This window comes from Kribbella sp. NPDC048915, assembly GCF_040649595.1.
In the GTDB taxonomy this organism is placed as follows: domain Bacteria; phylum Actinomycetota; class Actinomycetes; order Propionibacteriales; family Kribbellaceae; genus Kribbella.
This window is the reverse complement of sequence record NZ_JBEZFT010000037.1, coordinates 1-56,298: the sequence shown is the minus strand read 5'-3', so window position 1 is coordinate 56,298 and position 56,298 is coordinate 1. Positions and strand designations below refer to the sequence as shown.

General features: G+C 69.0%; 52 protein-coding genes (1 of these 52 only partly in view). 27 read left to right on the top strand and 25 right to left on the bottom strand.

Annotated elements, in window-relative coordinates:
* Together AB0B82_RS20050 and AB0B82_RS20045 are read left to right on the top strand one after the other, a co-directional pair.
* Positions 1-18: the 3' portion of a response regulator transcription factor gene (locus AB0B82_RS20050; protein WP_360170257.1), read on the top strand. It extends 1,614 nt beyond the left edge of the window; 18 of the gene's 1,632 nt are visible here — the last part of the coding sequence; its start codon lies beyond the left edge, outside the window; the stop codon is at positions 16-18.
* A 62-nt stretch (positions 19-80) separates the two neighbouring features.
* The gene (locus AB0B82_RS20045; protein WP_360170254.1) at positions 81-1,154 is read left to right on the top strand and encodes a methyltransferase domain-containing protein; all 1,074 of its coding nucleotides are present in this window, start codon (positions 81-83) and stop codon (positions 1,152-1,154) included.
* Positions 1,155-1,162: 8 nt separating this feature from the next.
* Here AB0B82_RS20045 and AB0B82_RS20040 read toward each other — a convergent pair whose 3' ends face one another.
* Positions 1,163-1,987, bottom strand: a complete 825-nt coding sequence (locus tag AB0B82_RS20040; RefSeq protein WP_360170251.1) for an aldo/keto reductase — start codon at positions 1,985-1,987, stop codon at positions 1,163-1,165.
* Positions 1,988-2,182: 195 nt separating this feature from the next.
* Between AB0B82_RS20040 and AB0B82_RS20035 the strand changes: the two genes are divergently transcribed.
* From AB0B82_RS20035 to AB0B82_RS20015, 5 genes are all read left to right on the top strand, one after another.
* Entirely contained in the window at positions 2,183-2,812 is a 630-nt protein-coding gene (locus AB0B82_RS20035; protein WP_360170248.1) for a hypothetical protein, read from the top strand.
* 86 nt (positions 2,813-2,898) lie between these two features.
* The gene (locus AB0B82_RS20030) at positions 2,899-3,552 is read left to right on the top strand and encodes a Crp/Fnr family transcriptional regulator (RefSeq protein WP_360170245.1); all 654 of its coding nucleotides are present in this window, start codon (positions 2,899-2,901) and stop codon (positions 3,550-3,552) included.
* A gap of 95 nt (positions 3,553-3,647) precedes the next feature.
* Positions 3,648-4,493: a hypothetical protein gene (locus tag AB0B82_RS20025; RefSeq protein WP_360170242.1), complete on the top strand. Its 846-nt coding sequence runs from the start codon at positions 3,648-3,650 to the stop codon at positions 4,491-4,493.
* Entirely contained in the window at positions 4,490-6,496 is a 2,007-nt protein-coding gene (locus AB0B82_RS20020; RefSeq protein WP_360170239.1) for a hypothetical protein, read from the top strand. Before AB0B82_RS20025 ends, AB0B82_RS20020 begins: the two co-directional genes overlap by 4 nt.
* Before the next feature lie 107 nt (positions 6,497-6,603).
* Positions 6,604-7,425 (top strand): hypothetical protein, encoded by an 822-nt coding sequence (locus AB0B82_RS20015; RefSeq protein WP_360170236.1) that lies wholly within the window; start codon positions 6,604-6,606, stop codon positions 7,423-7,425.
* 106 nt (positions 7,426-7,531) lie between these two features.
* Here the strand turns inward: AB0B82_RS20015 and AB0B82_RS20010 are convergent, their stop codons facing one another.
* A complete protein-coding gene (locus AB0B82_RS20010) occupies positions 7,532-7,753 on the bottom strand; it encodes a hypothetical protein (protein WP_360170233.1) in 222 nt (73 codons plus the stop codon).
* Between the two features lie 437 nt (positions 7,754-8,190).
* On the opposite strand from AB0B82_RS20010, the gene AB0B82_RS20005 reads away from it, so the two are divergent.
* A complete protein-coding gene (locus tag AB0B82_RS20005; RefSeq protein WP_360170230.1) occupies positions 8,191-8,517 on the top strand; it encodes a hypothetical protein in 327 nt (108 codons plus the stop codon).
* Between the two features lie 56 nt (positions 8,518-8,573).
* On the opposite strand, the gene AB0B82_RS20000 is transcribed toward AB0B82_RS20005, so the two are convergent.
* Positions 8,574-8,867 carry a hypothetical protein gene (locus AB0B82_RS20000; protein WP_360170227.1) on the bottom strand — a complete coding sequence of 98 codons (294 nt, stop codon included), beginning with the start codon at positions 8,865-8,867 and terminating at the stop codon, positions 8,574-8,576.
* A 138-nt stretch (positions 8,868-9,005) separates the two neighbouring features.
* Here AB0B82_RS20000 and AB0B82_RS19995 point away from each other — a divergent pair, with 138 nt between their 5' ends.
* The 3 genes from AB0B82_RS19995 (at position 9,006) to AB0B82_RS19985 (ending at position 9,916) form a co-directional block, all read left to right on the top strand.
* Complete coding sequence (locus AB0B82_RS19995; RefSeq protein ID WP_360170224.1) at positions 9,006-9,359, top strand: XRE family transcriptional regulator; 354 nt, start codon at positions 9,006-9,008, stop codon at positions 9,357-9,359.
* Between the two features lie 52 nt (positions 9,360-9,411).
* Positions 9,412-9,615, top strand: a complete 204-nt coding sequence (locus AB0B82_RS19990) for a KTSC domain-containing protein (RefSeq protein ID WP_360170221.1) — start codon at positions 9,412-9,414, stop codon at positions 9,613-9,615.
* Positions 9,616-9,688: 73 nt separating this feature from the next.
* Positions 9,689-9,916 (top strand): hypothetical protein, encoded by a 228-nt coding sequence (locus AB0B82_RS19985; RefSeq protein ID WP_360170218.1) that lies wholly within the window; start codon positions 9,689-9,691, stop codon positions 9,914-9,916.
* A 91-nt stretch (positions 9,917-10,007) separates the two neighbouring features.
* Here the strand turns inward: AB0B82_RS19985 and AB0B82_RS19980 are convergent, their stop codons facing one another.
* The 6 genes from AB0B82_RS19980 to AB0B82_RS19955 form a co-directional block, all read right to left on the bottom strand.
* On the bottom strand, positions 10,008-10,487 hold the full coding sequence (locus AB0B82_RS19980; RefSeq protein ID WP_360170215.1) for an AAA family ATPase: 480 nt from the start codon (positions 10,485-10,487) through the stop codon (positions 10,008-10,010).
* Between the two features lie 64 nt (positions 10,488-10,551).
* A complete protein-coding gene (locus AB0B82_RS19975; RefSeq protein ID WP_360170212.1) occupies positions 10,552-11,202 on the bottom strand; it encodes a hypothetical protein in 651 nt (216 codons plus the stop codon).
* Positions 11,203-11,631: 429 nt separating this feature from the next.
* Positions 11,632-14,757: a chromosome segregation ATPase gene (locus AB0B82_RS19970; RefSeq protein WP_360170209.1), complete on the bottom strand. Its 3,126-nt coding sequence runs from the start codon at positions 14,755-14,757 to the stop codon at positions 11,632-11,634.
* Positions 14,758-14,773: 16 nt separating this feature from the next.
* On the bottom strand, positions 14,774-15,442 hold the full coding sequence (locus AB0B82_RS19965; RefSeq protein ID WP_360170206.1) for a hypothetical protein: 669 nt from the start codon (positions 15,440-15,442) through the stop codon (positions 14,774-14,776).
* On the bottom strand, positions 15,435-16,055 hold the full coding sequence (locus AB0B82_RS19960; RefSeq protein WP_360170203.1) for a hypothetical protein: 621 nt from the start codon (positions 16,053-16,055) through the stop codon (positions 15,435-15,437). Before AB0B82_RS19960 ends, AB0B82_RS19965 begins: the two co-directional genes overlap by 8 nt.
* The gene (locus AB0B82_RS19955; protein WP_360170200.1) at positions 16,052-17,242 is read right to left on the bottom strand and encodes a hypothetical protein; all 1,191 of its coding nucleotides are present in this window, start codon (positions 17,240-17,242) and stop codon (positions 16,052-16,054) included. Before AB0B82_RS19955 ends, AB0B82_RS19960 begins: the two co-directional genes overlap by 4 nt.
* A gap of 291 nt (positions 17,243-17,533) precedes the next feature.
* On the opposite strand from AB0B82_RS19955, the gene AB0B82_RS19950 reads away from it, so the two are divergent.
* Together AB0B82_RS19950 and AB0B82_RS19945 are read left to right on the top strand one after the other, a co-directional pair.
* On the top strand, positions 17,534-18,337 hold the full coding sequence (locus AB0B82_RS19950) for an RNA methyltransferase (protein WP_360170197.1): 804 nt from the start codon (positions 17,534-17,536) through the stop codon (positions 18,335-18,337).
* A 45-nt stretch (positions 18,338-18,382) separates the two neighbouring features.
* On the top strand, positions 18,383-19,360 hold the full coding sequence (locus tag AB0B82_RS19945; RefSeq protein WP_360170194.1) for a GDSL-type esterase/lipase family protein: 978 nt from the start codon (positions 18,383-18,385) through the stop codon (positions 19,358-19,360).
* Between the two features lie 969 nt (positions 19,361-20,329).
* On the opposite strand, the gene AB0B82_RS19940 is transcribed toward AB0B82_RS19945, so the two are convergent.
* The 3 genes from AB0B82_RS19940 to AB0B82_RS19930 form a co-directional block, all read right to left on the bottom strand.
* Positions 20,330-20,803 carry a nuclear transport factor 2 family protein gene (locus tag AB0B82_RS19940; RefSeq protein ID WP_360170191.1) on the bottom strand — a complete coding sequence of 158 codons (474 nt, stop codon included), beginning with the start codon at positions 20,801-20,803 and terminating at the stop codon, positions 20,330-20,332.
* Positions 20,804-21,669: 866 nt separating this feature from the next.
* On the bottom strand, positions 21,670-22,899 hold the full coding sequence (locus AB0B82_RS19935; RefSeq protein WP_360170188.1) for an SWIM zinc finger family protein: 1,230 nt from the start codon (positions 22,897-22,899) through the stop codon (positions 21,670-21,672).
* Positions 22,892-25,699, bottom strand: a complete 2,808-nt coding sequence (locus tag AB0B82_RS19930) for a DEAD/DEAH box helicase (RefSeq protein WP_360170185.1) — start codon at positions 25,697-25,699, stop codon at positions 22,892-22,894. Before AB0B82_RS19930 ends, AB0B82_RS19935 begins: the two co-directional genes overlap by 8 nt.
* Before the next feature lie 96 nt (positions 25,700-25,795).
* Between AB0B82_RS19930 and AB0B82_RS19925 the strand changes: the two genes are divergently transcribed.
* Entirely contained in the window at positions 25,796-26,770 is a 975-nt protein-coding gene (locus AB0B82_RS19925; RefSeq protein WP_360170182.1) for a zinc-binding dehydrogenase, read from the top strand.
* Here the strand turns inward: AB0B82_RS19925 and AB0B82_RS19920 are convergent.
* Positions 26,735-28,129: a GGDEF domain-containing protein gene (locus AB0B82_RS19920; RefSeq protein WP_360170179.1), complete on the bottom strand. Its 1,395-nt coding sequence runs from the start codon at positions 28,127-28,129 to the stop codon at positions 26,735-26,737. The genes AB0B82_RS19925 and AB0B82_RS19920 overlap by 36 nt on opposite strands.
* Before the next feature lie 121 nt (positions 28,130-28,250).
* Between AB0B82_RS19920 and AB0B82_RS19915 the strand changes: the two genes are divergently transcribed.
* The 3 genes from AB0B82_RS19915 (at position 28,251) to AB0B82_RS19905 (ending at position 32,152) form a co-directional block, all read left to right on the top strand.
* Positions 28,251-28,439, top strand: a complete 189-nt coding sequence (locus AB0B82_RS19915) for a DEAD/DEAH box helicase (RefSeq protein WP_360170176.1) — start codon at positions 28,251-28,253, stop codon at positions 28,437-28,439.
* A gap of 647 nt (positions 28,440-29,086) precedes the next feature.
* Positions 29,087-31,462 carry an MXAN_6230/SCO0854 family RING domain-containing protein gene (locus AB0B82_RS19910; protein WP_360170173.1) on the top strand — a complete coding sequence of 792 codons (2,376 nt, stop codon included), beginning with the start codon at positions 29,087-29,089 and terminating at the stop codon, positions 31,460-31,462.
* A 156-nt stretch (positions 31,463-31,618) separates the two neighbouring features.
* Positions 31,619-32,152, top strand: a complete 534-nt coding sequence (locus tag AB0B82_RS19905; RefSeq protein ID WP_360170170.1) for a hypothetical protein — start codon at positions 31,619-31,621, stop codon at positions 32,150-32,152.
* A gap of 52 nt (positions 32,153-32,204) precedes the next feature.
* Here the strand turns inward: AB0B82_RS19905 and AB0B82_RS19900 are convergent, their stop codons facing one another.
* Genes AB0B82_RS19900 through AB0B82_RS19890 form a run of 3 tightly spaced genes read right to left on the bottom strand, consistent with a single transcriptional unit; the run spans position 32,205 to position 36,052 of the window.
* Positions 32,205-33,590: an ATP-binding protein gene (locus AB0B82_RS19900; RefSeq protein ID WP_360170281.1), complete on the bottom strand. Its 1,386-nt coding sequence runs from the start codon at positions 33,588-33,590 to the stop codon at positions 32,205-32,207.
* On the bottom strand, positions 33,590-35,239 hold the full coding sequence (locus AB0B82_RS19895; RefSeq protein WP_360170168.1) for an FAD-dependent oxidoreductase: 1,650 nt from the start codon (positions 35,237-35,239) through the stop codon (positions 33,590-33,592). The genes AB0B82_RS19900 and AB0B82_RS19895 overlap by 1 nt, the downstream gene beginning before the upstream one ends.
* 54 nt (positions 35,240-35,293) lie before the next feature.
* Positions 35,294-36,052, bottom strand: a complete 759-nt coding sequence (locus AB0B82_RS19890; protein WP_360170165.1) for a FadR/GntR family transcriptional regulator — start codon at positions 36,050-36,052, stop codon at positions 35,294-35,296.
* Between the two features lie 109 nt (positions 36,053-36,161).
* On the opposite strand from AB0B82_RS19890, the gene AB0B82_RS19885 reads away from it, so the two are divergent.
* The 8 genes from AB0B82_RS19885 (at position 36,162) to AB0B82_RS19850 (ending at position 44,933) form a co-directional block, all read left to right on the top strand.
* Positions 36,162-37,673 (top strand): ABC transporter substrate-binding protein, encoded by a 1,512-nt coding sequence (locus tag AB0B82_RS19885; protein WP_360170162.1) that lies wholly within the window; start codon positions 36,162-36,164, stop codon positions 37,671-37,673.
* On the top strand, positions 37,670-38,614 hold the full coding sequence (locus AB0B82_RS19880) for an ABC transporter permease (protein WP_360170159.1): 945 nt from the start codon (positions 37,670-37,672) through the stop codon (positions 38,612-38,614). Before AB0B82_RS19885 ends, AB0B82_RS19880 begins: the two co-directional genes overlap by 4 nt.
* A complete protein-coding gene (locus AB0B82_RS19875) occupies positions 38,614-39,432 on the top strand; it encodes an ABC transporter permease (protein ID WP_360170156.1) in 819 nt (272 codons plus the stop codon). The genes AB0B82_RS19880 and AB0B82_RS19875 overlap by 1 nt, the downstream gene beginning before the upstream one ends.
* Entirely contained in the window at positions 39,429-40,382 is a 954-nt protein-coding gene (locus tag AB0B82_RS19870; RefSeq protein WP_360170153.1) for an ABC transporter ATP-binding protein, read from the top strand. Before AB0B82_RS19875 ends, AB0B82_RS19870 begins: the two co-directional genes overlap by 4 nt.
* Positions 40,375-41,232: an ATP-binding cassette domain-containing protein gene (locus AB0B82_RS19865; protein WP_360170150.1), complete on the top strand. Its 858-nt coding sequence runs from the start codon at positions 40,375-40,377 to the stop codon at positions 41,230-41,232. Before AB0B82_RS19870 ends, AB0B82_RS19865 begins: the two co-directional genes overlap by 8 nt.
* Entirely contained in the window at positions 41,229-42,662 is a 1,434-nt protein-coding gene (locus AB0B82_RS19860; RefSeq protein WP_360170147.1) for an aldehyde dehydrogenase family protein, read from the top strand. Before AB0B82_RS19865 ends, AB0B82_RS19860 begins: the two co-directional genes overlap by 4 nt.
* 115 nt (positions 42,663-42,777) lie before the next feature.
* On the top strand, positions 42,778-43,542 hold the full coding sequence (locus AB0B82_RS19855; RefSeq protein ID WP_360170144.1) for an SDR family oxidoreductase: 765 nt from the start codon (positions 42,778-42,780) through the stop codon (positions 43,540-43,542).
* Positions 43,543-43,553: 11 nt separating this feature from the next.
* Positions 43,554-44,933 (top strand): amidase, encoded by a 1,380-nt coding sequence (locus tag AB0B82_RS19850; protein ID WP_360170141.1) that lies wholly within the window; start codon positions 43,554-43,556, stop codon positions 44,931-44,933.
* Positions 44,934-45,167: 234 nt separating this feature from the next.
* Here the strand turns inward: AB0B82_RS19850 and AB0B82_RS19845 are convergent, their stop codons facing one another.
* From AB0B82_RS19845 to AB0B82_RS19830, 4 genes are all read right to left on the bottom strand, one after another.
* Positions 45,168-45,509, bottom strand: a complete 342-nt coding sequence (locus tag AB0B82_RS19845) for a DUF2200 domain-containing protein (protein ID WP_360170138.1) — start codon at positions 45,507-45,509, stop codon at positions 45,168-45,170.
* Between the two features lie 241 nt (positions 45,510-45,750).
* Positions 45,751-46,794, bottom strand: a complete 1,044-nt coding sequence (locus tag AB0B82_RS19840) for a caspase family protein (protein WP_360170135.1) — start codon at positions 46,792-46,794, stop codon at positions 45,751-45,753.
* Positions 46,775-47,128 carry a hypothetical protein gene (locus tag AB0B82_RS19835; protein ID WP_360170132.1) on the bottom strand — a complete coding sequence of 118 codons (354 nt, stop codon included), beginning with the start codon at positions 47,126-47,128 and terminating at the stop codon, positions 46,775-46,777. Before AB0B82_RS19835 ends, AB0B82_RS19840 begins: the two co-directional genes overlap by 20 nt.
* 243 nt (positions 47,129-47,371) lie before the next feature.
* Entirely contained in the window at positions 47,372-47,893 is a 522-nt protein-coding gene (locus tag AB0B82_RS19830; RefSeq protein WP_360170129.1) for a CGNR zinc finger domain-containing protein, read from the bottom strand.
* 87 nt (positions 47,894-47,980) lie between these two features.
* Here AB0B82_RS19830 and AB0B82_RS19825 point away from each other — a divergent pair, with 87 nt between their 5' ends.
* Complete coding sequence (locus tag AB0B82_RS19825) at positions 47,981-48,847, top strand: alpha/beta fold hydrolase (protein ID WP_360170126.1); 867 nt, start codon at positions 47,981-47,983, stop codon at positions 48,845-48,847.
* 80 nt (positions 48,848-48,927) lie between these two features.
* Here AB0B82_RS19825 and AB0B82_RS19820 read toward each other — a convergent pair whose 3' ends face one another.
* The 3 genes from AB0B82_RS19820 to AB0B82_RS19810 all read right to left on the bottom strand — a co-directional run bounded on the left by AB0B82_RS19820 (position 48,928) and on the right by AB0B82_RS19810 (position 51,252).
* Positions 48,928-49,425, bottom strand: a complete 498-nt coding sequence (locus AB0B82_RS19820) for a glyoxalase (protein WP_360170123.1) — start codon at positions 49,423-49,425, stop codon at positions 48,928-48,930.
* A 274-nt stretch (positions 49,426-49,699) separates the two neighbouring features.
* Positions 49,700-50,497, bottom strand: a complete 798-nt coding sequence (locus AB0B82_RS19815) for a hypothetical protein (protein ID WP_360170120.1) — start codon at positions 50,495-50,497, stop codon at positions 49,700-49,702.
* A gap of 41 nt (positions 50,498-50,538) precedes the next feature.
* Entirely contained in the window at positions 50,539-51,252 is a 714-nt protein-coding gene (locus AB0B82_RS19810; RefSeq protein WP_360170117.1) for a L,D-transpeptidase family protein, read from the bottom strand.
* Positions 51,253-51,550: 298 nt separating this feature from the next.
* Between AB0B82_RS19810 and AB0B82_RS19805 the strand changes: the two genes are divergently transcribed.
* The gene (locus AB0B82_RS19805; RefSeq protein ID WP_360170114.1) at positions 51,551-53,902 is read left to right on the top strand and encodes a BTAD domain-containing putative transcriptional regulator; all 2,352 of its coding nucleotides are present in this window, start codon (positions 51,551-51,553) and stop codon (positions 53,900-53,902) included.
* Between the two features lie 25 nt (positions 53,903-53,927).
* Here AB0B82_RS19805 and AB0B82_RS19800 read toward each other — a convergent pair whose 3' ends face one another.
* Both AB0B82_RS19800 and AB0B82_RS19795 read right to left on the bottom strand, forming a co-directional pair.
* Positions 53,928-54,839 carry an SPFH domain-containing protein gene (locus AB0B82_RS19800; RefSeq protein ID WP_360170111.1) on the bottom strand — a complete coding sequence of 304 codons (912 nt, stop codon included), beginning with the start codon at positions 54,837-54,839 and terminating at the stop codon, positions 53,928-53,930.
* A 20-nt stretch (positions 54,840-54,859) separates the two neighbouring features.
* Positions 54,860-55,054, bottom strand: coding sequence for a hypothetical protein (locus AB0B82_RS19795; protein ID WP_360170108.1), 195 nt, complete (start codon positions 55,052-55,054; stop codon positions 54,860-54,862).
* Positions 55,055-56,298 lie beyond the last annotated feature (1,244 nt).

The window sequence follows — 56,298 nt, the reverse complement described above, 5'->3', positions numbered from 1 at the left end:
ACCCAACTGCGCCAATAGGCGAGTTCACCGATGTTCGGCCGCTGCTCCCGGAGCGATGCTGCCGCTGGGAGGTAGGAACAATGACCGACGTGCTACTGGACACCTCACGCATCGAGGCCTTCGGCGCCCGGATGAGCGGCGTCCTGAACGACGGGACGCTCGCGCTGCTGATCAGCATCGGGCACCAGACCGGCCTCTTCGACACCCTCGCCGAGTTGCCACCGGCAACCACTTCGGAGGTGGCAGCGGCGAGCAGCCTGAACCAGCGCTACGTCCGTGAGTGGCTGGACGCGATGACTGTCGCCCGGGTCGTCGAGTACGACGCAGGCGCGCGGACGTACTGGCTGCCGCGGGAACACGCTGCGTGCCTCACCCGGTCCGCAGGACCGGACAACCTCGCGAACCCGATCCAGTTCGTCGCGCTGCTGGCTGGTGTCGAGCCGCTCGTGGTCGAGTGCTTCCGGAACGGCGGTGGTGTGCCGTACTCGGAGTTCACCGAGTTCCATCGGCTGATGGCGGAGAGCAGCGGCTCGGTGTTCGACGCGGCCCTGCTGGACACGATCTTGCCTTTGGTGCCGGGGCTTCCGGATCGGCTGGCGGCGGGCATCGACGTCGCCGACATCGGGTGCGGCAGCGGTCATGCGCTCAATCTGGTCGCGGCCGCGTACCCACGCAGCCGGTGTATCGGGTACGACTTCTCGACCGAAGCGATCGCCGCGGCGCGGGCGGAGGCCGCCACCCTGGGCTTGGCGAACGCCGAGTTCGTCGTCCGCGATGTCGCCGAGCTGGCGGAGTACGAACGGTTCGATCTGATCAGCGCCTTCGACGCGATCCACGACCAGGCGCGTCCGGCCGACGTGCTGGCCGCGATCGCGGCTGCCCTCCGGCCGGGTGGGGTGTTCCTGATGGTCGACATCGAGGCGTCGAGCCGGGTCGAGGAGAACCTCGATCACCCGTTCGCCACCTTCTTGTACGGCATTTCGGCCATGCACTGTGTCACTGTGTCGCGGTCGCTCGGCGGCGAGGGATTGGGAACGGTCTGGGGTCACCAGAAGGCCACGGAGATGCTGCGCGACGCCGGCTTCGCAGCGGTCACCCGGAAGCATGTAGAAGCCGACGCCTTCAACGCGTACTACATCGCTGTGAAGGAGTAGCGCTGGCACTAGTGGCCGGTGTGGTCGGAGTCGGCCGGTGGCCGGCTGGTGCCGTCGAGTGCTGTCAGTGCGGTGATCTCCTCGTCGGTGAGGTCGAAGTCGAAGGCGGCCAGATTCTGGGCGAGACGTTCGCGGTTGACCGACTTCGGGATCGGGACGATGTTCTGTTGGGTCTGCCAACGGAGGACGATCTGGCCGGGGGAGCGGTCGTAGGCCTGGGCGATCTTCTGCACGGTGGGGTGGGTGAGGAGGTCGGTGCCCTTGCCGAGCGGACTCCACGCTTCGGTCACGATGTTGTGGCGGGCGTGGAAGTCCCGCTCGACCGTCCTCGCCCACACCGGGCTCAGCTGGATCTGGTTCACCTCGGGCGCGACGCCGGTCTCGTCGATCAGGCGTTGCAGGTGCGCCGGTTTGAAGTTCGACGTACCGATCGCGCGGACCAGTCCGGCCTCACGGAGCGTGATGAGTCCTTGCCACGCGTCGACGTACCGGTCCTGGTCGGGGTTCGGCCAGTGGATCAGCAGCAGGTCCAGGTACTCGACGCCGAGCCTCTCCGCGCTCGCCTCGAACGCCTGCCGCGCGCCGTCGACGCTGTGCCAGCGCTTGTTGAACTTCGACGTCACGAACACCTCGTTCCGTGGGACGTTCTTCAGCGCGCGCCCGACGCCGACCTCGTTGCGGTAGTTCTCCGCGGTGTCGATCAGCCGGTACCCGAGCTCGAGCGCTGTGGCCACCGCCCGCTCGGCGTCCGCGTCGTTGAGCGGCGACGTCCCTAGCCCGATCCGCGGCATCGCGGATCCGTGACTCAGCGTGACGGTCGGTGCCTCGGTCATCTGGTGTCTCCTTCGGTCGGTGGCTGTGGTCCGGCGGTCTCATCCGTTGACCCGGCGGGGCGCGGATTGTCGGTGCTGTGGTTCATCATGGTGCCCGGGTTCATGATGGTCCCCGGGTTCATCATGGCCCGCGGGTTCATCATGGTCCCGGGCCGATGGCCCGGCGGGACCGAGGGACGTGGGAGGGGTGGGCGAATGCGGAATCGGCTGATCACTCTGGTGGATCTGGGACTGGACAGCTCGTTCGACGCGTCGATGACGTTCGTGCAGGGCATCACCGGCAACATCAACGCCGGCTGGGACCGTCCGTACCTCGACGTCAACTTCGTTCGCACCCGTGACCACGAGACCGCCTTCTCGGCCCTCACCACCCCCTCGAACGTGCTGCACGTGATGGCACACGGTGACCACAGCGAGGAACCGTCGTTCCTGTCCAGTGACGGCGAGACCCAGGTGTCGCTGCGCTCGCTGGCCGACTGGTTCCTCGACCGGCAGTGGGGCATCGCCAGCGGTGTCGTGATCGCCGACGGCTGCAAGACCGGCATCGGCAAATGGCAGCGCGCCATCCGCGACTGTATCCAGGACGACATCACCTACATCGGCACCAGCGCCGTCATCGGCTGGTACGAAGCCACCGTCTTCTGCTCCGCCTTCTACGGCGCCCTGGTCCGCAACCGGGGCCGCGGCCGCACCCCCGCCGAACAGGGCTGGGACGCCGCCGACCGCGCCATCCGCGCCTACGAAACCCTCACCGACAAGCCCTGCCCCTACAAACCCGTCCTCCTCACCCCCTCCCGCCGAGCCCTCCGCTCCCTCACCGGCTGACCGACACGCACCGCAACCCCTCGACTACAGCGCTCGTGCGAAACTCGTCTGTGGTCGCGGCGGGTCAGTCACGGGGTGTGATCGGGTTGGGTTCACTGCAGACGTTCCAGGACTTGATCGGGCCGGCGGCATGGACGCTACTGCTCGCCGAAGGGACGCTGCGGAGCTACCACCCGGGCCAGACGATCCTTCGGCAGGGCGATACCGGAGGCTTCGTCCTGGCACTCGACCACGGTCGGGTCAAGCTCCTCGCCACAGCGGAGGACGGAGCGCAGCTTCTGCTGACGATCCGCGGAGCGGGCCATCTGCTGGGTGAGCTGGCGGGCAAGGCGGGACGTCGTACCGCGACTGTCGAGGCGCTGGATCGCTGTACAGCGCATTACCTGTCGGCTGTGCAGCTGGATCGCTTTCTGGTCAAACACGGACTCGCACCGGTGTTCCATCAGTACGTCGTCGGCAAGTTCGACCAGGCCGTGTCGCGGCAGGTCGACCTCGCGCACCGCTCAGCTCGGCGCCGGATCGCCCGACTGCTGCACGACACGGTCGTCGTGGCTCCGGCGACAGCACCGCACCCGATGCGGGTGCCGTTCACTCAAGAGGAGCTGGCGGGTTCTCTGGGCCTTGCGCGGAGCACTGTCGCCGATCAGCTGACCAATCTGCGCGCGTCGGGTGCCCTCGCACCTGGCCCGCAGCTGGTGGTCGCCGATCTCGGCCGGCTGGCGGAGGCGTTCCGGGTCTGAGGTGCGTATCACGGCCTGGCTGTCCGATTTCGGACAAACCGGCGAGGTCGTTCGGCCGACCCTTGAGGGACCGTCCTGAGACCGAGGAGGCAACGATGAGTACTCCCATGGATTCGCGCTACACAGGCGTGTCCGAGCTTCCGCCGTACCGCGCTTTGTTGGTCGTCGACATGAAGGACTACAGCGGCAATGCCGGCCGCTATCAGACCGATCTCACCAGGTTGATCCCTGAGATCATGCAGGCGGCGTTCGACCGGGCGGGGCTCGCCGGGGTGTGGTCGCGGAAGACCTCGCACGGGACCACGGGTGACGGTTACGCGATCGTGCTGCCCTCGGCGTTGCTTCCGCACCTGCTGAATCCGTACCTGACCGCGCTGCAGGAAGAGCTCGAGGTACGCAACCGGAACCGGCCGTACGGGTGGAACGGGCCGGTTCGGTTCCGGGTCAGCATCAATGTCGGTCCGATCGTCGATTCCGGCGGCAACGTCCTGGGTGACGGCAGCGGTACCGAGCGGGTGACCTTGCACCGCCTGCTCGACAGCGACCCCGTACGGCACCTGCTGAACGGTTCGGATCCCGAAGTCACGCACGTCGCAGCAATCGTTTCGCGGCGGGTGTACGAGGACGCCGTCCTGTCCCGACGCGCCGACGAGGCGGAGTCGTTGTACGTCGAAGTCGGCGCGAAGGTGAAGACCTACCAAGGGCAGGCGTACCTGCGAGTGCCGAAGCCTTCGGCCGGCCTGCTGAGCAACGGGTTCCTGGCTGGGTCGCGGTGGAGCCCGCCGCCGACTGCGGACACCGCTGGGCCTCCAAACCCCGCAGGCTCATCGAGCGGCTTCGGTGTGCAGATCAACGGTGCCAGCGGACCCATCCACACCGGTAGCGGGGCGCAGTACAACGCGCCGCAGCACGCGACCGATCCACACGGATACCAACGATGACGGCAGCAGCCGTGCCGGCACCAGCGACCAGGTCGACAGACGTCCCACCCGAGGCCACGCCCGCCGACCGCGCCGCCACCGAGGTCAATCAGCCTACCGGTCCGATCCACACCGGTAGCGGTAACCAGTTGCTGTTCCACTACCCGCGGCGCGAGGCCCGGGCCAACGACCTCGCGCCTTCCCAACTCCAGAGGCTGTGGCGCTGCTTCGTCACGCCGCCGAACTTCGATCGGGCTGCGAAGCTGCTCGCGGAACCGGAGGGCGTGGTCATCTTGAGTGGTGCGGCGAACAGCGGTCGTCGAACCGCCGGGTTGATGCTGCTGTCGGCCGGCATCACGCCCGCGACCGCCGTCCGCTTCGTGCCACCAGAGCCCGAGCTGCAGGCCGCTCAGGTCGAGCGACGGATCTTCGGCGCCGGAGATGTCCGCGCCGACGACAGGTTGCTGTTCGATCTGTCGGAGGTCGATGCCAACTTGTTCGCTGAGCAGCAGTCGTGCCTGCACGAACTCCTGCCCGCGCTGCTCAGCCGTCAGGCCAAGCTCGTGGTCGTACTGCCGCATCACTACCGCGAGCAGCTGAGACCGGACTTCCAGCAGTACGTCGTCGAGATCGGACGTCCGGACATGCTCGAGGTCTTCGAGCGTCAGCTCGCGGCGCACGGCGTACATGTCAGGAATGCGTATCGCTATCGCAAGACGTTCGCGGCGGCGACGATGACGGAGCTGGTTCGACTGGCCTATCAGGTACGAGATGCGCACGAGGATCAACCGGACACGGACGCGGATGCGCTGCTCGCGGAGGTTCTCAGCTCAGGGGAGCGGTTGGAGCGCAAGGCTTCCGGTGCCGTGCAGTCCGCAGACGAACAGCGGTCCCGTGCCTTGCTGATCGCAACGGCGCTCCTTCATGGTCAGTCGACCCGAACCATTTTCGTCGCCCAGCAGCGGCTGCTGGAGCTGCTGCAACCGTCGGAGGACGACCGTGAACACCCGCTGAAGCTCTCTGGGGTCAAGGAGTCGCTGGAAAGGTTCGGAATCGAGCTTTCGATCACCTCCGATCAGCGGGTCGAGTTCGCCGAGCCGGCTGTCGCTGCGGAGATCCTCGGGTACTTCTGGGACGACATGCCATGGCTGCGTGAGCCGCTGGCCGACTGGCTCGATGCGCTCGCAGATGCTGATCTGGTCGATCGCTACGACCTGATCGCGATCGTCCAACGATTCGGGGAGCAATGTCGTCGTACCCGTCAAGCCGACCTCGCGCTTCGCGTGGTCGACAAGTGGTCGAGCGCTCGCCAGTGGGCGCAACGATCGGCCGCCTACGCGTTGTTCGAAGACCTTCTCGACGATGATCGAACGGCTTCGCCCGCGCGCCAGATTCTGTACACCTGGGCTCGCGACACGCACCTGTCACCCGGCCGGGTGGCAATCGTCGTCGCGGCCTGCGTCAACGTCTTGAGCAACGGATTCCTGGATCAGGCAGTCGTTCGCCTGTGCTGGCTCACCAAACATTCGGATCCCGGCGTACAGGCGGACGCCTGTCACGGGTTGAAGCGACTCTCGGAACCACCCGAAACTCGCCTGACTGTCATCGACCAGGTTCTCGAGCCGTGGCGGTTCACGCCCACGATGTTCGCGGCGGTTGCTGCACCCGAAGGGCTGCCTCTGTTCGCCGGAACTGAAGCGGCCGCGCGGATCGTGGCCGGGTGGCAACAGGCCTTGGACGCGACGCCGCGGGCGCGGCGTCGCGAACTCCTCCGACCTTGGCTCGTGGCGCATTCGGACCTGCTCGGCAATGGGCAGATCGTGGACGCGGGACACCTTGTGCACCTGCTCGCACTGTGCTGCGCAGGTCGCCGTGAGTTCCTCGATGACTTGCTGAACGCCATGTTCGAGTGGTTCGAGGGGCGTGAGGATCCGCTGAGTCAGCGAACGGCGCGGGCCGTCAACGAGCTCGTACGAGGTGGACGACTGAGCAATCTACCGACTGCTACGGAGGCCGAAGAATGAGTGCGAATCGTAGACTCGGGTACGCAGCCGCTGGCCTTGTAGCATCGGCCGGCGCTGTGTGGCTCACTGTGCAGCTGGGATGGGGCGGCCTGGTCATCCTGACTGCCGTGGCGGTCCTCGGATTCGTTGTCTATCAAAAGGCGGTGGCCGTCAAGCCAGCGATCGGGGACACCGCAGAAGCGACACCGCTCGTCACGAGTGGGCTGCCGACCGCGGACGAGACGGTCTTCCTGGAGTTGTCTGCCACAGTGCACTGGCGGACGGGCAAGCCAAGGTCGTACCACCCGGACCTTGCGCGCGCCCTCGTCCTCCTGCAGGCACGTGAGGTGACGAGCAAGTGGCGGCCGGCGCAGTACTCGCTGGCTCAGCATGAGCTCGCCGCTCGCGTCGGCCGGCCACAGCCAGAGGCGTCAGGGGAGTTGGAGGTCTGGGCCACTGAGGTGCGCCTCGAACTTCCGGAGGCCGTCCAGCAGCACCTTGCCAAGATGGACGAGGCCCAACGACGTGGCTTGTTGTGGGAGGTCGACACTCTCAACGAGACGAAGATCCGCACGTATCTGCGTGAGGACGCGTTGCGGACTCCGGCTTCGGCCATGGTCTGGTGGTTGGCGCGCAACCAGGAATCGGTCGAACAGGCGGTCGGGCTCGCCGGGGTCCTGACCAAGCTCTCCCAGTTCGCGAACGGCAGGAACGAGGCCGACGACTCAGCTGAGGCGCAACTGCTGATCGACGCGGTGAGGAAACTTGATGCCTCAACCCGTCGTCCCACAGCCCATGGCTTGGCGGAGGCCTTGGACCAAGCCGATCTTCCCGATCTCGCGAGGGCTCTGCGGGAGGAGTTCAACCTGCCGGCCTTGCGACAGATTGTCGACCTGAGAGCCGCCCCAGAGCGGGACACGGCCTCGTCCGGGTTGGCCGGCGAACCCTGATTCCCTAGGGATCCTGACGACACGCGGTCAGCGGCCGCGGGAGGCCAGGCGTGTGACACTTCTTGTGGATTCCGCCCGACGCGGTGAAGGACTGCCCCATGAGACTTCATCGGAACTCGCTCCTGACTGCCGCCGCGATCGTTCTGGTGCTGTACGTCGTTTCGTTGGTGGTTGGGTTGCCGGCCTGGGCGGCTGTGGTGTTGATCGTGGTGCTGCTGGTGTTGTTGGCCGTGGTGTGGAAGCAGCCCGACGAGCGGCGGACGGTGGTCGCGCAGCCGGTGCAGGCGGGGAGTTCCGTCGTACTGCCGCCGCCGGAGCCGGTGTTCACCGGGCCGCCGTCCAGGACTGTTGCCGATGTGCGGTTGCCGTCGGCATCGCCGGAGTTCCAGTTCAGTTTCTCGGCGGTGGTGCAGTGGTCGACGGTGCTGTCGGGGTCGCGTCATGCGGACCTCGGGGCGGTGGCTGTTGACGCTTTGCTGGACCGTGCGCGCTCGCTGACCGCTCGGCAGCAGGTCACCGAGGAAGCGTTCAACCAGCATCGGCTGGCCGCGCTCCTCGGTGAACCGGCGCTGGACGAGAAGGGTCTGGTCCGCTGCTGGGCCACCGACGTACGACTGCGGCTGCCGGAGGCTGACCAGAAGCATCTGCAGCGACTCGCCGCACTGCATCGGCAGGAGCAGACCACGCTGCTCGAGCGCCGGATGGAACAGGACAAACGTGCGTACCTGAAGGACGACGTCTTCGCTACCCCCCGGCTCTGCGGCCGTGTGGTGGCTGTCCAACCACCCGGGCGAGGTAGAGGCTGCTGTCGAACTCCTGGACACGCTCACCGATCTCTCTGCCGCCGCCAACGACCTGCCAGTACGCGATCCCGCCATCAAGCCCTCCACCCGCGAGCAATCACCTCACGTCGAACTCGCCTCCACACCCGATCAACTCCCCGTCACCTCCCATGCCTCGCCCCCGGCCGACGTCCCTCCGAACGGCACCGCCTTCGAGCAGGCCGGTCACGCGGCGGCCGGTACCGACACCGCAGCGCAGGCGCATACGGCGAGCGATCCGGCGTACCGGGAGAGGTTTTGCACTGAGTGAGCCGGTAAGGCGGACCGTTGGCAGGGCGGGCCCGCCTCACCGGCAGTCGGTGTGAGCTACTCATCGAGCCAGCGGATCACGGTGGCGCCGTTGTGGCCGTGCACGGCCAGCAGGGCGCTGATGCCGTCCTGCCAGACCGTCGTGGTCGGGTAGTGCCCGCCCCAGCGGAGCGCGACCGTACCGTCGCTCCACTCGATTCCTTCGGCGACCACGCCCGTGCCGCTGACGCCTGACACGTCGCGGTGCCGAACCAGTTCGAAGCGGCGTGGGCCGGCGCCCCGGGTGATGCGCAGGTGGCGCTCGCGCGTCGTGCGCAGCAGCGTCGCGGTTGTCCCGCTGATCTCGTCCATGCGCCAAGTCAACGCCCGGCCGCCGGTCCTCACCAGGAACTCAACCGGTATCCACAGCGCACAAATTCTGCCCTCCGGCGTGACCGAATCGCCATATTCTCATTGCAGGGAGTGACCGACCTGCGAGGAGCAGCACGGATGACAGTCATCGACGAATGGACCGGCCGCCACGCGCATGCCTTGCGTACGGCGCTACGGCTGACCAACGAGGCCTTCGCCGACCAGCTCGGCATATCGCCGCGCACGCTGACGAAGTGGAAGGAGAGACCGGAGCTCGTGCCGAGCCCCGCGCTGCAGGAAGCCCTGGACGGCTACCTGAAGCAGGCGCCGCCGGACGCGCATGTCCGCTTCGCGGCCAACCTCGGCCTGGACCAGCCGAGCGGCCCGCTCGACAACGCCGCGCTGGCCGAGCTCAGCACCGCGCTGGGCGACCTGACCCGCGCCCTCGCGCGACTCCAAGCACCTACCCCGGAGCGATCTCCCACGTCCTGACCGCGGAAGGAGGCAGACTGAGCCCGCTGAACGTGTGCGGAAGGAGCCGCGGATGAGGCGACACCCGGTGAACTCGTCGAGTGTGCGATCGGTCGGATGGGCCGAGGGCACGTTGGAGGTCGAGTACGTCAGTGGCGACACGTACCAGTACTTCGACGTTCCACAGCCCGAGTTCGCGGCGTTGATGGCGGCGCCCAGCATCGGTACGTACGTCAACCGGCACATCAAGCCGTACTACGACGTGCGCGAAAGCTGAGTTTCCGCCGCGAAGCCGCCGGGAACAGGTGGGCCGTTCACACGGGGGTGTGCGCCCAACCCTGGAGGTGAACATGCGCACTCGTAGGGCCTCTACGACCGGTTCCCGTGCTGCTGCCGTCGTCGTTCTCGTCTGGCTGCTGATCGGACTGGCAGCTGCCGTGCAACGCAACTACTTCGCCGGCTCCGACGCGACCTGCGCTCGGATCGGTACGACCCTGGTGACGATCGTCGCAGGGCCGCTCAACTACGTCGGCGCCAACCCGCAGATCGACTGCACCGCACCACAACCGTCGCGTTAGGCGTCGGCGCTGAAACCGAATACCGCCCGCCCGCCGGCTTCTGACAGGTACTGGGAGCCGGCGGCTGCTTGGCTGCCGAGCCAGGTGGTGGTCACTCGCGGATGAGTTGGTGATGGTCCCACGTCATCAGCTCTTCGGGGGTCGGCGGTTCGTATCGGGTGGTCCACTCCGTCAGGTCGGCATGGGAGATTGCGAAGGTGCCGGGTGGGAGATTGGCGTTGCGGGCGGCGATGCGGGACCACAGCGTGTCGAAGGGGATGTCCAGGACGACCATTTCGGCCGTTGCGCCCAGCGACTGGGCTCGGGTGCGGAAGAGGTGGCGTTCTTCGGCGGACCAGCAGCCGTAGTCGAGGATCACGTTGACGTCGAGCGTCAAGGCGCGGGCGGCGAGGTTCCAGAAGAGCTGCGACTCGAGGACCCAGCGGCGGCCGTCGGCGTCGTTGGTGTCGAACAGCGGCTGCATCCATTCGTCCGGCGTGAACCGCAGCGCCTTGCGTTCGTCCTCGAGGCGTTTCGCCCACGTTGTCTTTCCGGCACCCGGCAACCCGACGAGCAACACCAGTCCAGCCATCACCCGAGCCTAGCGGGCCGTACCTCCGACCTGCTCAAGACCCGTATGTCGTACCGACGGTGCGTCAGTCCTCAGGGGCGATGCCGACAAGCGCGGCCGCTGCACAGATGTGGACCGGAGTCAGGTCCGTGGGGGAGACAGGGGCCTGAAGCAAAGTTCCCCGCTCGTAGGGTGTGAGCGCGATGTCGACGCCGGGCGCGCCGGCGACCAGGCCGCGGACGTACGTGAGCCACCCCATCATCGGAATGCCGCGCCGGAAGACCCCTGCCGCGGCAGCGAGCTCAGTATCGGCGATGCTCGCCCACTGCGGCTCCCAGATCGAGACCACCGCGCGGAGAACCTGCGCGAACCGTTCCGGCTGCCGCAGTGCGTCCTCGTCGCTCCAATGCAACGTGAGCTGATCCGACACGGTAGTCATCGTCCCGCCCATGGACAGGTCGAAGAGCCACGGCAGCTCGCCGGTGCTCTGCAGATGCAGCCGCGTCGTACTCGTACCGTTGGCCAGCACCTTCGTGGTGGCCTCGACCATTTCCTCGAGCGGCGTCGAGCCGTCGGCCTCGAGGACGTGGTAGCCCCAGCGCTCGTCCTGCGTCCAGCTGTGGACGTCGGGGAATGCCACGGCGACGGCGGTCAGCGTGCGGCCGACGCGGAGCGCGCGGTGCTCGATGGTCTCGTCACGATGCGGCCATTGGGCGCGCAGCAGCCAGGATGCCATTCACGCCCTCCGATCATGAGCCGACCGGTGCAGCAGCACCGCACCGTTGCCACAGCATGGTGCGGTGCCACAGCTTGACGCTGTGTCACGGAACGACCCAGTGCCACCGGACGATGCGGTGCCAGATGGCGACGGTACGCCGTCATACGACCGCTTGACCAGAACTCGGCGCGCGTGGACACGACGCCTCTCCGGAACGGTCACCGGAACAGTTTGCTGTACCCCGGGCCCGACCGGGAGCACCGGGGTCGGATTTTGGAAATATCACAGCGAAATCTGGACACTTGTCAAGCAAGTGTCGCAGCGACGAGCGGCCCAGGCGCGCTCGTTACCCGCCGAATCGCAGCTCTCCGTGAGAATGCCGCCTGGGCTCAGTGATGTCAGCGTCGCATCCCCGAGCCGTCGCGCAACCACCAGCAGCGCAGCCGACTACGTGAGGGTCGGCGACGCGAGCTCCAGGGTCGGCGTCGAGCCACGGTACGACGTGAGCCACTCGCGGAGCAGCTCGACGCGGGCCGCGTTCTCCTCGTTGCCCTTCACCACCGGCGCCTGGTTGTACGGCATGGTGTCGGAGCTGCGGCGGAGCTTCACGTACAGCCGGGACGAGGCGAGCGCGTACCGCTCCATGTCGTCCTGGAGGGCGCCGATGACCGTGATGTTCCGGTCACGGCCGATCTGCTCGAACAACGCCACCGCCTCGCGCCGGTGCTGCGAGCCGAGGTTGCGCCCGAGCTCGTCCAGGATCAGCAGCAGCGGACGGTCCGAGCCACCGGCCAGCGCCGCAGCGCAGACGAGCTTGACCGCCTTCTCGTCCATCTGCGCGGTGTTGCCCTTGACGTTGAACGCCGAGAACGGACCGCCCTCGGAGCGTCGCCACTTCGGGGTGACCGTCCAGCGCCACGGCTTGTCCGGCTCGGCCGGCGGGTCGGGCTCGGGGAATTCCAGCTTCGCGCCGTACCCACCGTACTGCTGGTCGAGCCGGTCGAACTCCTGCGACACCAGCCGCAGCCGCGCCTTGATGCCGTCGGCAAGCGACGCGCGGTGGGCGCGGGCCGTGCTCTCGGCCTCGGCGAGCCCTTCGCGGGCGCGTTCGAGCGCGGCGTTCCGCTCGGCGCGCTGGCTGGCGATCTGCTGTTGCTGCAGGCTGTCGAACGTCTCGTGCTGCGCGAGATGGCTGCTCAGCGTCCGGTGCAGCGCCGGGACCAGGCCGACACGGTCGCTGAGCGAACCGTTCGTCCAGCCGTCCGGGCCGTTCAGAATTTCCCACAGCTCGGTGGGGATCTCGTCGCGGGCGCGGGCGTTCGGGAAGCAGCGGCGGATCACCTCGTCGAGTTGCGTGCAGGCCTGATGATTCCAGTCGGCCGTCGTACGGCGTTGTGCGTCGTCAGGTAGCGAGACGATGAACTCCTCGGCCTCGGCTGGTGTACCGCCCCAGGCCGTGGCGCGCGCGGTGAGATCGAGCATGGTCTGCTCCTCGCGCAGCGCGAGCCGGCGGGCGGTCAACTCGTCGAGGATCCGGTCGTGGTCGCGGCGGGTGGCTTCGAGGTTCTTCAACCGCTCGTCGCGGACGAGCTGCTGACCGGCGGCGGCCTCGGCCGACTCCTTCGCGGCCTGCAGTTGCGGTGCGAGCGCGTCGCGGTCGGTCTCGTGGCGGTCGACGGCTTCGCGGAGCGCGAGGATCTGCTCCTGCACCTTCTCCGCGTCGGCCAGTGCGCGAGCGGCCGCCGTACGCCGCTCGGCCTGCTCGACGCGGGCGCGGGCCTGGTCGAGCGCGGCAGACGCCTCGGCGCGCGCTTCGACCGCGGCCTCGAGGCGGCGGCGCGCGGCCTCGATCCGCGCGGTCCGGCCGGTGATCGGCTCGTCGAACTGACCGACCGCGATCACACCGGCCGCGTCGTCGATGGTGTCCTTCGTCGCGCGCTCGCCGATGGCCGCGAAGAACGCGTCCAGCGCGAAACGCTTGTCCGCGGACCGCGGCCCGCGCTTGCCGGTCGTCTTGGCAGCACCGGGCCGATTCGCCAGCACCAGCACGAATCCGGCGTACCCGGCCTCGGCCAGCGCGGTGGACGCGATCGCGGCGTCGGCGGCATCGATGACGACCGCCTCGCGGTACGGCGCCAGCCGCGGCTCCCACTCGGCACGGTCGGCCGCGGGCAGCTCGGTGATGTCGGTGAGTGCACCGCACTCGATCCCGGCGTTCTCCAGGACCTGCTGCTGCGGCGCCGACACGGTCTGGCCGCTCTCCGCCTCGCGCAGCTCGGCCGTCGCGTACTCGACCGCGGAGCGGGCCGCGTGGTCGCGCCCGATGTGCTCCTCGAGCACAGCGCGAGCCTCGGCCTGCTCCTCGGCCGCCGCCGCGAGATCGCGACCGTCCGCCGAACGCCCCGCCTCCAGCAGTCGCCGATGCTCCTGGCCGAGCCGCTCCAGCTGCTCGCGTACCGATCGCTGCGCGAGGTCGAGCTCGCGGTCACGAGCATCCAGCCGGTCCCGCTCCTGGCGGGTCAGTTGGACATCGCGGAGCAGCCCTTCCTCGTTGCCAAAAGCATCGATCTCGGCCTCAACGGCCTCCTTCCGGGCTTCCTGCTCGGCGACCCGTTCGTCGAGAACCGCCAGCTCCTGCAGGATTTCCTCGTTCCGCGCGGCGCCGTCGATCAGGTGCCGCGCCGAGCGTGCCCGCCACGACTCCTTCGCGGCGGCGAGGGCGGCCCGCGCCGCGGCGCGCTGCTGGATGCTCGCCTCGACGGTGGCCATCTCCTGCTCCCACCGCTGCAGGTCCGCGGTGGCCTGCTTGGTCGCCTCGCGCTGCGTGTGCTCGGCGGAGCGATGTGCCTGCTCCTGCTCGAGCTCGTGATCGAGCCCGGTCAGCGTCGCGATCGCGTTGAAGATCCGGGCCGGCCCGAGCTCGTTGAGCGGCTCGGCCAGCAGGTTCGCGGTCGGGCTCGATCGCACCGACGTCGACAGGAACGAGACACAGCGCACCTGCCCGCCGTACAGCACCTGGGAGAGCTTGTTGGCGTGGAAGTCGGTGCGCCCGTTCGAGTGCGGAAGGGCCGCCCACAACGCGTCCGCACCCGCGGCACGCTCGGCCTCGGTCGCGCCGTACGGGATGTGCAGGCCTTGCTTCCAGCGCAGGTCGATGTACGACGCCTTGCGGTTGATCCGCAGCCAGACCGTGACAGCGGCGGCCTCGATCTCCTCGAGATCGGTGAGATCAGGCTCGGAGAAGACGCCGACGATGTAGCCACGGTCGACGTTCGACCAGTTGCCCTCCTGGCCGGCGGCCTCGGCGGTGAACAGCAGCTCGGCCGCCCCCGGTGCACCACTGCTCAGGCGCCACTGCTCGTCGGCGTGCAGCAGGCTGAGCGCCGCGATCCACGACGACTTGCCGGCGCCGTTGGAGTCGGTGGGGCCCTGGCCGGCGACCGTGATCAGCCCACGGCCGATCATCGGAATCGGATGCGTCGACAGGCGTGACAGGTCGACGACCTGGACACCCAACAGCACCTTCGACCCCAGGATGTCGAACGGCCCGTCCTCGGCGGCTTCGCTCCTCATCGACGGCCTCGCTCGCTCATGCATCGTCTCCCGTGGTCGTACTGGTCTCTGCTGGTACGCCGTTGCGCGCGCGGATGGCCTCCGCGATCGGACTGGCCGGCGCGGCGGCCAGGATCAGCTGATCCTGCAGGCGCCGACGCGCCGCCGGGGTCAGCCGCTGCAGCTGCGGACCCGGGATGTACGCCGGTCCGCTCGAGTGATCGCCGGACAGCTGAACCAGCCCCGCCGCACGCAACCGTTGCAGCGCGAGCCGGCGCTCCTCGCTGCTGATCCGGCTGGTCCGCAACTCGTCGACAGTGGTCGGTCGCGCGGACTTCCAACTGTCGCCGGTCAGGATGCCCTCACTGCGGGGGATCGCGACCGAATGGATCAGCACGAGTACCAGCACCGCGCGGTCGACGACACTCAACGGCTGCCAGCCCTGCGCGACCAGGCTGGCCGCGATGTCGTCGTCGTACCCGGCTGTCCAATGGGTGCTGTCGACGTGGACGAGTGTCCGCCCGATCAGCTTGAGCATTCGCTGCACCTGACGGCGCAACGTCACGTCGCGCAGGCCGGGCAGCTGCACCTCGGCGACCGGGTGCGCGGCGTACTGCACGGCGCTGAACGCGGTCAGCACCTCGTCGCGGGAACGGTCGCTGAGGTCCTGGAGCAACGGATCGAACAACGCATGCTGGTCAGTCATCCGTGCCCTCCTCGGGGAGTGCCCCGTCCGGCTCTGGCGCAGGCGCGTCGGCGGGCGGCGCGGTCAGCACAGCAGGCGGCGGTTCCGGGAGATGCCTGCACAGGTCGCGCAGGGCGGACAGGTCGGCGGGCGTCCAGGTGATCACCCGTGGGCCGAGGCGGACCTCGCCGGACTTGTCGTCCCACAGCAGCCAGTGCGTGGCATGCAGGCGACGCAGACTGCCGACGATCAGCGTCAGATCGCTCGGCTGCTCGGGGCGGCCGCGCATCCCGGCGTACACGGACCTGACCTGCGCGAGCGTGCCGGTCGATCCGGGCCAGGCGGGCCCGCTGCGGTCGGTCCAGCAGCAGGCGACGCAGATCGCGAGGACGCGAGCCGTCTCGTTCGGCTGCTCGACGGCGACCGGGGGAGTGCCAAGCTCCTCGAGGACGCCATGCCCCGCGCCTGAGGGCAGCGTCGGAACCAGCCAGACGGACGACCCGTCCGGTGCAGGCGCTCGGGTGAGGCCGGCGACAGCAGGCGTGTCCGGGTCGACCTCGAGCGGGCCGGCCGATTGCACCTTCGCCCACCACAGTGCGTTGTACAGCCGCCGCTCGACGGCTTCGGTACTCACCGCGTCACCCGGCGGAACACGCCGTCGGTCGCCCACGGTGTACCTGCCGCCGGGTCGATGCGCATACCGTCCGACCAGACCAGCTCGTAGTCCAGTTCGTCGTGCAGGTGCGCCGCGGTGAGCTCGGCGAGAACGCGGCGGGCGGTGACCCAGTCGCCGGCCTCGTCCACAACCTCGACGATGTTGACCGACGTGCGGCCGGCCAGCACTCGCTCGGCCTCGGCGCGCAGGTCCTCACGATCGGTCGCGGCGGCGGACTCCGGCGCCTCCAGATCGGCGGTCGGACGCGGCGGCGCCATCCGCGCGGACCCGCTGCGGCGTCCTGTCTCCACAGCCTCGACCAGCGTCTGCGCAGAAAAATCGGGCGCGGCCGCGTCGAACAGGATGCCGTCCAGTACGGCGGCCAGCGCGTCGGGCTCACTGCTCCGCGTGAACGTCAGCCAGGTCTCGATGGGCAGCAGCCCGAGCGCCCGCGTCGTACCGGCTCGCTCGACCAGGCGGCCCGCGGCGAGCTGGACGGCGTCCGCATAGGCCGCGAGGGCCATCCGCAGCTCGGTGCAGTCGCGATGCAGCTCAGGCCAGCGGCCGAGGACCAGCCGGTGCACCTTCTCGGCCTGCTCGATCAGTCGCTCGTTGCCCCAGGCGAGCTGCGCGTTCTCCCGGAGCTGGGCGGTCGTGCTGGTCGAGACCAGGATCGCGAGCTCGTTGCCGAGCAGGCGGAACACCTTGGTCAGCCGGCCGATCGATGCCCGCCCGTCGTCGACGGTCGCCTGCGGGTCGCTGACGCTGTGCGCCTCGAGGGTGAGCAGTTGGTGCAGCTCGCCCTGACCGCCCTGGACGGACATCCGGCGCAGGAACATCAGCATCACGTACGGCGCGAAGGCGGCGCGGTGGCGCAACTCGTTCGGCCGGTCGACGAGTTTGGTGATCGCGCCGTACTGCCGCAGCACCTCGAAGCGGCGGACGATCACGTCGTGCGGATACGCCCGGCAGGCGAGCGTGGCCTGCTCCACGGTCAGGCCGTCGCTGCCCGCCTCGGCGAACGCGTCCAGGATCGCCTGGTCGACGTCCAGCAGCTCGGGGTCGACGATCATCGCGCCGGACTCCCGGGCGAGCACGGCGAACACCTGACGGTAGACCCGCAGCACAGCCGCCTCGGCCTCGGCGTCGAGCAGTGTCGCGTCCATCCGCACTCCCTCCCGTGAATGAGCCCGGGTAGACAGGCCCGGGGATATCGGACAAGGGACTCTAACCAGCCGCACCGACAGACCAAAACCGGCCTGCCGCGCGCCTGTGGAAAACCGGATGACGGCCGATCGGCGGCTGCCTACCATCCGAGATGTGATGAGAATCCTTGGCTGACGCGGTCGGGAAGGCCGCGTCAGTACCACGGCGCCTGGTGGCGTCGCCCCGCCGGTGCGGACCCTGTCGCAGGGTCCCCGGCGCGCTTGCTGATTCTCTCCGTTCGGAGCTTGCACATGACTGTGCACCATGCGCGTCCCGTCGGCGCGCAACACCCCCGTGTCCGTGACCTGCTTGCGCTGCGCAAGGACGGTTCACCCGGCCGGATCATGGTCGAGGGCACCTGGGAACACGACCGCCTGCTCACCACGTCCGCCCCCGTCGAGGCCTTCTTCTGGTGCCCCGAGGCCGGTACGGCGGACCTCGCCCAGCTCGCCGCCCAGGTAGCGGACCGCGCCGCCGAGGTCTACCGGATCTCCGCGAAGCTGCTCGCCCGGCTGTCCCGCAAAACCCGCTCGGACGGCCTGATCTCGATCGCCCGGGTCCCGGAGTGGCGTCCGCACACGTTCCGCTTCACCAGCCGCTCGCTGGTCCTGGTCGCCGACGGCGTCGAGTACGCCGGGAACCTCGGCACCCTGATCCGGACGGCGGACGCCGCGAACGCCGACTGCCTCGTTCTGACCAGCCGCCGCGCCCGCCCCACCCATCCGGCCGTGTACTCGGCGAGTCGCGGCACCGTCCTCTCGACGCCGATCGTCGAGTTCGGCGACATCCCGGCCGCGGCCACCTGGCTGCGCAGCCACCGGTTCCGCGTCCACCTCGCCGACCCGGCCGCAACGGGCACCTACCGAGTCCCGCAGTACGACGGTCCGACCGCCTTCGTCGTCGGCTCGGAGGGCTCGGGACTGTCGCGGGCGTGGCACGACCAGGGGTTCGACGCGGTGTCGATCCCGATGCTCGGTCAGGCGGACTCGCTGAACGTCGCGCTGTCGGCCGGGATCCTGCTGTTCGAGGCACGGGCTCGGAAGGAGGGCTGGTGAGCGGGCGGGCACAATGGGGCGGCAACCGAGCAGAAGGAGCATGCCGTGCCGTTCGAGCCAGGCGAGGTCGTCGCCCCGTCCGATCCGCGCATCGTCCTGGAGGGACAGTGGGGTCACCAGCCCGGCGTCGCGATCACGGTCAACTCCGGGTCCCGGATCTCGTTCTCGTACGCCGGTGAGCGGTTGCAGCTGCTGTTCGACACCGCCGGTCTGACCGTCCCGCCGCACCTGTGGATCACCGTCGACGACGGCGAACCGCGGCTGCACGTCATCGAAGGGCCGGTCGTCGAGCTCGAAGCGCCCGACGGCCGGCACCGCGTCGAGATCGTGGTCAAGGACGTCAACGAGCACGTCAACCGATGGAACCCGCCATTCGAGTGCGCGGTCGTGTTCGCCGGCCTCGTCCTCGATGCGAAGTCCCGGTTGCGGCTCAGCGGACGTCCCGGCGGGCCGCGGCTGGAGTTCTACGGCGACTCGATCACGCAGGGCGTTCGCGCGTTGAGCGAACATCCCGAGTCCGAGGGCGCCGACGGCGCGGCGTCGTACGCGTACCTCACCGCCCGCGCTTTCGGCGCGACGTCGTACCAGGTCGGGTTCGGCAGTCAGGGGATCAGCAAACCCGGCAACGGCGAGGTCCCCGGCGGGATCGAATCCTTCGGCTGGAACTACGCCGGCTCACCCGCGGAGCGCATCGAGCCCTCCGACGTCGTGGTGATCAACCTCGGCGTGAACGACCCGACCCTGGAACCCGAGGAGTACGCGGCCTACGTACGGCGGGTGCGCGCGGCGTACCCCAGCACGCGGATCGTCGCGCTGCCGCCCTTCAACGGCAAACACGCCGACGCGATCCAGGCCGCGGTGAAGTCCCTCGACGACCCGAACCTCGTCCACATCGACTCCACCACCTGGATCACCGAAGCCGACTGCACCGACCAGGTCCACCCCACGGTCACCGGCCACACGAAGATCGCCAACCACCTGATCGCAGCCCTCGAAGACCACACCAGCCTCCGCCGCCGCTGACCCAACCCCGCCCCACGCCGGTCCCCGCCGCACGCCGGTCCCCGCCCAGCGCCCGCCCCACGCCGGTCCCCGCCGCACGCCGGTCCCTGCCCAGCGCCCGCCCCACGCCAACCCGGCCCCGCGCCGGTCCCCGCCCCGCGCCCGGCCCCGCCCAGCGCCCGCCCCCGCCCCGCGCCCGCCCCCGCCCCGCGCCCGGCCTCGCCCAGTGCCCGCCCCATGTCGGACCCTGCCCCATGTCGGACCCTGCCCCACGCCGGGCCCTGCCCCACGCGCCAACTCTCGGGTGTTTGAACAGGTTGTGGTGGGTGTGGAGTGGTTATTTCTTGTTCACGGCCCCGGTTTGGGGTCGGTGCCCGCGAGTTGTGGCTCGGGTCGGTGGGTGGCGCGGTGGCGCGGTGACGTGATGGCGGCGTATGCGGCGGGCCCCGCTCCGTGTCAGGCCCCGCGCCGGTCCCCGCCCCGCGCCCATGCCCGGCCCATGCCCGGCCCATGCACGGCCCATGCACGGCCCTTGCCGGGCCCTGCCCCACGCCGGGCCCTGCCCCACGCCGGGCCCTGGCCCACGCCGGGCCTGCCCCACGCCGGCACTGCCCCACGCCGGGCCCTGCCCCACGCGCCAACTCTCGGGGGTTTGAACAGGTTGTGGTGGGTGTGGAGTGGTTATTGCCTGTTCACGGCCCCGGTTTGGGGTCGGTGCCCGCGAGTTGTGGCTCGCGCTGGCGGGCAGCGCGGTGGCGCGGTGACGTGATGGCGGCGTATGCGGCGGGCCTCGCTCCGCGTCAGGCCCCGCTCCGTGTCAAGGCCCGCGCCGTGTCAAGGCCCGCGCCGTCCTACGCGCTGACTTTCGGGGGTTTGAACAGGTTGTGGTGGGTGGGTGGTGGTTATTGCCTGTTCACGGCCCCGGGTTGGGGTCGGCGCCCGCGAGTTGTGGCCCGGGCCGGTGGGCGGCGCGGTGGGCGTCCTGCGGGTTCAGAGGCCGAGGTCGCTCAGGGCAGGGTGGTCGTCGGGCCGGCGGCCGAGTGGCCAGTGGAACTTCCGGTCGGATTCGGCGATCGGCGCGGTGTTGATCGACGCGAAGCGCGTGCGCATCAGACCGTTGCCGTCGAACTCCCAGTTCTCGTTGCCGTACGAACGGAACCAGTGGCCCGAGTCGTCGTGGTACTCGTACGCGAACCGCACCGCGATCCGGTTGCCGTCGTACGCCCAGAGCTCCTTGATCAGCCGGTAGTCGAGCTCGGTGTTCCACTTGCGGGTCAGGAACGCGACGATCTCCGCGCGTCCGCTCGGGAACTCGGTGCGGTTCCGCCAGCGAGAGTCCTCGGTGTAGGCGAGGGCGACCTTCTGCGGGTCGCGCGAATTCCATCCGTCCTCGGCCATGCGCACCTTCTGACGCGCGGTCTCGTTGGTGAACGGCGGCAACGGCGGCCGGGCTGCATCGGGCATCTCGAAATCTTTCCTCTCCGTCGAGAACGTCCGTTCTCAACTTTCCTCAGCGTAGAGAACGGTGGTGATCTCCGGCAAGGCAACTCCGCCGCGTCGGCCGAAGCCGATCCACCGATCACCTCCCGCCACAGCACCTCCCGGAACAGCACCTCCCGGAACAGCACCTCCCGGAACAGCACCTCCCGCCTGAGCATCACCCGCGAGAACGCGCCGCCCGCCAAAGCATTGCCCCGCCACCACGAACCACAACTCGTGAGTGGTCACCCCAAACCGGGGCCTTGAACAGGAAATAGCCACTCCCCACCCACCACAACCTGTTCAAACCCCATACGGCTGGCGCGCGGGTCGGTGTCGGACGGTCATGTGGGTCGGTGTCCGACGGTTCCGTGGGCAGGGCGCGGACTGCTCACGGGCGCCGCTCGGCGCCGCGTACGTCGCGTACGTCGCGTACGTCGCGTACGTCGCGTACGTCGCGTACGTTCCCCAGCGCGCGAGGGGTGTCGCGAACCAGAACTCGGGGGTGCTGACGCCAACTTGGGGGTTTGAACAGGAAATAACCACCCCGGTCCCACCACGACCTGTTCATACGCCCCACAGTTGGCGCGCGGGTCGGCGTCTGACGGCCACGCGGGTCGGTGTCTGATGGTCACGCGGGTCGGTGTCGGACGGTCACGCGGGTCGGTGTCTGACGGTCACGCGGGCCTGTCACCGACGGTTCCGCGGGCCAGCGCAAGATCGTCACCTGGGCCAGCGCAAAGATCGTCACCTGGGCCAGCGCAAGGTCGTCACTTGGTCCAGCGCAAGGTCGTCACCTGGGCCAGCGCAAAGATCGTCACCTGGGCCGGGCGGCGGGTTGTGGGGTGCCGCTACAGGAGTTCTTCGGGGGTGGAGGCGGGTGGGCGGGTGAGGGTCCAGTCGTTGAAGGTGTTGTCGAAGCGGTACCAGAGGTTGTCTTGGCCCAGGCGGAGTTGGACCTTGCCTGCGGTCACCCGGTTGCCTTCGATGATTGCGTTGGGCAACAAACTCGCAGCCTCGGCCAGGAGTTCCGGGTCTGCGGGGTGTGGCGGGTCGGCGGTTGCCGCGAGACCGCCGGGGCCGGCGTGGCGCCAGGCGGTGGCCCAGGTGGTCAGTTGCCGGGCGGACATGTTGGCGCGGTGGGCGAGGTCGGCGAGTTCCGGCGTACCGAGGAGGTCGGCGGCGCGTCGCGCCAGGTCCTGCGCGTGGGTCAGTTCGGCGGCGGTGTCGCCGGAGGCGAGTGCCCAGGCGCGCCGGGCGGCGTCGGTGGCGAGGGCGATCAGGTCGCGGACGTCGACCCCGGACGACTGCGGCGGGTCCAGGACCTTGACCGCGACAGGCACACCGGGCGCATTCATCGGCCGCGGCGGAACTGGCACCGCACCCGGATCGGTTCGACCGAACGCCTCCGTGGCACGAACCCCCACCGGCGCAGACGGAGCAGCAGCAGCGGTCGCACTGCCGCCACCGCCACGACGCGAGCGGAGCGCCTCCAGCAACTCGTCCCGGCGCCGCCCACGCAGCAACAGCAAAGCGAACGGATCGTCGTCCAGCGCATCGGCCACCTGGTAGCAGACGGCCGCGGAGTGCTTGCACGGTACGGCGAAGTCCGGGCAGCTGCAGTTCGTCAGCACCTCGCCCGCGCCGGGCAGCAACTCCAGGCCGGCCTCGCGCACGTCGTCGACGACCTCTGGCGGTAGTTCGCCGTCGAGCAACGCCGCGACCCGGCCGATCTGCGCCGACACGCTCCGCTCCACCGCGTCCCACTCGTCCGCCGAGAAGGCCCGGATCCGAACGGTCACCTGGTACGGCGTGACGCGGCTGCCTTGTACTACGGCCTCGACCTCGCCCGGATTGACCGTCAACTCGAGCACACTTCCGCGCCGCGCGTACGACCGACCGCGCGACAACCGGCCGGGATCGAGACGCGCCCGGTGCTCGAGCGCATCGAGCCACGCGCGTCCCCACCAGGTCGCGCCGAACGATCGCCTGCTTCCAGCCCCCCTGGCCGCAGGCAGACTTGCGTCGTCCTCGCCCTTGCGTCGCCAGGACTGCCACGGCGTCCGATTCTCGTCAGGCATCGGATTTCCCCACGGCGGAAGGGTTGTACGCGCTGGCCGACCCGGACCGAACCGGACCGGTCGACAGCTCGACCAGCTCGGTCAGCTCCGCGTCGGACAGTTCGCTCAGCCAGGCCTCGCCGGAGCCGACGACGGCGTCCGCGAGGTCGCGCTTCGCGTTGATGACCGTGGCGATCCGGTCCTCGAGCGTGTTCTCGGTGACGAGGCGATGGACCTGCACCGGGCGGTCCTGGCCGATCCGGTACGCGCGGTCGGTGGCCTGGTCCTCGACGGCTGGGTTCCACCAGCGGTCGTAGTGCACGACGTGCGTGGCCTGCGTCAGCGTCAGCCCGACGCCGCCGGCCTTCAGCGACAGCAGGAACACCGGCGCCGCGCCCGCCTGGAACTGCTCCACCAGCTCCGAGCGCTTCCGCACCCCGACGCCGCCGTGCAGGAACAGGGTCTTGACCTGCCGCGCCGCGAGATGCGCCTCGATCAGCCGGCACATCTCGACGTACTGGCTGAAGATCAGCACCGACTCGCCCTCGGCCAGGATCACGTCGAGCAACTCGTCCAGCGCGGCGAGTTTGCCGGACCGGCGCTCCAGCGGGCCGGGCTCGTGCAGGAACTGCTCGGGATGGTTGCACACCTGTTTCAGCTGCGTGAGCAGGCTCAGCACGAGACCGCGCCGCGCGATGCCTTCGGCCTCCTCGATCTTCGCGAGCGTCTCCTTCGCGATCGCCTGGTACAGCGTGGCCTGCTCGGTGGTGAGCGGTACGACGACGTCGTGTTCCGACTTCTGCGGTAGCTCCGGCGCGATCCCGGGATCGCTCTTGCGGCGCCGCAACAGGAACGGCCGGGTCACCCGCGCGAGCCGGGCGGTCGCCTCCTCGTCGTGGAACCGCTCGACCGGTACGGCGATGTCGTGCCGGAAGCGATCGAGTGTCCCGAGCAACCCCGGCGCCGCCCAGTCGAGGATCGACCACAGCTCGGAGAGCCGGTTCTCCACCGGTGTACCGGTCAAGGCGATCCTGGTTGCCGACGGCAACGTCCGCAGTGCGCGGGCAGTGCGGGACAACGGGTTCTTCGCGTGCTGCGCCTCGTCCGCGACGGCCAGGCCCCACGCGATTTCACCGAGGACACGGTGATCCTGGCGCACCACGCCGTACGTCGTGAGCACGACCTCGCCGGGGTCGAGATCGCTGAGTGTGCGACCGGTCCCGTGGTACCGGCGCACGGGCACGTCGGGCGCGAACCGCTCGAACTCTCGCTCCCAGTTGCCGAGCAGGGTCGACGGACAGACGACGATCGTGGGACCGCGTCCACGCAGCTGCAGGTGCAGGGCGATCACCTGGATGGTCTTGCCGAGCCCCATGTCGTCGGCGAGGCAGCCGCCGAGACCGAGGTGGGCGAGCTGTGCCATCCAGGCCACGCCGCGGCGCTGGTAGTCGCGCAGGGTCGCGCGCAGGCCGACCGGTTCACTGAACGGCGCCGGCTCCTCAGCGGCCCGGAGCCGGGACAGCATCGACGCCAGCGATCCGTCCGCGTCGAACGGGACCAACTCGCCGTCGACGTCGATCGTCCCGGTGAGCGCGGCGCCGAGTGCCTCGGCCCCGGTGAGCTTGCGAGTGGCGCCGGTGCGCAGTCGGCGGACGACGTCCTGGTCGACGCGGATCCAGCGGCCGCGCATCCGGATCATCGGCCGCTTGGCCTCGGCGAGCGCGGCGACCTCGGCCTCGGTCAGCTCCTCGCCGTCGAGGGTGGGACGCCAGCGAAACGCCACCAGGTCTGTGAGGCTGAAATCAGGCCCGGTGACAGCGCCCGGCGTCGGCGTCGCCACCGAGGCACGGACGGCCAGCTCCCCGGCGAACAGCTCGGTCGGCCAAAGCACCTCGATGCCCGCGCCTTCCAGCGCCGTGCTGCCCTCGGCGAGCTCATCGAGGGCGACGTCGTCGATCGGCACCTCTTCCGGAGCGGCGTCGCGGAGCGCCGAGCCGAGCGGCGGCCAGACCCGCGCACCGCGGCGGAGGGCGAGCAGCAGGTCGGTCTCGGCGCGCTCGCCGAGAGCTGTCAGTACGGCGGCCGGTGCGTTCCACATGTCCGCGACGTCGACGAGCAGACTCGGGTCGAGACCACTCCGCAACTGCAGAACCGCCCGGAAATCAGGTGTTTCCTCGGAGAACGGCGGCTCGATCCGCAGCACCAGGCGAGTCCCGGCCTGCTCGGCCAACGAGGTCTCGTCGAGCCACGCGGTCGGGCCGGGCAGCTCCACAGGCTCGACGGCCGCGAACGGCGCGGCTCCGGGCCGCGTGGCGACCGCGGCCGCGAGTGTCCGCACCATGGTGTCCGCGAGCGCATCCCAGAACGCCCGGATCAGCTCCTCCGGATCGCGCAGCCGGATCGGCCGGGTGCCCTCGATCGCCAGCGCATGACCGTACGGCGGCATTGCGGTGCCGAGGCTTCGCAGCCAGGCGCGGTCGGGCGGATCGAGCGGTGCGACCCGCCACGCGCCGTACCCGGCGGGGCTGCGGTCGGGCACCAGCCGCCCGCGGCCGATCAGCACCAGCCCTGCGAGCCCGGCCGCACGCCACGCTGCCCAGCTGCCCGACGCGTCCGCAGGGTCAGGCTCGGTCAGTCGGGCCAGCACCTCGTCCATCGACAGCCACCGGGCGGGCACCGTCGTACGGCGCACCGCGCTGCCGCGGGGGAGAACCAGGTCGACGGTGCCGTCGGCGGTCTCACCGGAGCCGGCCAGGTCGCCGTACAGCGCCATCCGGCCCGCGCGGGGCGGGTCGGCCGGGACGAAGAGGGCGTCGAACATGCCCTGCAGGGTACGCCGCGCCGCCGACAACTTCCCGACTTGACCTCAACTCTTGTTGAGGTTGCACGCTCGGAGCTCCGAGAAAGAGAGGTACAGATGCGTGCAGCAGTCGTGACCGCGTTCGGCGGTCCCGAGGTGATCGAGACCCAGGACGTCCCGGAGCCCGAGCCCGCGGCCGGGCAGCTCCTGGTCGAGGTCGGGATCGCGGACCTGATCTTCGTCGAGACCGCGATCCGCCGCGGCCAGCACGGTCAGTTCTTCGACGTGCGACCGCCGTACGTGCCCGGCAGCAACCTGGGCGGGCGAGTCCGCGCGGTCGGTCCTGGTGTCGCTGCGGACCGGATCGGCACGACGGTCGTGGGCCGCGGCGTCGGGTTCGGCGCGCATGCCGAGCTCGCGTTGGCCACCAGCGACGCGGTCGAGGTGCCGCCCGAGCTCGACCTGCCGACCGCCGTGGCCGTGTACGGCGACGGCTTCACTGCGTTGATGCTCGAGGAGCTCGCGCCGCCGATGGCCGGTCAGAACGTGCTGATCACCGCGTCGGCAGGCGGTATGGGGCTGCTGCTCATCCAGCTCGCCCACAGGGCAGGCGCCCGGGTCATCGCGGCAGCGCGCGGCCAGGAGAAGCTCGAACTGAGCCGGGCCCAGGGTGCGGACGTCCTCATCGACTACAGCCTGCCGGGCTGGGAGAAATCGGTGCTTGAGGCAACGAGCGGGCGCGGCGCAGATATCGTGTTCGAAGGAGCCGGTGGTGAGCTGGGCGCGACGGCGTTCGGTGTGGTCGCGGACGGTGGCTGGTTCTCCGCGCACGGGGCGCCGAGCGGCGGCTTCGCGGCGTACGACCCGGCGGAGGCCGAGCGCCGCGGCATCACAGTGAAGGGGATCATGGACCTGCGCGCCGACTCGACGACCACCTCGGTCACCGGCGCCGACGTGATCGCCCGCGCGGCGGCCGGTGATCTCAGGCCGGTGATCGACCGTTACTACGACCTCGACCACGTGGCCGACGGGCATCGGGCGCTGGAGAACCGGACGCTACGGGGTAAGGCGCTGATCCGCGTCCGCGACTGATTCCTCCGTCGCCGCACCGGACTGCTCGGCCGCGGCGGAGTCCGGCTCCGGGCGAGCCTCAAGCTGGTCCGGGCGGGCCAGGACGATCTGGTTCCGCCCGGACCGCTTGGCGGTGAGCAGCGCGTCGTCCGCGGCCAGAATGAGCCGGTCCATGCTGTCCGCGACCTCGGGGTACACAGCCGCGCCGAACGAGGCCGGCACGCCGTCCAGAATCGCCTTGCGGCCGCTTGTCGTGCTGACCGAGACAGTGAGGCCCGTAAGCCGCGCCCTGATCCGCTCCGCGATCTCCAGCACCTCTGACTCGACTGCGCCGGGCAGCAGCACCGCCAGTTCGTCGCCGCCGACGCGCGCGACCAGGTCGCCGTTCCGCACCTCGGCGCGGATCGCCTCGCCGGCGGCGCGCAGCGCCTCGTCACCGGCCGGGTGACCGTAGGTGTCGTTGATTTCCTTGAACTTGTCCAGGTCCAGCATCAGCAGGCCGACCGTGCTGCGCAGGGTGTCCGCACGCGCGAGCTCCGCGGGCACGGCGCTCGCCCAGTACGACGAGGTGGCCAGGCCGGTCTTGTCGTCGATGCCGGCGGCGCGCTGGTACTGCGGCAGGAGGAGATCGCGGTGCAGCGCGAGCACGGTCACCATCAGCACCGGCACGACCCACGGGTACGACGTCTGCACCGCGGCGATCGCCACGCCGAGGCCGAGGCCCGCGCAAACAACCAACTGGTTGGACAGTTCACCGAGCGCCTCACGCGCGGTGGCCTCCGGGGTGGCGAGCAGGATCGCGCCGACGACCAGCGCGTAGTTCACCAGCCACCAGGTCGCCGCGGCGGCCAGCACGACCAGCAGCGACCAGAAGCTCGTCGGCACTCGCGGAGCTTCGATCTGCCCGCCGGCGCGCAGTACGGCGGCCGCGGCGCCGCTGGCCAGGATGTAGGTCGCGGTGGAGAAGACCTTGCGGTGCGCGACAGTCCGCCCGTACACCCGGAACCACGAGTAGCTGTACGACAGCACGACCAGCGGGATGACCAGCGACAGCGGGAGCAACAGCAGCGCGGCGAAGATCCACAGGCACTTGAGGTTCGTGTGCGGTGAGGTGTTGGCCGCCAGCTCGCGTCGGCGCTCGATTCCGCGGGCACACTCCAGGTGGAGCGTGGAAGCCACCGCCAGCACCGCGAAGGCGACCCACTCCGAGTTCCGCACTCCGGAATTGGGGCCGCTCAGCGTGCTCCGGACCGCGAGTGTGGTAATCGTCACCGCAATCAAATCAATCGCGATCACATAAGCCAATGCGGTCCTGGGCAGCGACCAGAGCTTCCATTGCCGCAGTGGCAACCAGTTGCTCCGACCGATCAGAATCATCATCAGCCTCACAAGCGGTAGATCTGAGCGGTTATGTCTTCATAGTAACGGCCTGTTCACGTCAGGTCACCCCGGAGCCCCGGGCATTCCATCAGTTGGTCAGCATCCAGAAGGGTCGAAAATCATGCGCATCGCAGCTCTCCATGTCCTCACCGGTCACGACGGTCTGGGCGGCGGCAACGACTGGCTCACCGGGGGAAACGATTGGTTCTGCGGCCGTCGCGGCGACGGTCTCGGGGGTGGCAACGACTGGTTCACCGGCGGTAACGACTGGTTCCACGGCGACGGTCTCGGCGGTGGTAACGACTGGTGACACCGCGTATTTCTTTACGTATTTCTTACAGTGCGAAGAATTCGCCCACCAGGGGCGCGCGGGGGACTTCGCACAATGCCTGGACGGGCCTGAATCGAGGCTGATTCGAGGTCCTGCGGAGCAATTCAAACGATCGTTCGTCAACAGTCCGTGGTGTTCGTCCTGCCGAGGGTGATCGGGCCGCTCCCGACGCGGCGCAACAGTGTCAGTTCGGCATCGAATCCGGGCCCCGGTGGCGCACGATTTGGAGGAACGCTCTACTCTGGAGATCTCCGGTAGCGGGGTCTGGGCGGGGCGGCCCCGACCCTGCTACCGGAGCTCTTCTTTAGCTCTTCTTTGTGGCCCCGGCGACACCTCGCCGGGGCCACAATCAGGTAGCCGGGCGGCCCGGTGGGGTGACAGAAACTGTCGGTGGCGGTCGATAGTGTTCTTGGTGCCAGGGGCGGCTCTTGGACGTGCTTCCTTCTCCTTCACCAGGCCAAGTAGCGCGTCCGCTCTCCGCTCCTGGCGCCGTCCTGCCAGACGTACGGGGGAGTCGCCGCATGTCAGACCCGTCAGCCGCCCGACCTGCCCCCCAGCCAGGCAACCAGCCTGGCAACCAGCAGGGCAAGCACCCCGGCGCTCGGCAGGCCAGGCAGGCTGCTGTTTTGCTGCGACGGCGGCGGCTGGTGGACGCGAAGGCGTTGACACCGCCGGTACGGCGTTCTGCCTGGCAGTGGCTGCGGCGCCCACTGACGATTCAGGCCGGACTGTCCGCGCTGCAGGCCGAACTGGTGCAGCGCGGTCTGCTGCTGTCGGTCGGTCTGTACCGCTACTGCGCCTCGCTGTCCGCGCCCGCGCTGGCCGGCTTCGGTGGTGCGCTGCTCGATCTGCTCGACGGCGAGTCCGGTTTCGACACGGCGCACACACCGTTGTTCCGCGGCTACCCGGAGACCGTCCCGGCCGACACCGAATCCTTCTACGTGAACAGGATCTTCGCGCAACTGCTGCAGGAGCCGGACCAGCCCTGCGTGCTCTGCGGTGACACGAAGTCGGTCCACGCGGTGTCACCGTGCGCGCATCTGGTCTGCCGGATGTGCTGGGACGGCGCCGACTTCGGTGCGTGCCCGCTGTGCCTGCGGCGGATCGACCCGGCCGACCCGTTCCTCGAGCCGTCCTTCGACGACGTCACCCCGGCGCATGTCCGTTCGGACCGGCTGCGGCTGCTCTCGCTGGCAACGGCCGACTCGCTCAGGCACACGGTCGGCGACCTGCTGACACGGCGTACTCCGCTGTCCGCGTCGGACCGCGCCGATCTCCAGGTGCTGCTCGACGGGGCCGGACCGGCGTGGCTTCCCGACGAGATCCCGGTCCGGGAGACAAAGGCGCTCGCCGTCGCGCAGTTCCTGTACGCGGACCCGGACCTGATCGATCGCGCCGGCACCGCGACCGACGTACTGCGGGTTCTCTACGCCCTGATGGACGCCGACCCGGGGCTTCGGACAGCTCCGGCCCGGCGACAGTCGTTGCCAAGGGCAACGCGTCGGTCAGTCCTGCAGCGTCTCGACCGGCTGCCCGTCGAGACGCTCGTCGAGGACATGCGCCGGCACGAGCGCGCCTGGAAGCGGATCGGCGAAAACCTGCATCCGTTCGAGTTCGCGACCCGTTTCCCAAGCGCCGCACTGGCCTTCGCCGTGCTCCGCCGTACCGCGCTCGATCTGGGCACCGCGGCCGGACGGGCGGTGGCCGGGGAGGCGTCCCGGCATCCGCTGGTGCGGGTCGAGGGCGGGCGGCTCGTGATGAGCACGTTCGCGTCGCGCGTCGAGGCCGCGTTCACGCGCGGCCGGCCGGAGCAGGCGCTGGAGCTGCTGCGACAGCGCCCGGGCGATCTCGTTCGCCGCCTGCTGCAGGTGGCCCGAGCGCTGCCGCCCGAGCAGCACGGGCTGCTCGTGGATGCTTTGACGACCGCGGTCTCGGACGTGTCACCGGCCGTCCTCACCGCCGCGCTCGGCCAGGTTCGGACACCGCCGGGTGATCTGCGCCTGTTCTTCCCGCGCGGCGGCACCGCCCGGATCTGGACGGCGGTCGACGACCGCGAGCCGTTGCCGAGCGCGCTGTCCGCCGCGCTGTCCGACGTACTGACCGCGGAGATGCTGCGTCGAGCGCACGGTCTGCCGCGATGGCGGCGTGCGTTCCTCGACGAGGAGCTCACCCGTCTGGCGGCGCCCGGCTCGGAGCGGAACACGTCCTCGAGTCTGCTCCGGATCACCCGCGGCAGCGCGGTGCCGATTCCGCAGGACGAACTGCTCCGGCTGTTCCTGCATTGGGTCGAGCCGCGCGGTCGCCGGGTCGATCTCGACCTGTCGGTTGCCGTGTTCGACGAGGAGTGGGCGTTCCGTGGGCTCTGCGACTACACGCGGCTGCGGTTCGACGAGGACGCGGTGGTGCATTCCGGCGATCTGACGTCGGCGCCTGGTCCCGGTGGTTCGACGGAGTTCGTCGACATCGATCTGCGTGCGGTGCGCCGGGTCGGCGGTCGGTACCTGGTGCCGGTGGTGTTCAGCTACAACGACGTACCGTTCGACGAACTCGAGCGCGGCTTCGTCGGCGTCATGCGCCAGCCGAACACATTGTTCGACCCGGCTGCGGTCGAGGAGCGTTTCGACCTGGCCGGTCCCGCGAAGATCCTGATGCCGTTCGGCGTCGACCTGCACACCAAGGACCTGCGCTGGTACGACGTGAACCTCGGCGCGGCCGGATACGGTCACAACATCGCGCGGTACGGCGGGCGGCTCGGGCTGATGGCGGCGACGATGGAGGAGGTCCACGGCTCGGGCGACCGGGTCAGCCTCTGGGAGATCTGCTGCTGGCATGCGGCCGCCCGGACGGACGAGATCGCGGTCCGGTGCGCGGGCGCCGAAGTGTACGCCCTGCATCCGCGTCTGCTCGACGGCGCGAACGTCGCCCTGATCGACGCGCCGTACCTGCTGTCCGCGCTGGCTCCCGATGCCCGCGCCCATGCGAGCCTCAGCCCGAGTTCCTGACCCACCGCCGGCGCCGCTGCAACTCCACGAGCCGCCCTGACCTGCGCCCGGGCGTGTCCGCAGGCCGAGTTTGACGATTCGGTGTCGGACTCCCGGCGGGTGCTATGGACTGCCTGCGCGGAGGAGTACAACGGAAGTGAGGCGAAGGGAGCCACGATGACGTACAACGTGGTGGTGCTCATCGAGCGGGAGATGAGCGAGGGCGACGCGCGCCGCGTTGCCGCCCTGCACGCGAAACGTGAAGAACCGGTGGAATACAACCTGCTCGTCTCCAGTCATCCGGAGCGTGGCTTCGGCGGCCCGATGGCCTTGCTCGGGACGTCGTTCGAGGACGTGGCCGGTCTGACCGGCGGCGCTACCCCGGTCGCGACCGGCGGCCGCGCGGCCGACGAGGGACCCGGACGGACACCGACGGCGGTGCTCGCCGATCCGGCCGTCGATCTGGCCTCGGTGATCGAGCACAGCTCGCGGCGGCTGCGGACGGCCAGCGGGTATCCGGTGCACGTGTCGATCACCCACGGCGAGGTGCTGCTCGCGCTGATGCAGATGGTCCGGACGACCGACTGCCAGGAGGTCGTGGTGGTCGCCTGGCCGGAGACCGCGGCGGCGTTCGTCTGCTCCGACTGGACCGCCAAGGCCCGCAAGCTGCTCAAGGTCCCGCTGGTCCGCATCCTCGAGCACGACAGCTGATCCGAGCACGCCACCGAGCACCGGCACGCCACCGAGCATCGGTACGGCGCGCTCAGCCGGCCGGCTGCCGCGGCAGCCGCACTTCGAACGTGGTCGCCCCCGGCCGCAACGTGACCTCGATCGTGCCGCCGTGGTGCTCGGCGACGATCCGCTGCGCGATGTCCAGCCCGAGACCGGTGCCCTTGCCGACGTCCTTGGTCGTGTAGAACGGTTCGAACGCGCGCGCCGCGACCTCCGGCGGCATCCCGGGCCCGGTGTCGGTGAACGCGACCACGACCCGGTCGCCGTCGGTCCGCGTACTGATCCGCAGGGTGCCGCTGCCGTTCATCGCGTCGACCGCGTTGTCGATCAGGTTGGTCCACACCTGGTTGAGCTCACCGGCGTACGCGTCGATCCGCGGTACGTCGCCGTACTCGCGGACCACCTCGACGCCGTCGCGGAGCTTGTGGCCGAGCATCACGAGGGTGGTCTCGATGCCCTCGGTCACGTCAATGGTCTGGATCGAGCCGCGGTCGAGCTGTGAGTACGAGCGCACCGCCGCGACGAGCTCGCTGATCCGCCGTGTCGACTCCTTGACCTCGCCGAGCAACGTGGCGGCCGACAGCGTGCTGGCGACCCATTCCAGTCCGTGCCCGAGACCGTCGTCGTCGAGTACGGCAGCGACGCGCTCGCACCACGCCACGTCGGCGCCGGCCGCGGCGAGCGGCGGCGCGACGAACCAGGACCGTTCGACACCGTGGTCGTCGAGCCAGTCGGCGATCCGGTTCTCGTGATCGGCGAGGTCGACGGGGTCCGGTGCCACTGTCGACGAGCCGAGCTCGAGCCGCAGCTCGTCGAGTGCACTGAACTGCGCAGCCGTAGCCGCACCTTCCGCGAGACTGCGGAGCGCGGACAGCAGCGTGTCGCACGCGGTGTCCAGCGCACTGACCGAGCGCGCCGCAGCGGCCGCCGGATTGTTGATCTCGTGCGCCAGCCCGGCCGCCAGCGCGCCGAGCGTGATCAGCGACTCGCGCTGCCGTGCGGTCGACTCGATCGCTCGCGCCGTCCCGTACACACCCTTGATCAGGTGACCGGCGAGCGGGAACCACTCGTCGATCCGCTCGCGCAGCAGCACAGCCGGCACCCGCAACACACGACCCTCGGCAAGACCCCGGCCGCTCGCGAGGTACAGGCCGTGCTCGTCCCACGCGCGGAACCCGCCGGCCCACCGCCCCGGGACGTCCATCTTGCCCATCACGGTGTCCTCGCGGCCGATCTTGCGGTGCAGCGTGATCGCGCCGTCGACGAGCACCCACCAGAAGTCCGCGGGTTCACCCTCGTGGAACAGGTCGACGCCGCGCTCGATCGCGACCTCGGCGCTGCCGTCGATGAGTTCTTCGAGCTGCGCGTCGGTCAGCCCGGTGAAGAGCGCCATGTCCCGCAGCTCGCCGGCGTGCATCACAGCGTCGCAAGGTAGCGGTGGACGAGATAGATCGACATGGCGCCCTCGCCGACGGCGGACGCCACGCGTTTCATCGAGTCGAGCCGGACGTCGCCGGCCGCGAACACGCCCGGCAGGCTCGTTTCCAGCGCGTACGGCGGTCTTGGCAACGGCCACCGGTCCGGTGCCACCACGTCAGGTCCCGTCACGATGAACCCCTTGTCGTCGCGGGCGACCGAGTCGCCGAGCCAGTCGGTCCGCGGGATCGCGCCGACGAAGACGAACAGCCAGCTCGCCGGCACTTCCTCGATGCGGCCGGAGGTCCGTTCGGCCAGCGTCAGCGCCTCGAGATGTCCGTCGCCACGGCACCCGACGACCTCGGTCCGGCACCGCACCTCGATCGTCGGCGTCTCGGCGATCTTGTCGACGAGGTAGCGCGACATCGACGCCTCGAGCGACGTACCGCGGACCAGCAGGACGACGCGTTTCGCGTACCGGGCGAGGTTGAGCGCCGCCTGCCCGGCCGAGTTCGCCGCGCCGACGACGTACACCTCGTCGTCCTGGACCTGACCGGCCTCGCTTGCGGTCGCGCCGTAGTAGACGCCGCGACCGGTGAAGCCGGCCAGTCCGTCGACGTCGAGGCTGCGGTACGACACGCCGGTGGCCACAATCACTGCGCGGGCCTCGATCTCGCCGGACCCTTCGAGCAGTACGGCGTGGACCGGGCCGCGCGCCTCCAGCCCGACCACCGACCGGGCGAGCACCATCTCCGCGCCGAACCGCGACGCTTGCGCGACAGCCCGCTGCGCGAGATCGGATCCGGTGAGGCCGCGCGGAAACCCGAGGTAGTTCTCGATCGCGGCGCTGAGCCCGGCTTGTCCGCCCGGCGCCTCGCGTTCGACGATGACGGTGCTGAGCCCTTCCGAGGCGGCGTAGACAGCAGCGGCCAGCCCGGCGGGTCCGCCGCCGACGATGCACACGTCGTACAGCGGCTGTTCGGCGCGGGTCCGCAGCCCGAGCGCCGAGGCGAGGTCGAGCGCGGTGGGAGAGCGCAGCGTGTCGCCTTCGGGGATCAGAACCAGCGGAAGGTGGTGGTCGGCGGCGTCCGCGAGTTCGCGCAGGCGTTGGCCTTCGGCATCGCGCTCGACGTCGTACCAGCGGTACGGGACGTGGTTGCGGGCGAGGAACGTCTTGATCTCGTGGGCGCGGTCCGACCAGCGGTTGCCGACGACACGGACGTCGGAGGTGTGCTCGGGATGCGCGAGCCGCCAGTCGTCGAGTAGGTCGTCGACGACCGGAAACAGTTGGTCCTCGGGCGGATCCCATGGCTTGAGCAGGTAGTAGTCGAGGCCGATCTCGTTGATTGCGCGGATCGCCACCTCGGTGTCGGCGTAGGCGGTGAGCAGCAGGTACTTCGCGCTCGGGGCGTACTCGCGGGCCCGTTCGAGCAGCTCGATCCCGGTCATCCCGGGCATCCGCTGATCGGTCGCCACCAGCGCGATCGGCTGGTTGTGCAAGGCGAGTTTGGTGAGCGCGGCCAAGGCTTGATCACCGGACGTCGCGCGGACGACCAGGTAGGCGTCGCCGTACCGGCGGCGCAGGTCCCGGGAGATCGCGGCGGACACCATCGGATCGTCGTCGACGGAGAGAATCGCGGGTTTGCTCACGCTCGTGCCCCCCACAGCAGTGAACCGTTCCCGTCAGAATGCCATGGGAGGCTCTCAGTCCTCTATCAGCGCTCGCAACGTTTCCTGCTCGGAGTCGGGTACGTACCCGGCGTAGTAGTCGAACATGTTCTGCCGGGCCAGGCGGGCCGCGGCCTGGCCGTTGCCGGCCCGAATCGCGTCCACCACCTCGGCGTGGTGCTGCAGCGACTCCAGCATCAGCGCGCGGCTGTTCGGCGCGTGCGCGATCTTGTCCGAGATCAGGCCGAGTACGACGCCGCGCACGACCTCGTTGCAGGTCTGGATCAGCGAGTTGCGGCTGATCCGCGCGATCAGCTCGTGGAAGGCGAGGTCGGCCTCGCTGAACGCGTCGAAGTCGACGTCGATGGCTGTCCGCATCGCGACCAGGGTCGCCTCGAGCTCCGCCAGTTCCTCCGCGGTCCGCAGCCGGGACGCGACCTGGATCGCGGCACCGTCCATGATCATCCGGAACCCGATCAGCTCGCTGAGGGTCAGCTCGTCGACCCGGGCCAGCCGGGCGACCTGTTTGCGGAGCGCGGACGAGGAGAACGGCAGGATCTCGGGCCCGTTCGGGTCGCCGGGGCGGGAGCGGACCACGCCGTTGCTCTCCAGCACCCGCAGCGCCTCGCGGACGGTCGACCGGCTGACCGCGAACTGCCCGACCAGTTCGCGCTCGCTCGGCAGCCGCTGACCGGGCACCAGGTCGCCGCGAGCCAGGGCGTCCTCGATCTGCTCGACGATCCGCTGGTAGGCGCGCACGGGCTGCACCGGCTGGAACCGCGGACTCTTTGTCATCCGGCACACCCCCAGTCGCTTGACAGGACCTGACGCAGGGGACAAACCTAGTGGCCCATTACGACCCAGTCCACTGGTCAGACCAGTTCGGCGCACCGGAGGAGTAGACGTGAAACCGTCGTTCAGCACCCGAGCGGTCGCATTCCTCGGCGCCGCCGCGCTGCTCGCCCTGACGGCCTGCTCGGCCGGATCCGGTGCGTCGTCCGGCAGTTCGCCGGGCGGCGACCAGAACCTGTCGATCGGCCTGGTCGCGGAGCCGGCCAGCCTGGACTTCACCACCACCGACGGCGCCGCGATCCCGCAGGCGCTGCTCGGCAACGTCTACGAGACGCTGGTGAAGCAGGACGAGTCCGGCAAGATCGTGCCGTCGCTGGCCAAGTCGTGGACGGTGTCGCCGGACCGTACGACGTACACCTTCGACCTGGTCGACAACGCGAAGTTCACCAACGGCAAGCCGTTCACCGCGAACGACGCGGTGTTCAGCATCAACCGGGTGAAGACCGCGTGGACGACGTCGCTGAAGGCGGCGATGGACGTCGTGTCGCAGAGCAAGGCGCTGTCGCCGACCCAGCTGCAGGTCACGCTGGCCAAGCCCAGCAACGACTGGCTGTTCCGGATGACCACCCGGATCGGCGCGATGTTCTCCGAGAGCGGTGTCGGCGCGCTGGCGACCGCGCCGGTCGGCTCCGGGCCGTTCACGTTCTCGAAGTGGAACCGCGGTGACTCGATCGTCCTCACCCGCAACGACGACTACTGGGGTTCGAAGCCGTTCTTCCAGCAGATCACGCTGAAGTACTTCAAGGACGCGACCGCGCTGAACAACGCCCTGCTCACCGGCACGATCAACGTGATCGGCACGGTGCAGGCGCCGGAGGCGCTCAGCCAGTTCACCAGCAACGACAAGTACCAGGTGATCGAGGGGACGACGAACGGCGAGGTGCTGCTGTCGTTCAACAACTCGCTGCCGCTGTTCAAGGATGTCCGGACCCGCCAGGGCATTCGGATGGCGATCGACCACAAGGCGTTGCTGGACACCTGCTGGGCCGGGCGCGGGAAGCTGATCGGCAGCATGGTCCCGCCGACCGACCCGTGGTACGAGGACCTCACGAACGTCGCGCCGTTCGATCTGACCAAGGCCAAGTCGATGCTGCAGGCGTCCGGTGCGGCCGGCAAGACGCTCCGGCTGCGGCTCCCGACGTTGCCGTACGCAACGTCTTGCGGCCAGGTGGTGAAGAGCCAGCTGGAGCAGGCCGGCCTGCAGGTGCAGATCGACCAGCAGGAGTTCCCGGCGGCGTGGCTGACGAACGTGTTCAAGAACGCGGACTACGACATGTCGATCATTGCGCACGTCGAGCCGCGGGACATGGGCGCGGTCTTCAACGCGAAGTACTACACGCGGTACGACGATCCGACCTTCCAGGGGTACCTGGCCGCTGCGGACTCCGGTGACGAGGCCGCCCAGACCGAGAACCTGAAGAAGGCCGCGCGCCGGCTGTCCGAGCAGGCCGCGGGCGATTGGTTGTTCCTGCTGCCGAACCTGATGGTCGCGGACAAGGACCTCAAGGGCCTGCCGGCCAACGCGATCACCGAGAACTTCGATCTGTCCAAGCTCGCCCGATGATTCTCCGCCTGATCGAGCGCACCGGCGTGTTCTTGGTCAGTCTGGCGGTGTCGTCGGTGCTGGTCTTCGCGTTCATGGCGGTGCTGCCGGGTGACCCCGCCCAGGTCGCGCTCGGCGTGAACGCGTCCGACGAGGCAGTGGCCGAACTGCGCCGGCAGTTCGGCCTCGACCGGCCGCTGCCGGTGCAGTACGTCGACTGGATGGGCGGGCTGTTCCGCGGCGACCTCGGGACGTCGTACATCTCCAAGGCGGAGATCGGTCCGCAGGTCTTCGACCGGCTGCAGGTCACGCTCTGGCTGGTCGTCGCCGGGATGCTGATCGCGCTGCTGGTGGCGGTTCCGGCCGGGACGATCATGGCGGCGCGACATCGCAAACTGTCCGGGCTGGCGCTGTCGGCGCTGTCGCAGGTCGGTGTCGCGGTCCCGGCGTTCCTTGCGGGCATCCTGCTGATCGTCGTCTTCGCGGTACAGCTCGGCTGGCTGCCCGCGAACGGGTGGACCCCGCCCGCGCAGGACCCGGCGATGTTCGTCAAACAGCTGATCCTTCCGGCGCTGTCCCTCGGCCTGGTGCAAGGCGCCGTCCTCACCCGATACGTTCGCAGCGCGGTCCTCGACGTACTGCGGGAGGACTATCTGCGCACCGCCCGCGCGAAAGGGTTGCGGCCGTTCCAGGCGCTGTGGAAACACGGCCTGCGCAACGCCGCCGTCCCGGTTGTGACCGTGCTCGGTCTGCAGTTGGCGACGCTGCTCATCGGCGCCGTCGTGGTCGAGCGTGTGTTCGTGATCCCGGGTCTCGGCAGCCTCCTGCTCGACGGCGTGTCGAACCGCGACCTGTTGCTCGTGCAGGACGTCGTCATGGTGCTGGTTCTCGCCGTCCTGCTGGTGAACTTCCTCGTCGACCTGCTGTACGTCGCCCTCGACCCACGACTGCGGGCGGCCTGATGAGACGCCTGAATCCGAGCCTGATCGTCGGCGCCGTGATCGTCGCGGGCATCGTCGCGATGGCCCTGATCTCGTTCGTTTGGACGCCGTACGACGCGACCCTGGTGGATCCTGCCTCGCGGTTGCTGAAACCGTCGTGGTCGCACTGGTTCGGCACCGACAAGTTCGGGCGGGACGTGCTCAGCCAGATCATGGTCGGCTCGCGGACAACGCTGTTCGTCGGCGTCGTCGCGGTCGGCGTCGCGGCGGTCATCGGCGTACCGCTGGGGATCCTGGCCGCGATGGTGCGGCGGTGGCCCAGCGAGGTCATCATGCGTGCCAACGATCTGCTGCTCGCGTTCCCGGCGCTGCTGCTGGCGATCATGTTCGGCGCGGTGTTCGGCGCCAGCACGCTGACCGCGATGATCGCGATCGGCATCGCCTCGGTGCCGAGTTTCGCGCGGGTGATCCGGAGCGGGGCGTTGCAGGTGATGCGCAGCGAGTACCTGCTCGCGGCGCGCGCGGCCGGTCGGCAGCCGTTCCCGATCGCGGTCCGGCACGTGCTGCCGAACGTGACCAGCCTGATCACCGTGCAGGCCTCGGTGTCGTTCGCGATCGCCGTACTGGCCGAGGCGGCGCTGTCGTTCCTCGGGTACGGGACGCCACCGCCGACGCCGTCGTGGGGCCGGATGTTGCAGGAGAGCCAGGAGTTCCTGTTCAGCGCGCCGCGACTCGCGATCTTCCCCGGGATCGCGATCGCCGTTGCCGTGCTCGGTTTCAACCTGCTCGGCGACGGGCTGCGCGACCGGTTCGATCCGAAGCTGGAGGACCGCCGATGAGCGACGTACTCACGGTCCGCGGCCTGTCGGTGTCCGTCCGGGACACCACGCTGGTGTCCGACGTCGACCTGACCGTCGGCGCGGGCGAGCGGGTCGGGCTGATCGGTGAATCCGGATCCGGCAAGTCGTTGACCGCGTTGAGCATTCTCGGACTGTTGCCCGAGGACGTGCACGCCGCGGGATCCGTACGACTCGAAGGGGTCGACCACGAGCTCGTCGGCGCCGACGAACGGCGGATGTCGCGCGTTCGCGGCCGGGACATCGCGATGGTGTTCCAGGAGCCGATGACCGCGCTGAACCCGACCATGCGGATCGGCGACCAGCTCACCGAGGCGATGCTCATTCACAAGACCCTCGCCAAGCCTGCCGCCCGTACGGCAGCCGCGGAACTGCTCGACCGCGTCCAGTTGCCGGCCGAGACCCTCCGCGCGTATCCGCACCAGCTGTCCGGTGGCCAACGGCAACGAGTCGTCCTCGCGCTCGCCCTGGCCAACGATCCCGCACTGCTGATCTGCGACGAACCCACGACCGCCCTCGACGTCACGGTCCAGGCGCTCGTCCTCGACCTGATCGTCCGCGGGGTCATGGACCGATCGTCCGCGCTGCTGTTCATCACCCACGACCTCGCCGTCGTCGCGACCGTCTGCGAACGAGTGCTGGTCATGTACGGCGGGCGCGTGGTCGAGTCGGGTCCGGTGTCCGAGGTGTTCACGAAGCCCCGCCACCGCTACACGCAAGGTCTGCTCGGGGCGTCGGACCTGGTGAGCACGTCCGGTCGCCTCACCACGATCCCCGGGAACGTACCGCCCGCCGGCCGCTTCCCGTCGGGCTGCGTGTTCCGGACCCGGTGCGCGCACGCCACTGCGATGTGCGAGGAGACCCCGGCCTGGACCGGCGACGAGGCGCGCGGGTTCGCCTGCCATCACCCGGCGGGAGATGCCGATGACTGAACCCGGCCCACCGGTGGCGAGCACCGCGATCAAGGTCGTCGATCTGGTCCGCGACTACACCCGCCCGCGGACCTCGCTGACCCGCCCGGCGCCGGTCGTGCACGCGCTGCGCGGCGTCAGCCTGGAGATCAAGGAAGGCGAGCGGTTCGGCATCGTCGGCGAATCCGGCTGCGGCAAGTCGACGCTGCTGCGACTGATCGCCGCCCTCGACCGCGCCACGTCGGGGAAAATCATTGTCGAAGGCACCGACATCACCCGCCTCCCGGAGCGCCGCCTGCGCCCGCTACGGGAGAACCTCCAGTTGGTCTTCCAGGACCCGATGAGTTCGCTCGATCCGCGGATGCGCGTGCGGGACATCATCGCCGAACCCCTCGTCGTCCAAGGGCACCCGGCGTCCGGGCAGCGGGTCCGCGAACTGCTCGAGGCCGTCGGTCTGTCCGCGGACGCCGGCGACCGGTACCCGCACCAGTTCTCGGGCGGCCAGCGGCAGCGCATCTCGATCGCCCGCGCGCTCGCGCCGCGGCCGCGCATCCTGGTCGCGGACGAGCCGGTCAGCGCGCTCGACGTGTCCGTTCGGGCGCAGGTCCTGAACCTGATCTCGGACCTCGTCGACGAGCTGAATCTCACGCTGGTGTTCGTCTCCCACGACCTGTCCGTGGTGAAACACGTCTGCGACCGCGTGGCCGTGATGCACGCCGGCGAGGTCGTCGAGACCGGCGCGACCGACGAGGTGTACGCCGCCCCGCAGCATCCCTACACGCAGCGCCTGGTGTCGGCGATCCCGACCCTGCAACGGGCGCTCTCCGGTGCGACCACGTCCGACCTGCTCGGGAAGGGAGATCCCGCATGAAGTTTCCAGCCGGCCTGCCGATCGGAGAGTCCTGGGTCTCGGCGCCGACGACGGCGCCGGTGGTCTTCCCGTACGACGGTTCGACCGTGGCGGAGGCGCCGGTTGGGGACGTCGCGCTGGCGCGGGCAGCCCTCGATCACGCGTTGAGCGTCCGCGAAACGGTCGGCCGCCTGCCGTCGTACGTCCGCCGGAACGTCTTGCAGCGGGTGCATGCGGAGCTGCTCGCGGCCCGTGACGAGTTCGTCGAGCTGCTCGTGCTGGAGACCGGCAAACCGCTGGTCGACTGCCGGGTCGAGATCGATCGCACGCTGCTGACCGTCGAGACGGCCGCCGAGGAAGTCGCGCGGCTGCACGGGGAAACCGTGCCGCTCGACCTGCTGCCGAGCGGCGCGGGACTGCAAGGGTTCTGGGTCCGGAAACCGATCGGCGTGGTCGTCGGGATCACCGGGTTCAACTATCCGTTGCTGCTCGCGGCGCACAAGATCGCGCCCGCGTTCGCGGCCGGCTGCCCGATCATCGTCAAGCCCGCGCCGCAGACACCGCTCGCCACGCTGTGGATGGCCCACCTGATGCGCGCGGCGCTGGCCGACGCCGGCGCGCCGGAGAGTGCGCTGCAGGTGATCACCGGCGGACCGGACGTCGGCGCGACCCTGACCACCGACAGCCGGATCGGTGCGGTGTCCTTCACCGGATCGGCCGCGGTCGGGCACCGGATCGCGCGGGACGCGGCGCCGACGAAGGTACTGCTCGAGCTCGGCTCCAACTCCGCACTCGTCGTTGCCGGGGACGCCGACCTGGACGCGGCCGCCGACGCGATCGTGCGCGGCGGGTACTACGCGTCCGGCCAAGCCTGCATCTCGGTGCAGCGCGTCATCGCCGTGGCGTCTGTCCGGGATGCGCTGCTCGAGAAGCTCGGTGCGCGGCTGCCCACCGTCGTTGTCGGCGACCCACGCGATCCGGCGACACGGGTGTCCGCACTCATCAACCCGGCGTCGACGGACCGCGTGCGGCAGTGGGTCGCGGACGCGGTGCACGCCGGCGCATCGATCGCCTACGAGGCTCCGGGCGACGTCCTCGGGCCGATCGTGCTGACCGACGTACCGGACGGGTTGCCGGCCTGGGACGAGGAGATCTTCGGGCCGGTGATCGCGGTGCGTTCGGTACCGGACATCGACAGCGCACTGCACGCCGTCAACGCGACGCGGTACGGGCTGCACGCGAGTGTGTTCACGGCGTCGCTCGACACCGCCTTCACGGCGATCGACCGGTTGGAGGTCGGGGGAGTGGTGATCAACGACGTTCCCGGGTTCCGCTCGGACGTGATGCCGTACGGCGGCGTGAAGGACTCCGGCGCCGGCCGCGAAGGCCCGCGCTTCGCGATCGAGGAACTCACCACGACCCGGATGGCGATCATCCGCCCGCGCCCATGACCAGCCACTTTGTGCACGAGATCCGTACCGCCGGCGCTGTTTTCTACGGATCCGGTGCACAAAGTCGCGGTTTCGAGCGGATCCGGGGCACGAGGTCGAAGGAGGTGAGCCGGCGATGACGGAGTACGCGAACCTTTTCCGGCTGGACGGAAAGCACGCGCTGGTGGTCGGCGCGGGGAGCGGGATCGGCCGGGAGAGCGCGCTCGCCCTGGCGGCGCACGGCGCCCGGGTCACGTGCGCCGACCGCGACCTCGCCGCTGCTCGGGAAACGGCGAATGGCGAGCTGGCGGCGTACGCGTTGGATGTGCTCGACGACGCCGCGATCGAACGGGCGGTCACCGACCTGGACCCGGTCGATGTGCTGGTGTTCACCGCGGCGACCAACGTGCGCAAGCGGATCCTCGACTACACCGGCGAGGAGTTCGACCGGGTCGTGTCGCTCAACCTGCGGGCGTCGTTCCAGCTCGTGCGGGCGTTCGGCCGCGGGATGGCCGAGCGCGGCGGCGGCAGCATCATCGGGTTCAGTTCGATCCGCGGTACGACGGTCGAGCCGGGGCAATCGGTGTATGCGGCAACGAAAGCCGGACTCGTCCAGCTGTTGCGCACCGTCGCCGCCGAACTCGGCCCGTCCGGTGTCCGCGCGAACGCGATCGCCCCGGGCGTCGTCGAGACCCCGCTCACCGCGCAGATCAAGGCCGACCAGCACTGGTACGACGCCTACGCGCACAAGGGGGCGCTCGGGCGCTGGGCGCAACCTCACGAGCTCGCCGGCGCGGTCGTGTACCTCGCATCCGATGCGGCGAGCTTCGTCACCGGCAGCGTTCTCGCGGTCGACGGCGGCTGGACCGCGGTCGACGGCCGCTTCGACCCACCGAACTGAGGAGTCTGCCCATGAACTCCAGCAATCTGGCCGATCTGACGGCGACCGAGCTCCTCGCGAGGTACGGCGACGGCTCGCTCTCCCCGGTCGAGGTGATCGAGGACGTCCTGAACCGCATTGCCGCCCGCGAGCCGGAGCTCAATGCGCTGTACGCCCTCGACCCGGAAGCCGCTCGCGAGGCTGCCCACGATTCCGAGCGTCGCTGGCGCAACGGTAGGGCGGGCGCGCTCGACGGCGTACCGGTGACCGTGAAGGAGAACATTGCCACCCGCGGAACGCCCGTACCGCAAGGAACCGCGGCCACCGAACTGATCCCGGCGACCGAGGACGCACCGGCCGCGGAGCGGTTGCGCAAGGCCGGCGCGGTGATCGTGAGCAAGACGACGATGTCCGAGTACGGGATGTTGTCGTCGGGCGTCTCGACCTTCCACTCGTTGACGCGCAATCCGTGGGACCTGTCGAAGACGTCCGGTGGGTCGAGCGCGGGCGCGGCTGCCGCGGCGGCCGCCGGGTACGGACCGATCCACGTCGGCACGGACATCGGCGGATCGATCCGGCTCCCGGCCGGTTGGTGCGGACTGGTCGGACTCAAGCCGACGCACGGCCGGATCCCGGTCGGCACACCGTACGCCGGACGCGCGATCGGCCCGCTGACCCGGACGGCGGCCGACGCGGCGCTGGCGTTGCGCGTCATGTCCGGGTACGACCCGCGGGACCACACGTCGATCCCGCCGGCGTCCGACGAATTCACCGTGGACGTCGCCGGGCTCAGGGTCGCGCTGCTGCTCGACGCCGGCGTCGGGTTGCCGGTCGACCCCGAGGTGACCGCGGCGGTCTCGGCCGCGGCCGACGTCCTCGAGAAGGGCGGCGCGATCGTCGAACCGATCGCGCCGATCATCACCCGCGAGATGCTCGACGGCCTCGACCACTTCTGGCGGATCCGCTCCGCCATCGACATCGCGGCGCTGCCCGAGGAACGTCGCGCGAAGGTGCTGCCGCAGATCCGCTCCTGGGTGTCGACGGCGTCCGATCTCACCGCGACCGACGTCTTCGCCGGGTACAGCCAGATGGGTGCGATGGCCGCCGCGGTCGGCCGGGTGTTCGCGTCGTACGACGTGGTGCTGTCGCCGGTCGCCCCGATCACGGCCTTCCGCGCCGAGCTTGCGTACCCGACGGACGATCCGGGAAAGCCGTTCGAGCACATCGCGTTCACGGTGCCGTACAACATGTCGCACCACCCCGCGACCACGGTCAATGTCGGCTGGTCGACGTCCGGCCTGCCGATCGGCGCGCAACTCGCCGTACCGCATCACCAGGATCTGCAGGCCCTCGCGCTGGCCTCATACCTCGACAGCCGGCGTACCGAGCAGCGAGACTGGCCAGTGGGGTGACGACTTGGTCCGATGAACGGCGCTCGCCCGCACCGATCACGCCGGCGGCGGCACACGTTCCTGATGACGCGCTGTTGTCGCGTTATCGGTCCACCGAGCCGTCCAGATCCAGGTCCTGACTACCGAAGCCCTGACCGACGGCGCCCAACCGGTCGACCGCCTTGGTCAGGAACTGAGTGAACGCGGTGTGGCGGGACACCCAGGCCGGTCATCGGATGAGCAACGACCACCCGGCTAGGCTCGGAGGATCTTGTTCATCGGTTTGCCCTTGGCGAGCTCGTCGACCAGTTTGTCCAGGTAGCGGATCTGCTGCATCAGCGGGTCGTCGATGTGTTCGACGCGCACGCCACAGACCACGCCGGTGATCGACGACGCGTTCGGATTGAGGTGTGCGCCGGCGAAGAAATCCTCGAAGGTCGTCTCGGCGTCCAGGTGACGCTTCACCGTGTCGGCGTCGTACCCGGTCAGCCACTCGATGACCTGGTCGAGCTCCGCCTTCGTACGGCCCTTCTTCTCGACTTTCGTCACGTACAAGGGATACACGGAAGCGAAACTGACCGTGAAGATTCGGCTCATCGTTCAAAGCTAGCGAACGCCGTACTGCTGTCCAGACATCGCCCCACTCGCCCAACCTCGGGGAGTCACTGCTTGTGACCCGTCGGACCGGTCGGACCGGTAGGGTCCGGAGTCACCTGTCGGCGAGCACTGCGCCGTGACGGCCATGCCCTTGCGCGAGAAATCGTCGTCGGCCTTCGCCGCACTGATCGAGCCCTGAACCTGCGTGGCTGCGGGACTCCTCTGCAGTCAGTTGTGGTAGTCAGCTCTTGTACTCGTCAAGACTCTTGATCGCCTGAGCCAACAGCGCGCGAACGTTTCTGAGTTCCGCTTCCACGCTCGCCACCTTGCTCGTGTCGCCGGTCGCCCGTGCGTGCTCGAGATCGCCCAAGAGCCTCGCAACACGTTGCTCCTGCTGTCGAACAACGCCCTCAGCGGCGCTGATGATCATCGGCGAAGTGCGCGCCCGGCTGCCGCCGGACGATCGGCCGTGATCAGACGTACGCGCCGGTGGCGCCAGTGCTGTGGGGTGCGCTGGTGAGGAGCCTCGAGTCGCCGCGTTCGCGGTGAATGCGAACTGATCGGCGGTGTCGGTGCCTCGGCGATCGGGTGCCGGCAAACCCTTGGCTGTCAGCCGTTGCCGCAGCGCTGGGTAGATGTCGGAGAAGCTGAGCCAATCGGGCTTGCCAGGCATCCCTGCACGGACAAGGTCGTTCAGTTCAGCGGTGAAGGATGTGCACGCCGTCAGCTGCTGGTCAGGAGGCGGCACGTGAGCCGTGCGGTTGCTTTTCGAGGCGGTGAGGACGTAGGAGCCGCGGATGTCCGCGAGATCGGCGAGCAGCTGTTCGTCAGGTCCGGAGAGGGCCTCGATCGCTCGACCGGAGAAGCAGCAGTCCAGGATCCCCACCCGTACGCGAGCAGCTGAGTTGAGGAACGCGTGCCTGATGGTCTCCCATCGCAGTCCGCTGATGCCCGGGTGTCCAGGGTGCGTCGAGCTCACGGTCAAGCAGAGCTCCGCGCGCTCGGTCACGACGCCGTGGCCGACGTAGTAGAGCAGTAGAACGCCGGTGGTTTCCTTGGCCAGCTCAGTCAGCTGGATGCCGAGCTCGGAAACGGACCTTGGGTTGGAGATGACGGTGATCTGGCCGGGCGACCAGCCGCACAAGGCCGGGTCGGACAGCATCGCGTGCATGGCAGCCACGCTGTTCTGCGCTGCAGGCAAGGGCGTGAACCCGGCATGGTCGTAGTGAGAAACTCCGATCAGTACTGCACGCGAAGCGCCGTACTCAACGTGGTCGGTTGTCATCGCCTGATCTCAAGACCTCTTCCACGAGCGGCCGTAAGTCGTGAGCGGTCGTGATGTCGAACGTAACCGAACGCCCATCCGACTCGACAGTGATTTTCGCACTCGTTTGGCGCGTCTTCAGCCACGTGATCAGGGACGAGGCGAGCACCGAGCCGGCACCGCCCGCGCTGAACGCCACAGTCAGCAGCTCCGGCAACGAGCCTAGTTCGGACTCGCCGATCACTGCTTCGGCGATTCCGACGCGCCCTCGTAACTCGTCCTCGCTGTTGAGCCAGTCATGCAACGCGATCAGATCACCATCGTTTCCGCCTGTGACACGAATACCAGCGTCCATTCCAAGCCCCTTCCGGTGTGCGATGACGATCCTGCGGCTGCCACATTGTCTCAGTTGATCACCGGTCAGCACGTGGGACCGGCGCGGCGTCAGCGGACTACCAACGCTGATGTGGCCTGGTGGGTGAGGGTGCCGCTGGTGGCGGGGTCTTTGAGCGCGACTTTGTGCACCACGTCCGTACTGCGCGGCTCGAAAAGTGCGGATCGGGTGCACAAAGTGGTACCTGTGCCGGCGTGGGCCGGGCTACTTCGCTGGCTGGGTGTTGCGGCGGCGTTCGTAGTGACGGCGGGCTTTCATGCGGTTGCCGCAGTTGGACATCGAGCACCAGCGGGCGCTGTTGCTCTTGGAGTGGTCGATGAGGAACAGGCTGCATTCCGCCGCGTTCTCGCAGGCGCGTACTCGACCGGGCGCTTCGCGCTGCAGGATGTCCCACGCCACGGCTGCCCGCGCGGCGACGGCGTGGTCGCGGGGGAGGGCCAGCTCCCAGCTGATGCCGGAGTCTCCAAGCACCGCGTTGTAGCTGACTCCGGACAGGGCCGGCGCCAGCGCGGTCGCCGCGACCTGACCGTTGACCAGGGCCTGCAGCGTGTCCCGCGTCGAGCGCAGCAGCTCGAGATCTTCCGCCGACGTTCCGCCGTACGACGCGAGCCAAGCACGCGCATCGTCCGCGCGCGCCAGCTGATCGATCCGCTCGCCGGCGACGGTCGGTGTGGTGTTCAGCAGGGCGAGCAGCAGCCCTTCGTCAGGCGAGGTGAGCTTCGCCATCCTTCTAACCTCCATTGCGGCATTGACAGGGTTAGAGTACCAGTGTTTCTCTTATAACTGTCATTCGAAGCTATGGAGGTTAGAAGGATGGGTGTGCATCACCGCTACGCGACGGTCGACGGCCGGCGGATCTTCTACCGGGAGGCCGGATCGCCCGAGCAGCCGACGATCGTGCTGCTGCACGGCTTCCCGACGAGCTCGTTCATGTACCGCAACCTGATCCCGCAGCTCGAGGGGTACCGGGTCATCGCCCCCGACCACCTCGGTTTCGGGCTGTCGGACGCGCCGTCGGTCGACGAGTTCGAGTACAGCTTCGACGCCCTGGCCGACATCACCGCCGAACTGCTCGATCAGCTGCGCGTCACGCGGTACGCGATCTTCGTCCAGGACTACGGCGCCCCGATCGGCTGGCGGCTCGCGGTCCGTGACCCGGAGGCCGTGCGGGCCGTGATCACGCAGAACGGCAACGGCTACGAGGAAGGGTTCGTCTCCAGCGGTTGGGAGGCAGTTTGGGCGTACCAGAAGGAGCAGACCCCGGAGACCGAGGCGGCGTTGCGCGAGGTGTTCACGCTCGACGCGACCCGGTATCAGTACACCGCGGGCGTCGCGGACGAGACCGTCCTCGAGCCGGCGACCTGGATCCTCGACCACGCGGCACTCTCGCGTCCGGGCAACGCGGAGATTCAGTTGAAGCTGTTCCTCGACTACGCGACCAATCCGCCGCTGTACCCGAAGCTGCACGACTGGCTGCGCGCCAATCAGATCCCGGTCCTCGCGGCGTGGGGGAAGGGCGACCCGTTCTTCGGGCCGGACGGGGCGCGCGCGTTTGCGCGCGACACGGAGCGGGCCGAGATTCATCTGCTCGACGGCGGTCATTTCCTCCTGGAAAGCGCCGGTGACGAGGTGGCTGCATTGACCCGCGATTTCCTCGCCAAATATCTTTCCCCGAGCTGACATCGGATGGCAGCCGCGGTGCTTGACCACGGCTGCCGTTGTCGGTCGACGCGTGCTGGTTCCACTAGGGCGCGGGCGCATCAGGCGTTGCTGGAGGCTCGCTGTTCCTCGGTTTGGTGGTGGGCGGACGGCGCCCAGGCGAACCCGTCCGGGTCGACGAAAGAGCCGTGATCCGCATTGATCACGAGGCGGTGCGAGCCGGTACCGTCAGGTGCGACGCCGGCGACCTTGGCCAGTGCCTTACGGCCGTACAGCGCGAGCTGGACAGCGCCCGGAGCCGCCTGGAACTCGACGTACTTGCGTCCGAAGCTGCGCGCCACCGGCAGTCCGTTCGCAACGTAGAACTGCTTGCTGGCGGCGACGTCCGTGGTGCCGAGCAGGAGGACGAAGGCGTCGATCTGTCCGGTGTCGGGCCCGGTGTTGCGCTTCGCGGAGGTCGCCACCTTCCAGATGTTTCCGTCCGGAGCTTCGACAACGCCGCCGTAACCCCACAGCGACTTGGCGGCGGGCTTGAGCTCGGTCGCCCCGGCCTGGAGCGCGGTGCCCATCAGACTGTCCACCATGGCCGGCTGCGACACGACCAGCGAGAGCGTGAACCCACGGAACCGGAGGTGGGGGAGTCGGACTGGACCAGGGTCAGCCTGGAGCCCAGTCCGAAGGCCGAGGCATAGAACTCCTCGGCGCGCACAAGGTCGGCTACTTCGAGAGTGATGCTGTCGATCGTGGTCATGCCAGCACGCTAATCGCGCCCAGAACACCCCCGCTTCTCGATTCCTGACCAACCTCGATCGCTCACCGGATCAGGCCGCTGACGAAGCTGATCCGGTCCAGGGTTGCGTCGGTCGCGGGACATCAGAAGGGCCACCAACTGAAGCCGGGACAATGCGGCAGTCCGGTCGCGTCTTTCCGGATCGGGTTGCGCTCCGCGATCATGCAGTACTGGCGATCCTGGATCTGCGCGTGCGGCACCCTGGCGACGACGTTGTCTTCGGCGAGAAACACGACATAGGTGTCGTCCTCCGACCCGAGTACGTACGCCAGCTCCGGCTCGCCGTCGATGACGACTCGCTCGGGTGGCAGCCACATGCTGCCGGCCAGACTGAACGCCGCGGCGCCCAACACCACCGCCATTCCCCCCAGCCAATCGCGGGTGGCGTTCTGGTAGCCCGGATGCCCGAGTCTGCGCGCCCAGAGGCACGTGGCGGTGCCGGCGATCGCAGGAAGAAACGCGTAGGCGACGATCTCCAACCAGCTCAGGGCGATCATCGTGTTGATCGCGACGAGCGCGAGGATTCCGAGGAACTTGGGGATCCTGCCGGTGGCGCCCGGTGCGAAAGCATCGATCACGGTAGCGGTGATCCAGAAGGCGATGACCAACGGAACGGCCAGCACCAGCAACGCCACGGCCAGTGCGCCGGTACTGGAGTTGGCGACCAGGGCCAGCGCTGTCTCCCGGTTCCAGCCCGCGACTGCCAAGACTCGGACCGCAGCGAGTGGAATGGCCAAGGCGCCGGCGACGCCCAGCAACTCGAGATAGGGCTTGAGCGCCTGAAGGATCTCCTGCACCGGCGGGAGGGCGTTACCTGCGGCGCCTTGAGCAGGTGCATCCTGGGGCGCGGCAGGCGTCGTCTGGCGCCGTCGTTTTGCCATGTGGAGTACTCGAGGATTCAGGGATCACCGATGCGCCGACGTCAGTAGTCGCCGTACACCTGGACCTTGGTGCCGATGGGGGTTTCTTTGAAGATGTGGTTGATTTCGGGGCGCATGACGCGGACGCAGCGGTGGCTGGCCGGGTACGGCCTGACCAGTGAGTTGACGCGGGAGCCGTGCAGCGCGATGCCGGGACGGTCCTTCAGGAAGTAGATCGAGTCGTACATGTACGCGTCCTCGTACAGGCTGCTCTCGTGCGCGCCGGCCCACTTGCGCCAGACCTTGCCGGTGCGGTTCGGGGTGTCGTACCCGGGGGCACCGGTCGAGACCCAGACGATTCGTTTGTAGGTCTTGTTGACGACCTGGTACAGCACCTGGCAGGTCTTGTTGACGTAGATGCCGTCCTCCTTGGTCGGCACCGGGCGACTCGTTGCGTTGAGCACCGAGTACGCGTCGTTCAGGGTGAGGCCGCCGCGGCTGACCGGCAGGCCGTGGGTCTCGCGCCACGCGCACAGTGCCTGCTTCGCGCGAGCCGTGATGTCACCGTCGACGTCGCCCACCGGGTAGCCGAGCTTCTCCAGTTGCCGCTCGACGCGCAGTGCGTAGTACTGCGGCTTCTGCTTCACCTTGGGCTTCGGCTTCGCACTAGGCGTCGTCGTCGTGGGCTTGGCGGTCGGCGTCGTACTGGGCGACGTACTAGGGTTTGCGCTGCTGGCAGTAGCGGTAGGAGAAGGCGTCGACTCGACCGCGGCCACATCGGAACACCCTGCCAGGACGAACGAACACACGACGGCACCGGCAGCGAGACCACGTCGACGAGTCACGGATTCCCCTCTCCCTCAGCACTTTTCAGCGTCGCAGAAGGACGGCGCGTGAACGTGCAACGACGCACCGAGATTAATCGCCGGGAGGGTTCACCATCGCCCACCGTCACCGAACCGTTGCCGAGTTCCGCGTTTCCGTTCGTCGACGCAGTGGCATCCGTGACTGCCAAACTAGGCGGATGGAGTTCCACGTCCTCGGTCCGCTCGAGATCACATCGTCGGCTCGGACGTGCTGCAGACCCGGGGACGCGGATACCTGGTCGCTGCCGAACCCACCGATCTGGTTGCCTTCCGCTCCGATCTGGCCGCCGCCGCGGCCGAACCGGCGCGCCAGGTCGAGCATCTGCGCCGCGCGCTCGACCGGTGGCGCGGCGACCCGGTCAGCGTCGAGCCCACCGTCGCGGTCGGTCTGCGAGAGGAACGGCTGACAGCGATCGAGCAGTACTACGACGCTCGCCTGGCGCGCGGCGAGCACGCCGACGTACTGCCGGACCTGCGGACGCTCAGCGCCCGGGAACCGTTGCGGGAACGGTCGGCCATGCTGCTGATGACTGCGCTGTACCGCTGCGGGCGGCAGTCGGAGGCGCTGTCGGCGTACGACGCGATCGCGCACCGACTCGCCGACGAGTTCGGTCTGGATCCCACTGACGATCTCCGCGCGCTCCGGCAAGCGATTCTCACCGAGACGCTCGACGACGCGTCGGAAGGTGGCGACTGGCAGCGGCAGAACCAGTTGCCGCTCGACATCCGCAACCTCGTCGGTCGCGACGACCTCGTCGACGAAGTCACGAAGCTGGTCTGTGCACCGCACGGCGTGCCCATCGTCGTCCTGTCCGGCACACCGGGTATCGGGAAGACGGCGGTGGTGGTCCGCGTCGCGCATCGGTTGGGCGAGCAGTTCCCGGACGGGCAATGGTTCGTGCGGCTTCGCGGCGCGTCGGACCAACCGCGGCGCGGCGACGATGTCCTGGTCGAGTTGCTCCGGGCCTCGGGGATCGACCCGTCCGTTGTCCCGGACGACCGGGACGCGCGCGCGGGGCTGTTCCGCGCTCGGCTCGCCGACCGTCGCGTGCTTCTCGTCCTCGACGATGCGCGCTCGGCCGACCAGGTCCGCCCTCTGCTGCCGGGTACCTCGGGTAGCGCCGTGGTGGTGACGAGCCGCAACTCGCTGGACGGACTGGTCGCCCTCGACGGCGCGATCGGACTTCGAGTGCCGGTCCTGACGCCCGACGACGGCGCGACGTTGGTCGCTACGCTGGTGGACGCCGCCAACACCGCGGCGCTGTCCGAGCTGGTCACGATGTGCGCCGGTTTGCCGCTGGCGCTGCGCATCGCGGGCGCCAACGCGGCGCGCGAGACCGTGCCGGCGTACGTCGACCGGATGCGGCAGGCCGGTGCGTTGCCGACGCTCGCCATCGACGATGACACCGCCGTCGGCACGGCGTTCCGGATGTCCTTCGATCTGCTCGACGACGCGACGCAGCGAGGGTTTCGCCTGTTGTCGCAGTTTCCCGGTGCCGAGTTCGGTGACGGCGCGGCTGAGGCTTTGATCGGTGCCGGCTACGCCGACGTGCTGAGTCGCCTCGTGACCGCGGGCCTCCTTCAACCGGTCGGGGACGCGCGATACGTGATGCATGACCTCGTGAAGCAGTACGCCGCCCAGCTCGCGCCGCCCGACGCCGCGGCGTGGACCGCGCTCTGCTCGTGGTACCTCGGTACCGCGGACGCCGTCGTCACGGCCCTGTTCCCGAACGCGGTCCGGCTGCCGATCACTACGTACGGCGGTGTCGCCCCGCGCGATCCCGCCGCCTGGATCGAGCTCGAGCTCGCGAACATCGAGGCCGTCGCCACCACCGCCCTCGAGTCCGGACCGCGCGAGGTCGTCTGGCTGCTCGCCGACGCCGTCCGGCCGTACCTGTATCAGCACAGCCTGAACAACATCTGGCGAAACCTCGTCGACCTCGGCCAGGCCGCGGCACCGGACCTGCTCGGTCGCGGCGCGATGCACCACGCGCTCGGGGTCCTTGCGCGGACGACGGCGGACGCGGCGCGGGCGATGGAACACACCGGCACGGCGATCGAGCTGTACCGCGAGGGCGGGTTCGCGCTCGGTGCGGCGGCGCTGCTGTGCAACCTCGGCCTCGCGTACAACGACGTGGGCCGGCTGCGCCGATCGTCGGAGCTGCTGGCCTCCGGCATCGCCCTGATGAGGTCTCTCGGCGAGACGGCCCGCCTGCCCACGGCGCTGCTCAACCAGTCGATGAATAAACTGCACCTCGGCAACTTCCGGGACACGCACGCGGAGGCGCTGGCCAACCGGGCAGGCTACGGGACGCTGCTCGCGGAGACGCGTTGCCGGATCGCCGAGTGCACGTTCCGGGAGGGCGATGCGGAACGTGCGCTCGAGCTCGCACTCGCGGCGCTGGTCGAACAGCATGCCGTCGAGTACCGGACCGGGGAGGTCCATGCGAACACCTTGGTGGCCGAGTGTTACGAGACACTCGGCCAGGTCGACACGGCCCGGCGGCATCGAGAGTTGGCTGACGAATTCGTCCGTACGTCGGGGTACGTACCGCGCTGAGGTCTTGACGTGTCGCGCAGAGGTTCTACAGCCCGAGATCGCGGAGGAATTCTGGTTTGTAGGCCTGCATCACGACGTAGCGCGGGTCGGGGACTTCCATGTTCGCGTTCTTCTCGGCGTCGTCCTCGGCGTCGTGCGGGCCGACCGGGACACTCGGGTCGGTCCACTCCTGCTCGGCCGGATTCCAGCGGGTGATCGTGTACGCCGCCTCGAGCTTGTCGTCGGTCACCAGTTCCTTGGCGGTCCGCTCGGCCTCCTGGGCGTCCTCGAGGGTGTGGGTGTACATCAGCAGCCGGTTCCCGTCCCGGGTCACCGTCACCTGACTCCCGAGCCGCTTGCGCGCGTCGTCGTCCAGATCCAGCGCGCGCATCCGCTCCCAGAACGTCAACCCGTGCTCGTCACTCCCGAGCACCACCTCAACCCGAAACTCTTCCGCCATGTCGGCCACCCTACCTACCGCGGACCTGCAGCACTCACCAACCTCGCTGCACCCGCTCTCGCGCTGCCCCGCTGAGCGTGGCGTCATCGAGTGAGTGGGTGGTTTGTGAGTGCTGCCCATCACCTGCTCGTCGCTCTGCTCGAGGAACCGGCGCGCGGCGTTCGCGATCGAGCCGTAGTCGTCACCGACCTTGTACGCCGTGACGCCCTTGATGTGCAGCGGGATGCCCTGGGAGGACACACACGTCACAGTCAGCGGCGTGGCGCGGATGTCCAGCGGCAACCGCCGTACCGTCTGGAAACCGGGCAGCACCGCGGTGCCCCGGCCGACGACGATCTTGAAGCCGAGGGTCTCGTTGAGCTGCTCGGCGCTCGAACGCGCACCGAGACCCGAGATGATCAGGGCCTCGTTCGGCTCCGCCACCCGCCAGACCATCCGGAACAGCAGCAGCAGGACGACCACCGCCGCCGCGGCGATGATCAGGTACGTCCAGGGCATTTCCCCTCCAGGGAACGAAGTTAGAAGGCGCGGGCGACGTAGACGGTGCGCGGCGGGTCGTAGTCGACCACGACCACCTGGGTCCCCACCTCGATCACCTCGTCCGTCGCCGGGTAAGCGTAGAAGGCCTCGGTGGCACCCCGGACCGGCAGCATCACCTCGCCGACGATCCCCGGTCCGATGCGGCCGATCACCCGCCCCCGCTTGCCTACCATGTGTCCCTCCGACGTCGCCGCGCACGAATCAGTTCCCGAAGCCTAAGGGGTGCCGCGGGCGGAGCCCTATTCGTACTGCGGTGCTGGCCTCTTGCGGCCACGGCGGTCCGCGGCGGCCTCCTTGAAGCCAGGCGGCGCCCGTGCACACGAGGCGGGGACCGCGGACAGGAGGCGGACGCTGCGGACACGAGGCGGGACTGCGGACAGGAAGCGGGGAGCGTGGACAGGCGGCGGGGGCTGCAGACAGGAAACGCGGGCCTGCTGCCTGATCTGTGGGTCGGGTTCTGCCGGGGGTGGGGTGGACGTGGACGCGAGGGGTCGTGCGGGTGGGGCGGTGAGATGGGGTCGTGAAGGTGGGGCGTCGAGACGGGGTCGTGGGGATGAGCGTGGGGTGATGGGGGCGATCGGGGAGTGGGGGTTGTTCGAGCCGTGGATCTATGGAGGGTTTTCCCGCATATGGCGGGAGGAATCCTCCACTGTCGTGGGGAAAACTCTCCTAGATGATTGATGCACGGCCTGGTCTGGATTCGGTGGTCGCGGTGATGGAGCCGGGGAACCTCGGGCATGTGGCCTGGGTGGCGTGTGGCGTGTGTGGCGTGTGTCAGGTCGACAGGACGTCTCCCGCGCCAGGGGCCACAGCTGAGCGTGAACCAGACACCGAACACACCCGCCCGCACCACACTAACTGTCGAGCGTGCACACCTTCGGGCCGCGCATCAATCATCTAGGAGCGTTTTCGATGGTCAGCAGTGCAGGCAGTGCAGGCAGTGCAGGCAGTGCAGGCAGTGCAGGCAGTGCAGGCAGTGCAGGCGATGCAGGCGATGCAGGCGATGCAGGCGATGCAGGCGATGCAGGCAGTGCGGCGAGTGCGGCCACTGCGGGGGAGTGCGGTGAGTGCGGTGAGCGCGGCCACTGCGGGGGAGTGCGGCGAGTGCTGGGGAGTGCTGGGGAGTGCGGCCAGTGCGGGGAGTGCGGGCGGTCCAACCAGTGCGGCCAGTGCGGGCGGCGCAGACATGCGGGCGGTGTGAGCATGCGGGCGGTGTAGGCATGCGGGCGGTGCCTCGGCGTGGGGCGAGTGGTGCCGCGTGCTGCCTGGAGTCTCCTGGGGACCGCGGCCGCGGTGGATCCCGTAGGCCCCTCACGGTGGGTCAACCCCAATGCCGCTCAGTTAGGGCTGGGGTGTGGTTGTCAACCGTCGTGGATGTGGATGGTGTGGGTGATCTTGTAGTTGTTGCGGTCGGTGG

Bases quoted from the DNA above. Each gene is read 5' to 3' on its own strand.
- AB0B82_RS20045 (WP_360170254.1), top strand. From the start codon at position 81: ATGACCGACGTGCTACTGGACACCTCACGCATCGAGGCCTTCGGCGCC.
- AB0B82_RS20040 (WP_360170251.1), bottom strand. From the start codon at position 1,987: ATGACCGAGGCACCGACCGTCACGCTGAGTCACGGATCCGCGATGCCG.
- AB0B82_RS20035 (WP_360170248.1), top strand. From the start codon at position 2,183: ATGCGGAATCGGCTGATCACTCTGGTGGATCTGGGACTGGACAGCTCG.
- AB0B82_RS20025 (WP_360170242.1), top strand. From the start codon at position 3,648: ATGAGTACTCCCATGGATTCGCGCTACACAGGCGTGTCCGAGCTTCCG.
- AB0B82_RS20020 (WP_360170239.1), top strand. From the start codon at position 4,490: ATGACGGCAGCAGCCGTGCCGGCACCAGCGACCAGGTCGACAGACGTC.
- AB0B82_RS20000 (WP_360170227.1), bottom strand. From the start codon at position 8,867: ATGGACGAGATCAGCGGGACAACCGCGACGCTGCTGCGCACGACGCGC.
- AB0B82_RS19995 (WP_360170224.1), top strand. From the start codon at position 9,006: ATGACAGTCATCGACGAATGGACCGGCCGCCACGCGCATGCCTTGCGT.
- AB0B82_RS19990 (WP_360170221.1), top strand. From the start codon at position 9,412: ATGAGGCGACACCCGGTGAACTCGTCGAGTGTGCGATCGGTCGGATGG.
- AB0B82_RS19985 (WP_360170218.1), top strand. From the start codon at position 9,689: ATGCGCACTCGTAGGGCCTCTACGACCGGTTCCCGTGCTGCTGCCGTC.
- AB0B82_RS19980 (WP_360170215.1), bottom strand. From the start codon at position 10,487: ATGGCTGGACTGGTGTTGCTCGTCGGGTTGCCGGGTGCCGGAAAGACA.
- AB0B82_RS19975 (WP_360170212.1), bottom strand. From the start codon at position 11,202: ATGGCATCCTGGCTGCTGCGCGCCCAATGGCCGCATCGTGACGAGACC.
- AB0B82_RS19970 (WP_360170209.1), bottom strand. From the start codon at position 14,757: ATGAGGAGCGAAGCCGCCGAGGACGGGCCGTTCGACATCCTGGGGTCG.
- AB0B82_RS19965 (WP_360170206.1), bottom strand. From the start codon at position 15,442: ATGACTGACCAGCATGCGTTGTTCGATCCGTTGCTCCAGGACCTCAGC.
- AB0B82_RS19955 (WP_360170200.1), bottom strand. From the start codon at position 17,242: ATGGACGCGACACTGCTCGACGCCGAGGCCGAGGCGGCTGTGCTGCGG.
- AB0B82_RS19950 (WP_360170197.1), top strand. From the start codon at position 17,534: ATGACTGTGCACCATGCGCGTCCCGTCGGCGCGCAACACCCCCGTGTC.
- AB0B82_RS19940 (WP_360170191.1), bottom strand. From the start codon at position 20,803: ATGCCCGATGCAGCCCGGCCGCCGTTGCCGCCGTTCACCAACGAGACC.
- AB0B82_RS19935 (WP_360170188.1), bottom strand. From the start codon at position 22,899: ATGCCTGACGAGAATCGGACGCCGTGGCAGTCCTGGCGACGCAAGGGC.
- AB0B82_RS19930 (WP_360170185.1), bottom strand. From the start codon at position 25,699: ATGTTCGACGCCCTCTTCGTCCCGGCCGACCCGCCCCGCGCGGGCCGG.
- AB0B82_RS19925 (WP_360170182.1), top strand. From the start codon at position 25,796: ATGCGTGCAGCAGTCGTGACCGCGTTCGGCGGTCCCGAGGTGATCGAG.
- AB0B82_RS19920 (WP_360170179.1), bottom strand. From the start codon at position 28,129: ATGATGATTCTGATCGGTCGGAGCAACTGGTTGCCACTGCGGCAATGG.
- AB0B82_RS19915 (WP_360170176.1), top strand. From the start codon at position 28,251: ATGCGCATCGCAGCTCTCCATGTCCTCACCGGTCACGACGGTCTGGGC.
- AB0B82_RS19905 (WP_360170170.1), top strand. From the start codon at position 31,619: ATGACGTACAACGTGGTGGTGCTCATCGAGCGGGAGATGAGCGAGGGC.
- AB0B82_RS19900 (WP_360170281.1), bottom strand. From the start codon at position 33,590: ATGCACGCCGGCGAGCTGCGGGACATGGCGCTCTTCACCGGGCTGACC.
- AB0B82_RS19890 (WP_360170165.1), bottom strand. From the start codon at position 36,052: ATGACAAAGAGTCCGCGGTTCCAGCCGGTGCAGCCCGTGCGCGCCTAC.
- AB0B82_RS19880 (WP_360170159.1), top strand. From the start codon at position 37,670: ATGATTCTCCGCCTGATCGAGCGCACCGGCGTGTTCTTGGTCAGTCTG.
- AB0B82_RS19875 (WP_360170156.1), top strand. From the start codon at position 38,614: ATGAGACGCCTGAATCCGAGCCTGATCGTCGGCGCCGTGATCGTCGCG.
- AB0B82_RS19870 (WP_360170153.1), top strand. From the start codon at position 39,429: ATGAGCGACGTACTCACGGTCCGCGGCCTGTCGGTGTCCGTCCGGGAC.
- AB0B82_RS19865 (WP_360170150.1), top strand. From the start codon at position 40,375: ATGACTGAACCCGGCCCACCGGTGGCGAGCACCGCGATCAAGGTCGTC.
- AB0B82_RS19860 (WP_360170147.1), top strand. From the start codon at position 41,229: ATGAAGTTTCCAGCCGGCCTGCCGATCGGAGAGTCCTGGGTCTCGGCG.
- AB0B82_RS19855 (WP_360170144.1), top strand. From the start codon at position 42,778: ATGACGGAGTACGCGAACCTTTTCCGGCTGGACGGAAAGCACGCGCTG.
- AB0B82_RS19850 (WP_360170141.1), top strand. From the start codon at position 43,554: ATGAACTCCAGCAATCTGGCCGATCTGACGGCGACCGAGCTCCTCGCG.
- AB0B82_RS19845 (WP_360170138.1), bottom strand. From the start codon at position 45,509: ATGAGCCGAATCTTCACGGTCAGTTTCGCTTCCGTGTATCCCTTGTAC.
- AB0B82_RS19840 (WP_360170135.1), bottom strand. From the start codon at position 46,794: ATGACAACCGACCACGTTGAGTACGGCGCTTCGCGTGCAGTACTGATC.
- AB0B82_RS19835 (WP_360170132.1), bottom strand. From the start codon at position 47,128: ATGGACGCTGGTATTCGTGTCACAGGCGGAAACGATGGTGATCTGATC.
- AB0B82_RS19830 (WP_360170129.1), bottom strand. From the start codon at position 47,893: ATGGCGAAGCTCACCTCGCCTGACGAAGGGCTGCTGCTCGCCCTGCTG.
- AB0B82_RS19825 (WP_360170126.1), top strand. From the start codon at position 47,981: ATGGGTGTGCATCACCGCTACGCGACGGTCGACGGCCGGCGGATCTTC.
- AB0B82_RS19815 (WP_360170120.1), bottom strand. From the start codon at position 50,497: ATGGCAAAACGACGGCGCCAGACGACGCCTGCCGCGCCCCAGGATGCA.
- AB0B82_RS19800 (WP_360170111.1), bottom strand. From the start codon at position 54,839: ATGCCCTGGACGTACCTGATCATCGCCGCGGCGGCGGTGGTCGTCCTG.
- AB0B82_RS19795 (WP_360170108.1), bottom strand. From the start codon at position 55,054: ATGGTAGGCAAGCGGGGGCGGGTGATCGGCCGCATCGGACCGGGGATC.